Source organism: Ensifer sp. KUDG1 (assembly GCF_050434285.1).
In the GTDB taxonomy this organism is placed as follows: domain Bacteria; phylum Pseudomonadota; class Alphaproteobacteria; order Rhizobiales; family Rhizobiaceae; genus Ensifer.
Map to the genome: position 1 here is coordinate 226,448 of NZ_JBNDIG010000002.1, position 53,948 is coordinate 280,395.

Here is a 53,948-nt window from a genome sequence, read left to right on the forward strand (position 1 = left end):
GCTCGAAGTGGTGGAGGCGACCGGCAAGCCGATCCGCTTTTTCCAGCAGCAGACCGGGCTTGTCATCGTCGACCCGGACCGGGCCAAGAAATATGTGGTGCTGCCGGAGCGAAAGCTCCTGCACGATCGCATCAACCGGCGCTTCCAGTTGATGCTTGCCGGCGGCGCAATCGACGAGGTCAAGGCGCTGCTTTCCCTCCAGCTGCCGCCGGAAATGCCTGTTATGAAGGCGATCGGCGTCAGCCAGATCGCAGCCCTTCTGAAGGGCGAACTCGACGAGGCCGAGGTGGTCGAGTTGGGCGCTGCGGCCACGCGGCAATATGCCAAGCGCCAGATGACGTGGTTTCGTAACCAGCTCGACGACAGCTGGCAGCGCATTGCGAGCGCCGAGGAGGTGCTTTGACGAGCGGCGTTGCTGCGGATCAGTCGGCGAGGTTCAGCTGCCAGGACACGCCGAAGCGGTCGTTGACCCAGCTGAATCGCTGGCTGAAGCCGTAATTGCCGAGCGGCATCAACACCGCTCCGCCTTCGGCGAGCATGCCCGAGAGCGTGATGATCTCATCCTCGCTCTGGCATTCGACGAAGAAGGAAAAGGATGGGGTGAAGTCGAAGGCGTGCCTGACCGGGCTGTCGATACATTTGACCCGCTGCGCGCCGAGCCGGAAGAGCGCCACCTTGACGCTGCCTTCGGGACCTTGCTCGTCCGGGCCGTAGCGCTCGACCTCCAGCACCTCGGCATTGGGAAACAGCGAGACGTAGAAGGCCATGGCGGCGTCGGCGACGCCATCCTGGAACATCAGGAAAGGGGTGATGCTTGTGACCATGGCGCGCTCCCGTCCTCGTCGGCCGTTCGACAGCCTCTTAAGCGATACTACCCCAAGGTGTCGCCACGACAACGGGTGGCTTGCCCGATTGTTCCCACGTTGCTTCCGACCGTCGTCGTCACGCCAGCAGCGGCCACAGCACCAGTCCGATCCCGATGATGCTGGTCGCAAACAGGGCCGAGCGCAGCACGGGGATGCCGATCGCATAGGCGAACCAGAAGGCGAGCCGCGCCGAAAGCCAGACGATCGCACCGAGTTCCGTCGTCGCGTCGTTTGCGCCGGTGATTTCGACCGCCAGCAGCGCGGACGCAGCGAAGGGAAAAGTCTCGAGAAAATTTGCCTGTGCGCGCTTCAGCCGGCCGACCAGGGGTGTCGGCGGCGGCATGGCCACCTCGCGCGACGAGAGCGACCAGGCGAGTCCATGCTGGCGGGTCTGGAGTTGCGCCGCGACGAAAACCTGGACGATGCCGAAGACGCAGCCGAGCGCCAGAACGGTCATCTCAACACTCATGGCCGCGCTCCGAAAGCCGTCTCGGACGGCGCCAGTGAGTTCGCCCGGTCGCGCTTTGCCATCGTGCCTTCCTCCCTGCAATGTTTCGCTGGAAGGACGCTAACTCTTTGGTATGATATCGTAAATACGGACAAATAGGATAGTACGGAGGGCCGCCTGCATGACGGAACAAGCCGTGAAACCCGGACGTGGCGTAGGCCCGAAAGTGTCCAGCCTGACCGGGCTCGACATGAGCCATATCCGGCTCTGCCCCGCCATCGCCTTTACCCGGATCGTCGGCGGGCGCTACAAGCTGCACATCCTCTGCGTGCTCGAAGGCGGCACGCATCGCTATGGCGAGATTGGGCGCTCGCTGCTTCGGGGCGGGCTTGGAAAACCGATCACGCCGCGTGTTCTCAGCCGCGAATTGCGGGAGCTGGAGGAGCGCGGCCTGATCAGCCGTCGGGACTATCCGGTGGTGCCGCGCAAGGTGGAATACAGCCTGACCGACCAGGGCCGAGCGTTGATGCCGATCCTGGCCGAGATCGTCCGCTGGGGCGCGACCGGGGCGCACGAGGAAATCCTCGGGATCTGAGTTTTCCTGTCCAACCGGCTTCAATAGGGTTGCCGGTCTCCCGCCTTCACGAGCGAGAAGAAGAGGAAGCGCGGCTCGGTCGTGAGGCTTTTGTAGGCTTTCGGAAAGAGCGTGCGGGCGCGAGGATCGGGTTCAGGCTCGCTCACCGTCTCGATGGCAAAGCCGGCCGATTTGAACGCGTCGAACATGGCATGCAGCGGGCGGTGCCAGAAGCGCATGTGGATGGTCCTGCCGCCGCGTTCCCAGGTATCGTCGAAGCAATAGGTCTCGAAGTAGTTGTCGTGACCGGAGAGCGGGTGGTCCATGAACGGGTGATGGGTGGAAAGAACCAGCCGGCCGCCCTTCGCCAGAACGCGGTTGAATTCCAGAAGCGGAAGCGACCAGTCCTCCAGATAGTGCATGACGAGCGATGCCACGACGAGATCGAAGGCGCCGTCGTCAAATGGCAGGGGTTCGCTCAGATCGGCCAGCAGCAATCGCGCACCCCCTTCGAGGCGACGCCGGGCGATTTCCAGCAGACCGGCGCTCCGGTCGATGCCCGTCACCGTGGCGCCGCGCGCGATCAGCGCTGCTGCATGCGCGCCGCCGCCGCAGCCGGCGTCGAGCACCCGAAGGCCGGCAACGTCGCCGGCGAGAGACAGCGTCGCCGGCCGCTCGTAATAGGCGTTCCAGGCATTGTTTTCATTGTCGGCATCATAGTCTGCCGCAAAGGCGTCGTAGTCGTTTTCAGACAAGATTGTTCCTCCGCTGCCCGCCGGAAGGCGCCATTCGGCTGTCGAAGCGATTGAAATGACTATCCTATCGGCCGGTGCCGCGATCGGGCAAGGCCGAATGTGCGGTGCCGCCTGGTCGGCCGGTGCCGCAAACTATGGCTTGCGGATGATGCTGCCGAGCGGGCGCTTCAACAGGCTTTCGCGAAGCGAGCCTTGGCGCGGGCGCTCGCCGGACGCGGGGTCCGGGCGGCGTTGGTCGGTCGCGGGCGGCTCGTTCAGGAGCTGCTGGCGGATCTGGTTGAAGCGCTCCAGCTCCGGGTTGACGGGCGCAGGCGCGCGCGGAAGCATGTCCGGACGATAGGGCTCGATTTCGACCTGTGGCTCGCTGAGGCCCTGTTGCGGCTTTGTTTCTGCCGTGGCGCCCAGTTCCGCTTCCCAGCGCTGTTCTTCGCTGGCGGTCTGTGCAGCGATGTAGCTCTGCTGGAAGTTCGAAATATCCGGCCCGTTGATGGCGCGCATCCGGCTGACGATCGCGCGCAGGTCGACGGTCGGCGGATGGTCCTCGTCGATGCGGTCGATGATCCCGTGGGCGCGCGGCAGGCGCTCCTCGGCAATGCGGGAAAAGCGCATGCGCATCGGCACGGCGACAGCCTCACCGAACGCGATCGCCTCGCCGTTGCCGATCGAGGAAATGAAGCTGGTGGTCGAGGTCGACGAGTTCGGAATGGCCGAGCGGATGATGTCCTGGTCGCGGTCGTTGGCAAGGCGCATGGCAAAGACCGTCGAGCACTGCGACAGGATCGTCGGATCGAGTTCGCCGGGGCGCTGGGTGATGATGCCGAGCGAGACGCCGTATTTGCGGCCCTCCTTGGCGATGCGGGCGATCGCCTGGCGGGTCGGCAGAAAGCCGAGCGACGGATCGGCCGGAACGTAGCGGTGCGCCTCTTCGCAGACGACGAGCATGTGGATGCCGCCATTGCTCCAGAGTCCGATTTCAAACGCCATGCGGCAAAGCACTGAGGCAACGGAGTTGACGACTTCCGAGGGGATGCCGGCGAGCTGGAAGGTGGCGATCGGCCGCCCGTCGCCGGGAATGCGAAACACCCGGGCGATCGTGTCTTGGATGGTGTCGGTGATCGTGTTCGAGGAGAACATGAAATGATAGCGCGGATCGTTGATCGCCGAGACGATCTTGACCTTGAGCGAGCGCAGATGCGGCTTGTCGTTGCGCCCTTCGAGCCGGCCGATGCGCTCGTCGATCAGCGCGAGCAGGTCGGCGATGCGGTAGGGCACCGGCGTGTCGGCGGTGATCGAGCTCTTTTCGGTCTGTCGGCGCACGATGCCGTCGCTGCCACCGCCACGGAAGGCCTTCTTCGCCTCGGGGATGATGTCGCGCAGCATGTCGAGTTCGTCCGGCGGCGCCGGACGGCCGCGGAAGATCACTTCGGCGAACTCGTCAAGCCGGAAGAACCAGAACGGCAGGTCGAGCGTATCGGTGTCGATGACGACGGCAAGGTCGGGGAAGGCGGCGGCGAATTCGTTGTGCGGGTCGAGGATCAGCACGCGCAGCTTCGGATCGGCCGATATCGCCTTGTTGAGCAGCAGCGTGACGGCGGTCGACTTGCCGACGCCGGTCGTGCCGACGATGGCGAAATGCTTGGCGAGCATCGAGGGCACGTGGATCGTGGCGTCGAGGCTCTCGTCCTGGGTCAGCTTGCCGATGATGCAGCTGTCGTTGCGGCCGGAATCGTAGATGCGCGCAAGGTCGGCAGCGCGGATGCGGTGGGCGATGGCGCCGAGATAGGGGTATTGGCTGATGCCGGCGGAAAACTCCTCGCGACCGTCAGGCCCCCTGTGGACCTCGCCCATCAGCTCGACTTCGATCCGGAAGGTGTTGTTGGCCTCTTCGCCCCACTCGCTGGAGGCTGTCTGCATCGAATAGACCAGCGCCACCACGCGGTTCCTGCCGACGGAAATGGAGATCAGCCGGCCGACGGACCAGAGTTCGGTCAGCGACGTCTCGCCGCTTTCAGCAATGGCGGCGATCGTGGCGCGCGCACCGTTGCAGGCAACCACCCGTCCGAGGAAACGGTTGCCAGGCTTCAGGCCATCACGGCGATCCTGCTCTCCGGCACGGATCGAGGAATGAAGTTCATTGTTCAGCAACGCGAGAAACCCCGGCAATACGGCGCTTCATGTTAGCCAAGGGGATTTAATAAGTGGTTTCGCAGGGTTTGCGCCGTGAAGGGGCGCTCACTGCGCTGGAGCGGATCTCAGCGCACCGGCCCGTACTTTCAACGCGCGGCTGCAGGACTTGACGAAAGTCAATGCGGGCTCATGCCGAACGCGGGATAATTACAGTGCGTTCAAGCGACTCGTCTTGCGAACCGGGAGGGCGCTTCGGACTGCGGGTGCTCAAGGGGCTAGGGGGAAACGGCCATGAGCGATGCACTGGATCATTTTCGTCGTACACCCATTCTCTGGCTGATCGTCTTCGTGCCCATCGCCATCGCCGGCGAGCATATCTGGCCGGACGCCCATACGCTGCTCTTCCTGCTGTCGGTGGCGGCGATCGTGCCGCTGGCCGCACTTTTGAGCCAGGCGACGGAGGCGGTCGCGTCCCGCACCGGCGACACGGTGGGTGCACTGCTCAATGCGACGCTCGGCAACCTGACGGAGCTTGTCATTGCGCTGATGGCGCTCGCCGCCGGCCAGTATCTGCTGGTCAAGGCCTCGATCGCCGGCGCCATCGTCACCAACACGCTGTTCATGCTCGGTGGTTCGTTTCTCCTTGGCGGGCTCAAGTTTCACCTGCAGGAGTTCAACCGGGTGAATGCGCGGTTTCTGTCGAGCCTGCTGTTCATGGCGACGATTGCCGTGCTCGTGCCGTCGTTGATCGGGGCTGCCGACGGCCAGCCGCAGGCAGCCTTCACCCAGCAACTGAGCGCCGGTCTCTCCGTCGTACTCATCATAGCCTATGGGCTCTGGATGCTGTTTTCGCTGAAGACCCACAGCGAGCTTTTCGCCTCGGCTGCATCGGAGCATGGCGGCGATGAACCGCATTGGCCGCTTTCGGTGGGTATCGTCGTCCTGCTGGTGGTGACGGTTCTTGTGGCGCTCGTCAGCGAAGTCTTCGTCAGCTCGGTGCAGGTGGCGGCCGAAGAGCTTGGCATGACGCCGGCCTTTGTCGGCTTCGTCGTCGTCGCGCTCGTGGGCGCTGCCGCCGAGATGGCGACGGCTTTCTCCGCGGCGCGCAAGGATCGGCTCGACCTCAGCGTCGGCATTGCGCTCGGCAGCGCCGTGCAGATTGCGCTCTTCGTGGCGCCGCTGCTGGTGCTCCTGAGTTACGTGCTCGGGCCGCAACCGATGGACCTGCAGTTCTGGCCGGGGGCGATCGTGATGATGCTGGTCTCGACCATGGCCGCGACGCTGCTTTCCAACGGCGGGCGGTCCGCCTGGTACATGGGCGTGCTGGCGCTCACCGTCTATGTGATCTTTGGCATGACGCTGTTCCTGCTGCCGCCGCAGGTCCAGCCCTGAGGCAGGCTGAAATCAGCGCCCGCCGGCCGCGATCAGGCTGCGGGCGCAGTCGAGGAGGGTGGCGCTCACCGGCCTCGGTGCAAAGCCAAGCACGCGCCGGGCCTTGTCGGAGGACAGCGCAAACTTGCGACCGAGCAACGGCGCCAGCGGCTTCAGCTCGGTGCTGAGCGGGGCCAGCAGTCGCACGAGCGCGGTCGGCAGCCGTCTTGTCGGCACCTTGCGGCCATTGGCGCCGAGGCCCGTTCGTAGCGTGGCGGCGATATCCTCCATCCACTGGAAGTCGCCGGCAGCGAGGAAGCGTTCGCCTGCAGCCTCCGGCGCGGTCATGGCGGTCACGTGCAGATCGGCGAGATCGCGCACGTCCACCACCCAGAAGCCGAGGCGCGGCAGGAACCGCGGCCGGCCGACGACGAGGTCGCCGATGATCTTCACCGAGCCGAGGTTTTCACTCGAAAGCACCGGGCCGAAGACGGCGCCGGGCAGCACCGTGGCGAATTCCGTTGCCTTGCCGGCCATGAACTTCCAGGCGGCGCGTTCGGCAAGGATCTTGGAGACGCGGTAGTTGTCGAATTGCGGGTCGTCGGGGTCGGCCCAGCGCGTCTCGTCGCTGGTTAGGCCCGAATCCAGCGGCGGCCGGGTGGTGGCTGCCGCCGAAGTCATCACCACACGCCGGATGCCGGCATCGACGGCGGCGGAAAGCACCCGCAGCGTGCCTTCGCGCGCCGGCGTAACATAGGCCGCGCGACCGCTGCCGGAAACGCCGCTGAGCGGCGAGGCGACGTGCAGCACATAGGTGCAGCCCGCCATCGCCTCGGCCCAGCCGTCATCGCTGGTCAGATCGGCTTTCGTGAAGGACAGGCGGTCGGTGGCGTCGCTGACGGCGGCGATGGAGCGCCTGACGGCCTCGGCCTTTGCCATATCGCGCAAGGTCGCGCGAACGTGGTAGCCGCGCTCGAGCAGGGAGACGATGCACCAGCGGGCGACGAAGCCGGTGCCGCCGGTGACGAGAACACATTCATTCATCGGTTTTCATCTTCTTTCGTTGCGTCAGTCGCCGGTCCTGCGCATGGCTGCGAAGGGTTGGCGCCGGCTGATCCGGTAGACGGAGGCGGGCGGGAAGTTTCTGATGGTGCCGCCGACGTGCCGGGCGCGAAGGCCGAGCCGGTCGAGCAGCGGCCGCGGGATCGGGCAGCGCGGACCGTAGGTGAACTGGTAGAGATGGCCCCCCGTCCGCATGTGCAGGAAGATACCGGAGAGGATTGCGATAACCTTGCGGGTGGGCATGGAAAGCAGCGGCAGGCCGCTGACGGCAGCGCCGATGCCGGCCGAAATCTCGGGACGACCATCGGCAAGCCGCGCTGCATCGATCGCAAGTATGGTGGAGGCCGGGAAACGGTCCTTGAGCACGGCGGCGAAATCCGGGCCGCTTTCGACGAGAACGAGGTCCTGCTCGCGTACGCCGCGCTCGATCAGCGCGCGGGTAAAGACGCCGGTACCAGGGCCAAGTTCGAGCACCGGGCCGTGACGAGGGTCAATCTCGCGCGTGATCAGCCGGGCAAGCGACCGGGAAGAGGGCGTGACGGAGGCGACACGCAAGGGATCTGACAGCCAGGAGCGGAAGAAATTGAGACTGTCGCTATAGGCGCAAATGCTTGTCACGTGGGGCTCCGTGGATGAAATGAAGGCTCTGCGGCACGGTGCGTTGCGGCAGCATGTCTACATCCGTATACTTCCGATTCATACGAATGTCTACATGTGTATACTAAGGGGAAGCCATGTCCGCCAAAAAGCCGTCTGCCGAAAAGCCGTCTGCGGAAAAGGACGGGCGCCGCCGCGACGCGGCCGCCACGCGCGCCGCCATTCTGGAATCCGCACGGGCCGCCTTCATCGCGTCGGGCTATGAGGGCGCCGGCGTGCGCGAAATCGCCGAAGGGGCCGGGGTGACGGCGATGCTGATCAACCGCTATTTCGGGTCGAAGGAGGGGCTCTTTGCCGAAGTGCTTTCGACCGCCAACAGGCGGCCGATCATCGCGACGCCAGAGACGCTTGCGGCACCAGATCGGGCGGCGCGCATCAGCAAGGCGCTGCTCAAGGTGACGGAATCGGAGGCGACCGCGCTCGACGGCTTCTTGATCATGCTGCGTTCGATCTCCAACGAGCGGGCGGTGGAGATCGCGCGTGCGGTGGTGGAAAGCCATCACCAGAAGAACGTGACCAAAGCCCTTTCAGGCCCCGACGCGGCCGAGCGTGCGGCGCTGTTGATGTCACTGGTCGCCGGCGTCCAGATCATGCGCCAGGTGGTGGGACTCGACGCGCTGAGTAAGGATCGCGACGCCGCACTCGAGCGCGTGCTTGGCGATCTGGTCGCGCGACTTGTCGACGAATAGGGGTCGCCTCCGCGTTTCCCTTGGGGATCGCAGGCGGTGCGCGGAGGCAGCCGTTGGGCGGTTCTATTTCGGGGCGTTCATATCGAACACGACCCAGCGAAAGAACAGGTAGATCGCGCCGAAACTGAGGAGGAGGGGAGTGAGAAAGGAAAGGTCAAGCATCTCATTGCCTTTGTTTTTAAGCTGCATCATGCAGCCAAGCTAATTTGCCACGGCAAGTGTTAATGCCGGGTGCATGCGCACGCGGCCGACCTCTAATATTGCTCTGGTATTCGGCGCTTGACCTCAACCATGCTTGAGCTCCTACAAACCTCTCCATCGGCGTTCACCCGAGCGCCGTCCCCGGCCTGAATCCGGCCCGGGGAGCCAAGGATGCGCGACAGGGAGGACGCATGACCGAGCAACTGCTTTTCCGAAACCTGATGCGGATTACGCCCGGCCATCTTGAACCGTTCTGCGAGGCTGTGCGCAGCGCGATCGCCTTCGTCGAAGCGCATGCGCCGCAGCTGATGGTGCGGACCTTCATCGACGAGAAAGGAATGCAGGCGGTGAGCATCCAGCTCTACCGCAATTCCGAGGACGTGCTCCGGCACTGGCAGATGTCGGATGCGCACATCAACGACGTCTCCGCCCACTGCACGGTAGAGCGGCTCGAGGTCTATGGCAATCCGAGCAAAGAGGTGGCTGCGGGGCTGGCATTGTTCATCAACGATGGCCGCGGTTCCATCATGTCGTCGCTTGTCGGGTTCTCGCGGTTCTAGCGACAGGGACGCGACGCGCCGGAGAGCCGGCGCGTCGCGCGCAGATCAGCCTTACGGAGCCGTTGCGGATCGTTGCCGCGAGGCCTGCCACAACGCCAGCAGTGCGACTGCGAGCAGCAGCGCGTCTGCAGTCGGCGTGGCGAACCAGATGCCGGGTTCGCCATACCTCGACGCGTAGAGTGCGACCAGCGGCATGGTGAAGAGATAGGGCTTGGCAAGCCCCAGGATCGCCGCCCGGCGCGCATCGCCGATCGCCTGGAAATAGCTGCCGAGCATGATCAGCGGCCCGGAGAAGACGTACATCGCGACCATCACCGGCATGATGCGCGCGACGTCGGCGATGACCGCATCGTTGTCGACGAAGGCCGCGCCGAGCGGCCGGGCGAAGCCGACGAGGAGTGCTTCGACGGCGAGGCAGTAGAAGAACGCCACGAGCATGCCAAGCCGCAGCATCCTTTCTGCCCGGTCCGCGAGGCCGGCGCCGACATTGTTGCCGACGATCGCCTGCATCGCCTGGCTCAGACCCAAGAGCGGCAGCAGCGCGAAGGTCATGACGCGGGTGATGATGCCGTAGGCGGCGACCGTGGTGGCATAGTTTTCGGCCGTCGTCCTCTGCAGCGCTGCCATGATCGTCACCGACACCAGCGCCATGCCGATGAAGCCGAGGCTCTGCGGGCTGCCCAGCGCAACCATCCGGCTCCATCCCGTCAGTGGATTGTGCCGGAGGAGGGCGGAGAGCCGCAGCTCCGTGCGTCCGGACAGCCGGAAGAGGGCAATCAGCACAAGCGCCAGGACCTGCGCCAGTACCGTGGCGGTGGCGGAGCCTGCTACGCCCATGTCCATGAGCGCGATCAGCACATAGTTGAGGACGAGGTTCGCGATCGAGACCAGCAGGCTGAGGCCGGCCATCAGCCCGGCACGCCCCTCGCAGCGAAGTGCATCCGATTGCACCGCCAGCAGGAATTGCACGGGCGCGCAGAAGATGATGATCGCGATGTAGCGCTCGGCCATGGCGGCGAGCGGTCCCGGGCCATTGGCAAGCGTCAGCACCAGGCGGTCACCAAAGGCGATGAACAGCACGATCAATGCTGCCGCGATCGTCAGCGCCAGCATATGGGCGCCGGCGAAGACGCCGCGGGCCTCTGCAAAGCGGCCGGCGCCGAGGTGGCGGGCAAGCAGGCTCGCCATGCCGCTGACGACGAGGGTGGCCAGCGCCACCGTGAGAATGAAGATCGGAAACACCGTGGTTACGGCGCCGACGGCTTCGGCGCCGACATAGATGCCGAGCATGATGGCATCGGCCACCGTCAACAGCCCGTTCATGCTCATGACGAAGATGATCGGCAGCGCCGTCTTCAAGAAGATCGCACCGAGCGGCGCGGTCAAATAGGCATTCGGCTTGGAGGTGTCCTTGGACATCCCGCGCTCCTGTTCTCGCATTTCGATTGGGAAGAGGAGGGGCTCGCATTGCCTGCCACACGAAATGCGTTCGGGGCGAGAGGATATCGTCAGAAGTCAGATTTCACCGAGACCGGAAGCCTGCGAGCGGCGGGGATCTGAAGCCCGGAAAGGGAGGTAGCGCCAAGCCGCACCGCCGTCAAGTCGGCACCTGATGGTCTTCGCCCGTCCGCAGACGTGCCGCTTTCTCGGGCCGGCCACGCGGTCAGACGCGTCGGTGCGCGCAACATTGTTCCGCGGCAAAGCCAGATCGCGTAACTAAAAGCCGTTGACGCCTTAGGCATTTGTGGTTATCAACTCGGCCCATGAAAAATTTTGCGGTTATTCTTGTGGTGGGACGGCGCATGGGCAGGATGGTGTAACCATCCGGCGGTAGCCACCCATGCGCTGAACGAGGCTCCTGACGGGGCCTTTTTTTATGCCTTCAAACAAGCTAAGCACCCAACTGGGAAAAGGGACGGAAGCAAGTCAATGAGCGGTACAGAAAACCAGATGACAGGCGCGGAGATCGTTCTCCAGGCACTGAAGGACAATGGCGTCGAGCATATCTTCGGCTATCCCGGTGGCGCCGTGCTTCCGATCTACGACGAAATCCACCAGCAGGACGATATCCAGCACATCCTCGTGCGCCACGAACAGGGCGCCGGCCACATGGCCGAAGGCTATGCCCGCTCCACCGGCAAGGTCGGCGTCATGCTGGTCACCTCCGGCCCAGGTGCTACCAATGCGGTGACGCCGCTGCAGGACGCGCTGATGGATTCGATCCCGCTCGTCTGCATCTCCGGCCAGGTTCCGACCTCGCTGATCGGCTCCGACGCCTTCCAGGAATGCGACACGATCGGCATCACCCGGCCTTGCACCAAGCACAACTGGCTGGTTCGCGACGTCAACGATCTCGCCCGCATCATCCATGAGGCCTTCCGCGTCGCCCAGTCCGGCCGTCCGGGTCCTGTCGTCGTCGATATCCCGAAGGACGTCCAGTTTGCGACCGGCACCTACACGCCGCCGTCCGCCGTTCCGACCCAGAAGAGCTACCAGCCGAAGAAGCAGGGCGATCTGAAGAAGATCGAGGAAGCGGTCGAACTGATGCGCAATGCGCGCCAGCCGATCATCTATTCCGGCGGCGGCGTCATCAATTCGGGACCGGAAGCCTCGCACCTGCTGCGCGAACTGGTCGAGCTGACCGGCTTCCCGATCACCTCGACGCTGATGGGCCTCGGCGCCTATCCGGCCTCCGGCAAGGCCTGGCTCGGCATGCTCGGCATGCACGGCACCTACGAGGCCAACATGGCGATGCATGACTGCGACGTCATGATCTGCATCGGCGCGCGCTTCGACGACCGCATCACCGGCCGCCTCAACGCCTTCTCGCCGAACTCCAAGAAGATCCACATCGACATCGACCCGTCGTCGATCAACAAGAACGTCCGCGTCGACGTCCCGATCCTCGGCGATGTCGGCACCGTTCTCGAAGACATGGTTCGCCTGTGGCGTGCCGCTTCCAAGTCGACCGACAAGGCACGTCTCTCGGACTGGTGGGAGATGATCACCAAGTGGCGCGCCCGCAACTCGCTCGCCTATGCGCCGAACGACGACGTCATCATGCCGCAATACGCGATCCAGCGTCTCTATGAGCTGAGCAAGGACCGCGACACCTACATCACCACGGAAGTCGGCCAGCACCAGATGTGGGCGGCGCAGTTCTTCGGCTTCGAGCAGCCGAACCGCTGGATGACCTCGGGCGGCCTCGGCACCATGGGCTACGGCTTCCCGGCGGCGATCGGCGTGCAGGTCGCACATCCGAACAGCCTCGTCGTCGACATCGCCGGTGACGCCTCGATCCAGATGTGCATCCAGGAAATGTCCTGCGCGGTCCAGTACGGCCTGCCGGTCAAGATCTTCATCCTCAACAACCAGTACATGGGCATGGTGCGCCAGTGGCAGCAGCTCTTGCACGGTAACCGCCTGTCGCATTCCTACACGGAAGCCATGCCTGACTTCGTCAAGCTGGCGGAAGCCTATGGCGGCGTCGGCATCCGTTGCGACAAGCCGAGCGAGCTCGACGCTGCGATCCGCAAGATGATCGACACGCCGGCGCCGGTTATCTTCGATTGCCGCGTTGCCAATCTCGCCAACTGCTTCCCGATGATCCCCTCGGGCAAGGCCCACAACGAGATGCTGTTGCCCGACGAAGCCACGGACGAAGCGGTCGCCAATGCGATCGACGCCAAGGGCCGTCAGCTGGTCTGAGATAGGTAGAGGAACCACGCACATGAACGCACACCTTCAACCGACCGGCTCCGCCTACTTCATCGCCAAGGAGACCGAAGTCGCCGAAACCCACACGCTTTCGGTTCTCGTCGACAACGAGCCGGGCGTCCTTGCCCGCGTCATCGGCCTGTTCTCCGGCCGCGGCTACAACATCGAAAGCCTCACGGTTTCGGAAACGGAACACGAGGCGCACCTGTCGCGCATCACCATCGTGACGCGCGGCACGCCGCACGTGCTCGACCAGATCAAGAACCAGCTGGAACGGCTGGTTCCGGTCCACCGCGTCGTCGACCTGACCGTGCGCGCCGGCTCGCTCGGCCACGACCGGCCGATCGAGCGCGAACTGGCGCTCGTCAAGGTGCACGGCTCGGGCGACCACCGGGTCGAGGCGCTGCGTCTTGCCGACGCCTTCCGCGCCTCCGTCATCGACGCCAACATCGATCACTTCGTGTTCGAGATCACCGGCAAGCCGTCGAAGATCGAGCAGTTCATCGCCATCATGAAGCCGCTCGGCCTCATCGAAGTCTGCCGCACCGGCATCGCTGCGATGAACCGTGGCCCGCAGGGCATGTGATTTTGCCGAGGTGAGGGGCTCGCGTGCATTCTTGCGCGCGAGATTTTCCGAGCGGGATTGGCCCTCGCGCTTTGTGCGGAGGCTGCCCCTCACCCCAGCCCTCTCCCCGCAGGCGGGGAGAGGGGGCGCTCGCACCGGGCGAGCCGCTTCTTTTCCTCCTTCATGACGACCGTCCATCAGAGGCACGCCTCTGCCGAAGATGCTAAGCGCTCGCCTTTCAAGGGGACCGGGCGCCCGCTGCGCGTTTCCTTCTCCCCGCTTGCGGAGAGAAGGTGGCCGGCAAGCCGGATGAGAGGTCGCCGCAGTTGCAGCCGAAACCTCTCGGCAGGCCGGATGATCGGTGCACGCGCTTGCGAGCGAAACCGCCAGACGTCACGCGCGTGGTTGACTTCGCACTGCATTTCTCGCCGAGTAATCCCGAAGAAGATCTCTCACGATCGCAGGTGCCCGATGCATTCTACCAAGATGAAGGCCTTGGTCCTTACGAGATATCGTGGTTCCGATGCCGCGGAGTTGCGCGACGTGCGGCGCCCACGCGCAGCGCGCGGCGAGGTGCTAGTCCGAGTGCATGCCGCCGGCCTCAATCCGGTAGATTACAAGACGCGGGAAGGCATGCTGAAAGTCGTCCAGCGCTATCCCTTGCCTGTGGTCATGGGCAACGAACTCTCAGGTGTCGTCGAGGAACTGGGAGAGGGCGTCACGTCGTTTGCGCCGGGCGACCGGGTGTTTGCGCGCATGCCCAAGGGCGCCATGGGCGCTCTTGCCGAATATGCCGTCGTGCCCGAACGGTTCCTGGCGAAGATGCCCGCGTCGATCGATTTCAACACGGCCGCCGGCGTGCCGCTTGCCGGCCTCACGGCCCTGCAGGCGCTGCGCGACGAGCTTCACGTGGGGCAAGGCAGCCGGATCTTCATTCCCGGTGGCGCCGGCGGCGTCGGCACCTTCGCCATTCAGCTGGCGAAATGGCTGGGCGCGGAGGTCACGACCACCGCATCGCCGCGCGGCCGTGCGTTGGTCGAGGACCTCGGCGCCGACGTGGTGATCGACTATACGAAGGAACGCTTCGAAGAGCGCCTGCGCGACATGGACGGCGCCTTCGACCTGCTCGGCGGCGACACGCTCCTGAAGTCCTTCGGTGTCGTCAAGCACGGCGGCAAGGTGGTGTCCATCGCCGGCATGCCCGAGCCGGAAACCGCACGAAAGGATCTCGGCCGCGGCCTGTTCCTGAGGGCGCTGTTCTGGTTGGCGTCCTACAAGATCCGCGCCGTCGCCCGAAAGCACGGCGTTGCCTACCGCTACCTCTTCATGCATCCGAGCGGACCCGAGCTGACCGAGCTCGCCGGCCTCATCGACGCCGGGACGGTCAGGCCGGTGATCGACCGCGTGTTTACCCTGAACGATGTCGCCGTAGCCTTCGCCTATCTGGAATCCGGCCGCGCCAAGGGCAAGGTGGTGGTGGAGATTGTGGGCGGATAACGATCATCGCTTTTCCGCGCTACTCGTAGATACTTGCCGCCTGGAGGACTTTGGCAAAGGTCCTCCAGCTTGGATTGACAGCATCCTTGTCACCGGAGTTGGCGATGTACCCGTCGATGTCGCGGACCCAGGCCTCCATCGCTTCGAGAAAGCTCTCAAGAGTTACGTTTTCCCATTCTTCGGGAGATTGCTGCAGGTGATCCCGCAGTTTTTCCACGAAACACGCGAAAACGTCCTTGGTGGTGATTTTGTCGATGTCATCGAGGGTCAAGATCTTTCCCTTCGTGCGTCGCGCCGTCCGCGTTTGATGCGCAAGCGTTTCGCCAGGCTGAGCTCTTGCTTTCAGTCTTTCTTCGCCTTGGCCTCGCTCTCCCGCTTGAGCGGACGGCTGACGGGGCAGACCTCCTGGGCAAAACCATTCAGCGTGTTGACCAGATTGTTTGTCACCAGCGTGTAGTGAACGAACTGGCCGCGCTTCTCCTTGGCAATCAGGCCGGCATTTTCCAGCACACTCAGATGCTGTGAGATAGAAGGCTTCCTCATGTTGAAGCGTTCGGCGATTTCGCCAGCCGTCAGGCTCGATGCTGAAAGATAGGCCAGGATCTTGCGTCGATGCAGCGACGACAGCGCGTTGAAGACACGCTGGACCGATCCGCCTGCGTCGCCTTCGAGCGCGTTCTGGGCCCTGTCGTCTTCCACGGTCGCCTCCTCCACAGTGCTGGCATTTGCCGCTAGATAATTAGTTTATTGCCTAATTATCATTTGGCGCGTACATGTATATTTAGCTTATTTCCTAATTACCTTCTGCGCCGGTTGTTTTCAACCGGAGCCTTCAGTGTTGCCTGGCATCGGATGACGATGTCGCTACGGGGGGTGTCATGGATGTCCAATCGACAGGGCGAATGATCGCGCAAACCGGCAGCGATCCGGTGAACGGTAAGGCTGTCTGGGCTGCGAGCAAGTCGCTGTGGATCAGCGGCATGACGGTCGTGGCGCTCGTCGGCGCACCAGCGACGTTTTCCTTGGAGGCACTTGCGGTCTTCGTCGCTCTCACGGCCCTGACGATCTGCCTCGGCCATTCGGTCGGCATGCACCGGCTGCTGATTCATCGTTCGTTCGAGGCGCCTCTCTGGCTCGAGCGCATCCTCGTCTATCTCGGGGTGCTCGTCGGCATGGCCGGGCCGTTCGGCATGATCTACGCCCATGACATCCGCGACTGGGCGCAGCGCCAGCCGGCCTGCCACGATCTCTTCGCCCATCGCCGGCCGTTCTTTCAGGATGCCTTCTGGCAGATGCACTGCGTGCTGGCGCTCGATCATCCACCGCGCTTCGTCATCGAAGATCGCGTCGCGCAAGATCGGTTCTATCGCTTCCTTGAGGCGACCTGGATGCTGCAGCAGGCGCCGCTGGCGCTGTTGCTGTTCGTCTTTGGCGGCATTTCCTGGGTGGTCTGGGGCGTGGCGGTGCGTGTCTCGGTGTCGCTGACCGGGCATTGGCTGGTCGGTCATTTCGCTCATCGCGATGGCGAGCAGGGCTGGCGCGTCGATGGCGTCGCGGTGCAGGGCTACAACCTGCCGCGTTTCGGCCTGGTGACCTTCGGCGAAAGCTATCACGGCAACCACCATGCCTTTCCCGAATCCGCCCGGCTCGGCATCGAGCCCGGACAGGTTGATCTCGGCTGGTGGTTCATCCGCCTGCTTGCACGCCTTGGCCTGGCCTCGACGATCAAGCTGCCGTCCAATACGCAACGCCGCGCCGGCCTCGTGCGCGTCGCTCCGGCGAGCGTTCACGGCGCCAGAACGGACAGTGCCCCTAACCCTCTCCCCGCAGGCGGGGAGAGGGGACGAAGTTGCCGCTGAGATATACGCCAGCCTTCCAGGCATGGGGCGGCCGTCAACGGTGTTCGATGGAACGTGCGAGTGCAGCGAATCTTTCTCCCCGCCGGCCGGCAGGATCGGCTTCCTCACGGCGGGCGGCCTTGTCCGCGGGCAGAGCCCTCAGATCATCTCCAGAGACCGCTTGCGCTTCGGTGGCGGGAAGGCGTGGTCTAGAGCCGCGAGGTCTTCGGCGGTCAGGTGGATGTCCATCGCGTCGCGGTTTTCGCGGAGGCGGTCGGCCGAGCCGGTCTTGGGGATCGAGATCACGCCGGGGCGGGTCTTGAGGAAGGCAAGGGCGATCTGGGATGGCGTCGCCTGGTGCGCCTTGGCGATGTGGATGAGATCGGGGTTGCGCAGCAGCCGGCCTTCGTCGAGCGGCGAATAGGCCATGATGGCGATGCCTTGGCTCTGGCACCAGGGCAAAAGGTCGAACTCTATGCCGCGGCGCGAGAGGTTGTAGAGCACCTGGTTGACGGCAACGTTCTTTCCGTCCGGTACGCCGAGCAGTTCCTCCATGTCGTCGACGTCGAAGTTCGAGACGCCCCAAGCGCCGATCTTGCCTGATTTCTTCAGCGCCTCGAAGGCGGCAACCGTTTCCGCCAACGGATAGCCGCCGCGCCAGTGCAGGAGGTAGAGATCGATATGGTCGAGACCGAGATGTTTCAGGCTGCGCTCGCAGGCGGCCTCGGTGCCGAGGCGGCTGGCGTTGGACGGCAGCACCTTGCTCACGATGAAGGCCTCGTCGCGGCGGCCGCGCACCGCTTCGCCGACCACGCGTTCCGAGGCGCCGTTGCCATACATTTCGGCCGTGTCGATCAGCGTCAGGCCGAGATCGAGGCCGAGTTGCAGGCTCTTCACCTCATCGGCCTTGCGCGCTGCGCTGTCGCCCATGCGCCAGGTGCCCTGGCCGAGAACCGGGATCGAGCGGCCGTCGGGAAGTGTCGTCGTCGGGATCGGATCGTGCATGCTGTTCTCCTCGCGGCCGCCCGCACCCTTCACGATGCGCCAAGGTCATGTAGCACTTTGACGTGCACCAAGTTTCTATCCCTAAAAACGGAAACGCTTTCAGGAAACAGGCGGGTAGCGGGCAATCTAGCGCATCCCGCCGGTCTTTCGAGCCTTCATCCGGAAGGTCGCCCGCGCTCCTTTTCCATGCGCTGCAGGATCTCGACGAAGGCACGCACGCGCGCCGGGCGGAAATGGGAGGGCGGGTAGACGACATGGATGCCGCCCGAGGGCAGCGACCAATCGGCGACCAAACGCACCAGCCGGCCATCGGCGATGTCGGTTCGCACCTGATAGTCCGGCAGCACGGCAAGCCCGATGCCGGCGACAGCGCAGCAATGGGCGGAATCGGTGCTGTCGGCGGTGACAAGCGCCTTGCCTATGATCGCCGTCGCGGTGCCCGCTGCATCCGTGAAGGTCCATTCGAGCGGTGCCTTCAACGCGCCATTGGCGATCCAGTCTGCCTCCATCAATTGATCGGGATGCGTGATGGCGCCGAGCTTGGCGGCATAGGCGGGTGCCGCGACGAGGTGCTGCTGAAAGGTGCCGATGCGTTTTGCCCGCTCGCTGGAGTCGACCAGCCAGCCGGCGCGGATGGCGAGGTCGAGGCGCTTCTCGATCATGTCGAGAACGGTATCGCCGAAGCTCAGCTCCACGCGCATGTCGGGATAGGCCGCGAGATAGGCCGCGACGGCGTTGGTCACGACCTTGGCGCCATAGTCGAGCGGCGCCGTCAGCGTCAGCGTGCCGCTCGGGATCTCGGTTTCGGCCGAGACCGCGCCGACGGCCTCGCCGGCATCGCGCAGGATCAGCGCGCAGCGCTCGTAGAAGCGCTGGCCGGTGGCGGTCGGGCTCAGTCGCCGGGTGGTGCGCACGAGCAGGGTGGTGCCAAGCTCCTTTTCGAGCTGGGCGACCTGATGGCTGACGGCGGCCTTGGCAAGGCCCAACCGTTCGGCGGCGGCCGTAAACGAGCCGCATTCGACCACGGCAACGAAATGCGAGAGTCGGTTTAAGTTTACAGTCATTCGAAATTCTTCGTGATTGTCTGAAGTCCTCAGACAGTCTGTTCGGACGGTCGGGCTTTTTCAAGAGTGCCCGTGCCGTCATCCTGCCGGGCACGACAAAAGCCCAAGGAGACCCCATGCAGATCCAGTTGACCCGGCGGACCGCACTCAAGACGGCGGCGGCGGCCGGCGCCGCCATCCTCATCCAGCCGATCGGTGGCCGCCTTGCCAATGCGGCCGCGGCGCTCGAATGGCGCTATTTTCAGGCGGATGATGCCGGCTTCAACCGCACACCGGTGCTGTTGACCGGAAAGACCGAGGCGATCCTGATCGATGGCGGCTTCACGTTTTCCGACGGCCGGGCGGTGGTCGAGGCGATCAAGGCAACGGGCAAGCGGCTGACGACCATCTATGTCAGCTGCAACGACCCGGATTTCTATTTCAGCCTCAAGCCGATCGTCGAGGCCTTTCCGGATGCGAAGGTCATCGCCGCTTCGGCAACCGTCGAGGCGATCAAGGCCAATGTTGAAGGCAAGCTTGAAACCTGGGGGCCGCAGTTGAAGGACAATGGCCCGCAGACGCTCGCCGACGTGGTGATGCCGACGCCCGACGCCCGCAGGTCGCTGACGCTCGAAGGCAGCACGATCGAGATCGTGACGATCGAGGGGATGAAGGACCGACGCTATCTCTTCGTGCCAGAGCTGCAGGCGATTTTCGGCGGCGTGCTCGTTTATTCCGGCTCGCATGTCTGGGTGGCCGACGAGGCGACGGCGGAGGGGCGGCAGAAATGGATCGAGGCGCTCGATGCCATGGCGGCGCGCAAGCCCGCGATCGTCGTGCCGGCGCACAAGAGCGCGGGCGGGCCGGAGGGCGTCGAGGCCATCCGCTTTACCCGTGATTATCTCGCAGCCTTCAACGAGGCGGCCGCCGCCGCCAAGGACAGCGGCGAGCTGATCGCAGCGATGACAAAGCGCTATCCGGATCTGCCCGGCGTCTCCACGCTCGAACTCGGCGCCAAGGTCGCCAAGGGCGAGATGAAGTGGGGCTGAGCCAGGCGCTCGGCCTGGCCGGGCAGTTTGGTTTTGCTGGTTGCTGCCGCGAGGTCCCTTGAGGAACGCCGCGCTCACATCTTCGTCCGCGTGAAGGGGATGTGAGCGCCGGTTCCTTGGAGCCCGAGGACCCCGTGCCGGTCGGGTGTCCATAACAGGACGGACGGCTCTCGATAGGGCGATATCCGGCGGTCGGGCGATGCGCGAATGCGGTTGCCGCTACAACAGCCACTCCGAGCGTGCCGGGCCACCACCAGCAATTGTCACCATGACAAGTTCGCGGCTGGCACCGGTGATTAGGTCAGTTATGCTGACCCAATTGTACCGGGAGGGAACCCATGCAGGCCGATACGCTGCTGGCGCTGTTTTTGTTCGCATTCACCACCTCGATCACGCCGGGGCCGAACAACATGATGCTGTTCGCGTCGGGCGTGAATTTCGGTTTCGTGCGCACCATTCCGCATATGCTGGGCATCGGCGCCGGCTTCTTCCTGCTGCTGATCGCCGTCGGTTTCGGCCTCGGTGCGCTGCTCCATTCCGTGCCGGTCGTCTACACGGCGCTGAAATTTGCCGGCGGTGCCTATCTCATCTGGATCGCCTGGAAGATCGGCACCTCGCGTTCGCTGTCCGAAGGCAAGGCCAGCGCACATCCGATGACCTTCATCGGGGCTGCCGCCTTCCAATGGGTCAATCCCAAGGCGTGGGTCATGGCGGTGTCGGCGATGGCTACCTATACCAGCAGCGAAAGCTACCTCTTCAGCGTGCTCGTCGTCGGCGTCGTCTTTGCGGTGGTCAACGTGCCGAGCGTTTCCACCTGGGCGGGCTTCGGCTCGGCGCTGCGCCAATGGCTCTCGGAACCGTCGCGGCTGAAATGGTTCAACATCACCATGGCGGTGCTTCTCGTCGTCAGCCTCTGGCCGATGCTAAAATAGTGCGAATTGCGGCTTCACCAGCATCAGCCAGAAGATGCCGGTGACGGCAAAGAAGGCTGGGAAGCCGCAGGCAAACCAGACGGCATAGAGCCGGTCGAATTCCGGTGGCAACGGCGCACCGTTGGCCGTTGCAAGCCGGGCGAGATCGCGCAGCCGCAACTGGATCCAAACGACCGGCAGCCAGAAGAGGCCGGTGACGACATAGAGGGCCAGCGACAGTGCGATCCATCCTTCCGTCAGCGACCAGCCGATACTCGTCGCCAGCAGGTAACCGGTGATTGGCTGGAGCAGCACCGCTGTCGCGGTGAAGACCGTGTCGGCGACGACCACCGTTCCGGCGACGTGCGCGATCAGCCGGGCATCGCGCGTGCGCCTGGCCATCAGCATGAAGAATGCGATACCAGCGCCGGTGCCGAAGAGCACCGCGGCACCGATCACATGGGCAAGGCGCAGCAGATCTTCGAGCGGCATCAGCGTTCATCCAGTATGGCCAGCGTCGCCAGCGTGAGAAGCAGCGAGGGCAGCACCTTGACGAGCGGCCCGAGCGGATCCGCCCAGAGTTCGGGTTCGACGAGGGTGGCGGAGGCGAGATAGGCGACCGACAGTGCGAGCATGCCGAAGAGCGCGCGCCTTGCCCACGGGCGCAACAGCACGGCGACGCCGAGCGCAATGTCGGCAAAGCAGGTGGCAAGCGTCAGTGCCGTTGCCGGGCCATGGTCAACAAACCGAAGGAAATGTTGCCGGGCCGCGTCGAGGTCGAACAGCGGGATCGCGCCCGAGAGCAGCCAGAAGAGTGACAACCCGACGATCACCAGCGGCTTCAACAGATAGAGGCGGGCAAACCAGAGGTCCTGTACGCCGGATGGCGCAGCCGAAAGGCTTTGGCGCACGGAAAGGAACGGGACCGCAGCGCGGGCGCCATCCTGGGCCGAAACACCGCCGGCCATGACCGACAGAGCGGTCGAGCGCAGGGGTGAGCGCCAGCCGAGCCGCCCGGCGAGGTCTGCAAGGAGGCCGACAGGCGCGGCAAGTGCCGGCGGCAGCCTGACGGTCCTTGCCACCGGAAGGCCTAGCCATTGCCGGTGCAGCGCCACGAGTTCGGCGAGCGTCGGCGGTTCCTTGTGGCCGAGCACGACGTCGCAGCCTTCGGGCATCAGGCCGGCGACGGCGGCGCTGACGGCCTCGGCCACGTCGCTCAGGGCCACGGTCTCGACGCGGGCATCCGCATGGACGAGCGGCGTGACGAAGGGCAGGGCTGCGAGTGCGCGCAGAAGCGCTGAGCCGCCATGGGCGTTGCGGCCGAGCACCAGGGCCGGCCGCAGGATGACATGCGCCACGTCGCTTGCCGCCAGCGCCTCGTCGGCGCGGAACTTGGTGGCGAGGAAGGCGCTGTCGCTGCCGGCACCGCCACGCGGTGCGGAAATCTGGACGATGCGGATGGGAGACGCCTTGGCTGCCGCATAGAGCGCCAGCATCGCTGTCTCCTGCGTCGCGGCCACTTCATCGGCAAGGCCATCCTGCAGCGCGCCCGCGCAATTGACGATGACGTCATGGCTCTCGATGAGCGGCTTCCAGTCGCTGGCGTCGCGCATGCGCGCAAGATCGGCCGCAAGCCATTGGGTCTCCGGCCGCTTCAACCGGGAGCGGGCGACATTGCGGCCAAGCCCGGTCACTGCGTGTCCGTCGCTTGCCAGTCTATCGAGGAGGGCCGAGCCGATGAAGCCGGTAGCGCCGAGAATCAGAACCTTCATGCCGTTATCTTACAGGGCAGCCGGTTAAGAGGGCGGGCAAAGATCGATTGCCTTTGCTGGCATATTGCCATGCGGGCCCGCGCTTCTTCGGTCACCGCGCGTGAAGCGCGCGCTGTGGGCGCAGCCAAGTCTGGTTGCTGCGAGGAGCCCTTCAAAGGATCTGAAGAACGATGAACCAGATGGTCGCCAAGAGAAACGGCGGGATCGTTACGGCAAACCTCAATGCCCATTTCTGAAGCCACCATGGCCTGTTGAAGGGCTTATGTCCCAGAAACGGCTGGATGAGTCGCTGCCGAATGTAGGCGGGTGTTGCCGTTTCGCCAGGGGGCAATCCGATGGCTTCATCGATGCCGGCGCGAATGCGGTTGCGTTCCGGCTCACTGAGTTCAAGCCGCGTGAGTTCTCGATCAAGCAGGATCGGTAGAGGGACCCCCTCAGCGATCACGGCAAGGGCGGGGTAGGGATGCCCGGCAAAAGCCTCCGTCGGCAAAGCGCTGCGGTCGCCCTGCGATCTGATGTAAAGCGGCGCCTGTTTCGGCGCCATCCGGGTGTAAGCGGTTTTGGTCGCGTGAGGCGCAAATGGGCTGCCTGGAATGTAGCGCAGAACACGCTTGCCGCTGACATCGACGATGACGGGTTTCAGCAGGTACCTCCGGCCGGCGGCGCGGCGGGCAAGCAGGATGGGTACCGCCTTCATCAGCATCACGAGACAGAACGACAGGAGGCTCACGCCGAGGATGAGCCGCAACGCCGATGTGCGAAGGCTGCTGCGATAGTCATGGGCAAGGCTGACATATTCCGGGCGGTCGGCCGCGATGGTGATGCTGCCCTGCCGGCAAGGCCCTGGTTCGCCAACGGAGCGACCCGCCAGCATTTGCTGATGGGGCCGGCCGTCGTGGACAAAGCGAACTTCCATAGCGCACTGCAGACGTTCCTGCGGGCCGCTCTCCTCGGGAGCACAGTCGATCGCGCAGATCTCGGCACCGCTGATGAAAGTGGGGTTCCGGTTGATGAAATAGTCGCGCCTGATCTCGTCGATCGACAACATTAGCAGCCCGATGGCAATCGGCAGCGGCAGGATTGCTGACAGCAGGAAGAGGAAACCGAGGGAGAAGCCAGGGGCAACGATGCGGACTGCGCGGTTCGGGAATGCACGCTCGATTGATGTCATCATTCCTTGTCAGCCGCCCTCATGTCGCCCTGAAACCTTTCGCGCCTGCCGGCGGGCGATCCGAATCGCCATGCTGCAACGGAGCATAGCCCAGCTCCGGCGTGCGAGAGAGATGGCGCAGATGATACATTCGGAACTGCATGGCAAAAGATCGCCGGTAGCGGTAGCCGGCTTACTCGGTGGCCTGGTACGAACCGCATCGGGCCAGACTTGTTATGGTGACAATTGCGGGTACCCGCGGGCGTTGAAATCGATTTCGAATCCGGGGTTTATGCGCTACGACTTTATGAGGAGGCAGCGCCATCTTTGTGCCTGTGATGGCACGGCGTTGCGAGGAGCCAGGCAATGTCCGAACACCATCACGATCATCACGATCATCACGATCACCACGATCACGACCACCACCACGACAACCACTTCACCGACATGGAAGCGCGGGTGAAGGCGCTGGAGACGGTGCTGACGGAGAAGGGGCTGATCGATCCGGCGGCGATCGATGCCATCGTCGAGACCTACGAGACGAAGATCGGACCGCGCAACGGCGCGCGCGTGGTGGCAAAGGCCTGGGTGGATCCCGAGTTCGCCGAATGGCTGAAGCGGGATGCGACCGAGGCGATCGCCAGCCTCAGTTACACCGGCCGGCAGGGCGAGCATATGCGCGCCGTATTCAACACCACTGACACCCATAACCTCGTCGTTTGCACGCTCTGTTCCTGTTACCCCTGGTCGGTGCTCGGTCTGCCGCCGGTCTGGTACAAGGCGCCGCCCTATCGCTCGCGCGCCGTCATCGATCCGCGCGGTGTGCTCCAGGAATTCGGCCTGAGCCTGCCTGAGACGACGCGGATCCGCGTCTGGGATTCGACCGCGGAACTCAGATATCTGGTGATCCCCGAACGCCCGGCAGGGACGGAGGGGCTCAGCGAGGAGGAGCTTGCGGCGCTAGTCACGCGCGACGCGATGATCGGCACGGGCCTCGCCCTTTCCGCGGAGGCGCTTCGATGAACGGTCCGCACGATCTCGGCGGTGCCCACGGCCTCGGCCCGGTGGCGCCGGAAAAGGACGAGCCCTATTTCCACGGCGAATGGGAAAAGCGGGCGCTCGGCGTCACGCTCTCCTGCGGCGCCTTCGGCGCGTGGACGATAGATGAAAGCCGGCATGCGCGCGAAAGCCTGCCGCCGGCGACCTATCTGTCGGCGAGCTATTACGAGATCTGGACGCGGGCGCTGGAGACGCTGTTGAAGCGCCACGGCTTCGTCACCCAGGCCGAGCTCGATGGCGGCCACAGGCTGGAGCAGGGGACGGCGCCGAAGCGGGTGCTGAAGGCCGATATGGTGGCGGGTGTGCTGGCCAAGGGTGGCCCCTGTGATCGGCCTGTCGATGCCGCGCCACGTTTTGCCGTGGGTGACCGGGTGCGCACGAAAAACTTCAATCCGGAGACCCATACGCGCCTGCCGCGCTATGCTCGCGCCAAGCTCGGCCGCGTCGAGGCGGTGCAGGGCTCCTTCGTCTTTCCGGACGACAACGCCCATGGCCGCGGCGAAAATCCGCAATGGGTCTATACGGTCGTTTTCGACGGGCCGGAGATCTGGGGCGAGGGCGCCGACCCGACGCTGACGGTGTCCATCGATGCCTGGGAGAGCTACCTTGAGCACGTGTAAGGTGACATCGCCGCTCATCGCCTCGGCCGAACTGCCGAAGTCGCCGGAGGGCGATCCGGTCTTTGCCGAGCCCTGGCAGGCCAACGCCTTCGCCATGACGGTGCGCCTGCACGAAAAGGGCGTGTTCTCCTGGCCGGAATGGGCAGAAGCGCTTTCGGCCGAACTCTACAAGCCCGGCCGCAAGGTCGATGCCAGCGACTACTACGACTGCTGGGTGGCGGCCCTCTCGCGCCTCGTAACCGAGCTTTCGCTGGCCTCCGGCCGCGAATTGGAAGACCTGACGGCGAGCTGGCAGCGGGCAGCAGAAGCAACGCCGCACGGCAAGCCGATCGTGATCGAGAACGATCCGCTCAGGTAGGTGCGGCCGCTTCGCAAGGTCGGTGCGGCTTTGCCCCTCATCCTAGCTTTCTCCCCGCAGGCGGGGAGAAGGGACGTGCCCTTTGTCGCCCCCGGCACTTGGCGTCATCGTCGAAAGGTGAGCCTGAGTCGAAAGGTGAGCCTGACGGAGCACCTGGGTGACGAGCGGGCGCCACACGTTTCACTTTGCCATCTGCGGCTAGAGGGAGCCGGTGGCGGCGGTTCTACCCGTCGCGAAGGCTGGGACTGATTTTGGCGCGGCGAGGATTGGCGCTGACGGGCGCGCCCAGCGGTTCTCTCCCCGCCTGCGGGGAGAGATGTCCGGCAGGACAGTGAGGGGCACGCGCTCACGGGGCGGAGGGAGCATCCCGCTACCGCGCCTGCGGATTCCACGGGTTCCTCGTTTCAAGCGTAATAGGCGGCCTGATCCAGATCGGAGAGCAGATCAGGACCGATGGGTCGCCACCCGAGAACGGCGCGGGTATGGGCGCTGGAGGCGGCCATGTTGCCGCCGGCCATGCCGGCGAACCAGCCGAAATGGACGCGCGGGCGGGCTTCGACCGGCAGGCCGAGATTGCGGCCGACGACCTCGGCGATCTGCCGGAACGGGATCCTTTCGTCCGCCACGGCGTGGTAGACGCTTTCGGTCGTGCCACTTTCAAGCGCAAGCCGATAGACGCGTGCTGCATCGTCCCGGTAGACGCCCGACCAGCAGTTGGCGCCGTCATCCAGATAGGCCGAGACGCCGGTCTGGCGCGCCAGGCGCACGAGGATGGGGATGAAACCGTAATCGCCGAGGCCGTGAACCGAAGGTGCGAGCCGGACCGTTGCCGCCCGAATGCCGCGCTCGGCAAGGGCGCGGGCGGCGGCTTCGGATTTGCGCGGCACGGCGGCATTGGGGCGATCGGTTTCTGTCGCACCGAGCGGCAGCCCGGCGAGACCCGAAGTTACGAGTAGCGGCCGAGCCGATCCGGCGAGAACCTCGCCCAGAAGCGCGATGGCGCGCTGATCTTCCGCCGCACTTTCCAGGAAACTGGAAAAATCCTGGTCGAGCGGGCCATGGACGAAGTCGTGCCTGAAGGCCGTGTGGATGACGGCATCGGCTTGGCCAGCGGCCCGCTGCAGGATCGCCGCGGACTGAAGGCCGCCTTCGACGACCGAGGCCCCGGTTGCGGCGAGGGTTGCGGCCTTTTCCCTGGAGCGCGCCAGGCCGGACACCCTGTGCCCCGCCGCGATCAGGTCCCTGACCACGGCCGATCCGACCCAGCCGGTCGCGCCTGTTACGAATACATGCATTGCAGTTCTCCTTGATTGGGTGGACCACGCGGGTCCGTGAAGCGATGGCGCCGATCAGGCGAGGCGCATCGTCACTTCGATGTCCTCGGCAAACGGCGTCGACAGGTAGGTTCCGGCCGCTGAGCGGATGTAGTCGAGATATTCGGGGCAGCTGTCGGCGTCGTCGGCGATGATCAGGGCGCCTCGGCGCAGGCGAGGCTCGATCAGCCTGAAGACGTCGAGGTAGATCGGTTTTGCCCCGTCGAGCAGCACCAGGTCGATCGCATCGGGAAGATCGGCGAAAGTCGAAAGCGCGTCGCCTTGGCGGATCTCGACGAGATCGTCGAGACCGGCTGCCGCGAGGTTCTGTCCGGCCCGCGCCACCTTCGCCGGTTCGAATTCGCTGGTGATCAGCTCGCCGCCGCCGTTGTCGCGCAGCGCCGCCGCCAGAAAGAGCGTCGAAATGCCGAAGGACGTTCCGAATTCGACGATCCTTTGGGCGCGGCTCGCGCGGGCGAGCATGTAGAGGAGGTTGCCGGTCTGACGCGAAACCGGAAGCCACAGATCCTTCAAGAGCCCGTAGAGCTGCAGATATTCGGTCTTGCTGTGAAGCAATCGTTCGCGTTCGCCTGCGGGCAGTTGCGCGACTGCGGGGCTGGTCGCGGCATCGGCCTCGTCGAACAGACGGTCGAGAAGGCCCTGGAGAGGTTGGCTGGTAAGCGTGGACATCGGATGTTCCTTCGTTTTCGATGGGCTTGCGTTCACGAAGAAAAATACGAATAATTCGTCGCATTCGCTAATCGCATTACAGGCGCTGCCAATGGCAAACAGATCAAGTGTCCGTATTTCTTCACGAAAAGCGCCCAAGCAGGCGCGCTCGAACGAGCTGGTAAAGGCCATTCTCCAGGCTGCTGTTCAGGTTTTGGAGGAGGAGGGCGCGCAGCGTTTTACCACCGCTCGCGTGGCGGAACGGGCGGGCGTCAGCGTCGGGTCGCTGTACCAGTATTTTCCCAACAAGGGCGCGATCCTGTTTCGCCTGCAAAGCGACGAGTGGCGGCAGACGTCGGGGCTGCTGGCGACGATCCTCAGCGACGGGTCGCGCGCGCCACTCGATCGGCTGCGGTCCCTAGTTCACGCCTTCCTGCGCTCGGAATGCGAGGAGGCGGCCGTTCGGGTCGCCCTGGGCGACGCGGCACCCCTTTATCGCGATGCGCCCGAGGCGCGGGAAGCCAAGGAGGCCAACGATCCGCTCATCGACCGGTTCATGATCGAGCTTCTTCCGAACGCACCCGCCGACACCAGAGAACTTGCCGGCGACCTGGTCATGACGACGATGGCGACGGTGGGGAAAGATTTTTCGGGAACGGCGCGCAGCGATGCGGAGATCGAGGCCTATGCGGATGGGATGGCCGACATGTTCTCGGCCTATCTCGTGGCGAAAGGTGCCAGCACCTGACCCATGCCAAAAGCCCTAGGATGTCCCGGCGATTTTGAGCGGAGGGGACTCGTGTCACGTTAGGTGAGGCGAGTGTGCGGAGCCGACCGTAACACTCTGATGCGGCTCGCCAACAAGGCCGGAGCAGCAGGCGCGCTTGGTCCTCAGCTCTTCGTCGCCTCGCTCTTTTCGAACTGCCGGTAGCATTCATCCGCCACCTGCTGCAGCAGATCGCGCGGCACCTCGCCGGTGACGGCGTAGCCGAGCGGGCCGTCGATCCAGTAGAAGGTCTCGACGCCGTCGTTCTCGTCGATGCGGAACGAGGTTTCGCGGTTGTCGTCGTTGCGGCCGAGCAGCACCGTCAGCCGCCGGCCGGTGCCATCCTCATACATGAACATCGCGCCCGCCTTGCCGTTGACCGGCAGCAGCCGGCCGCCGACCAGCGAGAAGCCGAGCGAGGAGAGATCGGGGATCGAGAGCGGATGATCCAGACGCTTGCCGAGCCAGGTGGCGAGATGGGTCTGGTCGTCGGCGCCGACTTCGACGGCATGGCGCACTTCGCTGGCATAGACCAGGAAGGCCGATTGCGCCTGGCGCGGCAGGCTGTCGGCCGTCTGCGTCGGCCGGGGGCTTTGTTCGGGCGAGAGCAGTGACGGCGCGTAGAGGCCAGTGAGGCCGCCGGCCACAAAGAGCGCCAGCCCGGCGGCGATGGCGCGGGCGATGCCGGCAAACGATCGGGTGTCCTTGACGGCGTGCTGTTGCGGGCGTTCGCTGCCGTTGCTCAGAAGCAGCTCCCGGTCATCGGCGTCGCTGCGGGCATACCCGGCAAAGAGCGCGCGCAACTCGATCGCCTGCGCCCGCCATTGCCGGACCTCGTCGGCCTGCGCGGGGTTCTGCTCGAGCCATTGCTCGATCCGCAACCGCTCGCGCGGGCCAAGGGCGCCGTCGACATAGGCGTGCAGGTCGTCTTCGGAGACGGTGTTGTGGCCTTCCGTCATTTCGGTCTCCGCATGCTGATCACATTGTCGTCCTTCATGGCTTCTGCAAGCTGGCGCCGCGCGCGCGACAGGCGCGACATCACGGTGCCGATCGGTATGGCCATCATCTCGGCCACGTCCTGGTAGCGGTATCCTTCGATTACCACGAGCATCAGCACCGAGCGGTTCTCCGTGGAGAGCCCGTTCAGCGCCCGTTCAAGCCGCGAGCGCTCCAGCGGGTCGCTCTCGTGGGTCTCGGCCTCAAGGCCCAGGTCCTCGTCCAGCGCCACCTGCGGGTGCATCGCCACATAGCGGTGCCGGTTGCGGCCGAGATTGGTCATGATGGTGAAGGCCCAGGCGCGCAGGTTCACGCCGCGCCACTGCGCGCGGCGCGAAAGCACCTTCTCCACGCAATCCTGCAACAGGTCCTCGCCATCCGGGTCCGAGCGCACCAGGCTGCGGGCATAGCGCCGCAGTGCCGGCACCAGGGCCAGCACATCCTCTTCGAACCGGTCGGAGGCGGGGTGTTCCCCCGCATCCTCGTTGCCGCCGTTACGGCTTGGCGACATTCCATTCGCCCTTCTTCATGCCGTCGCCGGTCATGTCACCCATCTTCTTGTCCTTGATGAAGAAGTAGAGCGGCATGCCGTCCTTGGCCCACTGCTTCTTGCCGTCCTTACGCTCGACGAGCGTGTAGGCGCCATCTGCCTTGGCGCTCGCCTCGGCCATGAATGGCGGCCAGTTCTTGGCGCAATCGTCGTAGCACATGGACATGCCGCCATGATCGTCCTTGTAGGTGTAGAGCGTCATGCCGTTTTCTCCGGCCAGCACCTTGCCCTTGGCGGTCTCGACTTCCTTGACCGGCGGCGCGGCGAAAGCCGTGACGCTGGCCGCAAGCAGCATGGCGATCGTCAGTGGTAACGTTCTCATGGCAATTGTCCTTCCTCAAGATGGTTTTCCTGTCCGGAAACGGGCGAAAAGCCTCCTCGTCCCGTTTCCGCGGGAGCCGCATGGTGCAGATCCAACCGTAAGACACGACACGCACAGGATTTATTCCCGGAGAACGGGCGGAAGTTTCGGTTGGCCCTGTCTCCGCTCGGACGATAGGACGCAACCGGCCACGCGACGTTCATCGCGTGGCCGGTGAGAGGGTGACAAGGATGGTGACCAGCTGGCGGCGATCCGCTCAGGGTATCAGAACCACCGACCCGGTCGTCCGCCGGGCCTCCAGGTCTTCCTGTGCCCTTGGGGCGTCGAAAAGCGGATAGGTAGTGATCGCAGGCGCACGAACGACGCCTGCCTGCATGGCGCCGAACAGCTCCCGCGCTGCCGCTTCGTACTCGCCACGGTCGGCGGTGTAATGGGCGATTGAGGGGCGGGTGACGTAGAGCGAGCCCTTGGCCGAGAGCGAGGCGACGTCGAGCGGCGGGACGGGACCGGAGGAAGCGCCGAAGGAAACCAGCGTGCCGCGTGGGCGCAGGCAGTCGAGCGACCTGGCGAAAGTGTCGGCGCCGACGGAATCATAGACGACATCGACACCCTTGCCGCCGGTGATTTCGCCGACGCGGGCCCGGAAATCCTCTTGGCCGTAAAGGATGACATGATGGCAGCCATTGGTCCGGGCGATCTCGGCTTTCTCCGTGGAGCCGACGGTGCCGATGACGGTGGCGCCGATGTGGCTCAGCCACTGGCAGGCAATCGAGCCGACGCCGCCGGCGGCCGCGTGGAAGAGCACCGTGTCGCCGGGCTTCACGGCAACGCAACGCCGGATCAGGTATTCGACGGTCAAACCCTTGAAGACGAGGGCTGCGACCTCTCGGGTCTCCAGTTCCTCCGGCAGCGCCAGCGCCCGGGCGGCGAGCAGGTTGCGGTGGGTGGCATAGGCACCGGGCGGGCCGCCCACATAGGCGATGCGTTGGCCGATCGAAAAGCCTTCGACGCCTTCGCCAAGCGCGGTGATCACGCCGACGCCCTCGACGCCGATCCCGCTCGGCAGGGGTAAGGGGGCCGAGCCCCGGCGGTGGTAGATGTCGATGTAGTTCACGCCGATGGCGAGATGGCGGATCTGGATTTCGCCGAGTCCAGGGTCGCCCAGCGTCTCGGCCTTGAAGGCGAGTACCGACGGATCGCCAAATTCGGAAAATCGAAAGGTCTCGATATTGATCGTCATGCTGTTCTCTCTCCAGATGTCGCCAAAATCTGCTTGATTTTCCGATTTCGGTCGAGAAACCTTTCTGCAATACCAGTTTCCAAAAATGGAAAGCGAAGATGGATTGGAACGATCTCAAGTTCTTTCTGGCCGTCGCCAATGCGCGCTCGCTGACTGCGGCCTCCGCCAGGCTTAGCGTCAGCGCCTCGACGGTGTCGCGCCGGATCGAGGCGCTGGAGGCGGCGTTGCAGGTCAGGCTTTTCCGGCCGCACCGCGACGGTTATGACCTGACCCCGGCGGGCGAGGCGCTCTTGGCGCCGGCCGAGCGGGCCGAGGCGCAGATGCGGGTCTTCGAGCGCACGGCACGGGAGAAGGACAGCGAGCTCGCCGGCCCGGTGCGCATCGACGTGCCGGAACTGTTGGGGCAGGAGGTGTTGATGCCGGGGCTCGCGGGCTTCCTGCTGGAGCATCCGGACATCCGCCTGGAGATGCACTCGAGCGTGCGCCCGGTGCGGCTTGGCGGCGAAGAGGCCGACATCGTTCTGCGCCTGGTGCGGCCACAGCAGGGCAACTATCGTCAGCGCCGGCTGGGGCAGCTCGCCTTCGGCCTTTATGCGACGCCCGGCTACATCGCGCGCCACGGCATGCCGGGCACTCCTGCCGACCTCCATCGCCACCGGCTGGTCGGCTGGAGCGAAGAGCTGAGCTACCTGATCATGGTCGCCTGGCTCGAAGCGCTATGCCCGGGCCTGCAGCCAGCGATGCGTTTCTCTTCGCTCGGCGCGCAGATGGCGGCGGTGAAAAACGGGCTCGGTTTTGCCGTGCTTCCGGCCTTTGCGGCCGAAGCGGCAGGCTTCACACCACTGTTGCCGCAGGTGCCGCCATTGGCCCCGGATCTTTGGCTGCTGGTTCATGAACAATCGGCCGAGCTGCCACGCGTGCGGCTGACCAAGGAAGCGGTCACCACCGTGATGGCGCGCTTCGCTGCGCGATCGGCGGAAAGCGCCTGAGGATCGCAGACGTTTTTTCGTGAGCGAGCGGCCGATGGCGCTAGCCGGCCGGTTTCCAAGGGGCATCAGAACGGCGAACGCCTCGGAAGCCGGTTTCCACCTGTTGCAGAACCGTCTCGTCGTCGGTGGTGATTTCGTAAAATGTGCTGTCGATGGCGCGAACGACGATCCAGGGTCTGTCCGCGGCGCCCGGCAGAAAGCCGGTGAACTCTCCCCAGATGACTTGCAGAACGTCTTGCGCAACGGCGGCCAGTTGCCGGCCCTCGACCATCCTGCCGGACTGGGCCCAAGTCTCGAGAACGTCGCCGCCGGGACCGGTGGCATCGAACCATTGATAGCCTGCGTCGACCGCGGAAACTATCCACGACGCGCCCAGCGAGCGCGGTGCGAGGCGTTGCAGGATGTCGCGCAGGTCGAAGGGAAGCGCGGCTCCCGGAGGTCCGTAGATTCTGAGCGTCTTCACCTGTGTTCTCCCGGCAGCGCATTGGAAACGTGCCAGGCCAGCATCGTCAAGCCCGGTCGGCGACGAAGCGGGCAAGCGTCGGGCCGATCATGGTGATGATCAGGAGGCGGGCGGTCTGCAGCGCCATGACGAAGGAGAGGTCGACATTGCTCGAGGCGGCGATGACGGCGATCGAGTCGAGCCCTCCGGGGCTGGTGGCGAGATAGGCGGTCAGTGGATCGATGCCGACCACCTTGATCAGAAGCAGGGCGAGCAGGCCGGAGAACGAGATCAGCACGACGATCGAGATGATCGTCGGTACCAGCGCGCGGCGGGCATGGATGAGGATCTGGCGGGTGAAGCCAAGGCCGATGTTCCAGCCGAGCATGGCAAAACAGATCGCCAGCAGCCATTGCGGCAGCGCGGTGGTCATGACGCCCGAGACGTTCAGCACGGCGCCAAGAAGGAATGGCAGCAGGAAGGCGCCGGCGGGCACGCGCAGGAAGCGGCCGGCGAGTGCTGCTCCGAGCCCGACGGCGATGGTCTCGAGGAAGAGCAGGCCATCGATCGGCGCGAACCAATGGGTGGTCTGCTCGACTTCGGCGCCGGTGACCCACATATGCGCAACCACGGTTGCGGTGCTGGCGACGAAGATCACGCGCAGATACTGCATGAAGGCGACGAGGCGCGCATCGGCGCCATAGGCGTCGGCCATCAGCAGCATGGTCGAGGCGGCGCCCGCCGACGAGCCCCAGATGGCCGTCGTGCCCGGCAGGATGCGCATGCGCGTGATCACCCAGCCGCAGAGCGTGCTGACGGCGATGACCGAGAGGATGACCGCGAGAAACAGCGGCCAGTTGCCGGAGAAGGTGGCGAGCATGCCCGGCGTCATGGCGCCGGCAATCATCATCGCCAATATGAACTGCACGCAGAAGAACAGCTGGCGCGGCAGGCGGATGGTGCCTCCATTCATGCCGACGAGCACGGCGGCCAGCATCGGGCCCATGAGCAGCCCGGCCGGAAGGCCGATGAATTCGAAAAACGAGGCAAGGACGATCGAGACCGCCAGCAGCAGGCTCCATTGCAGCCAGGGCGCGAGCCGACCGATGCCGACCTTGTCCGGGGTGGGCGGCGCAGCTGGCTTGTCGGTTTTCACGGGCACTCTCCGGCATGACCCGGAAAGGCGGGAACGGCCACCGGGGCCGGCCTTGACGGGCTTCGAGCGATGGTCTTCGCCAGCAGGAGCGCGGGCGCCATCACGTCACGCTCGTTAGCAACAATGCGGCGTTGCATTCAAGGGGCAGAGCAAGAAAGTGCCACAGGAACGACAGCGGGGAAGGCAAGCGCCGTGCGGGCAGGCGGTGAAATGAGAAAAAAACGTGAACAAATTCCGCCGGCCGAAAGCCTTGTTGCCAGGCGCGGTGACGAGGCGCGAGCTTGATTTTACGGGGTAATTTTGCGCGCGGCGGTGATGTTCGCGATGCCGGTTGTCTCTGGCCCTCCGGTGGTGCCGCAATTCCGGGCTTGCGTGTGCGGCCCGAATCCTGACACTCAGCCTCATGCAATTCGCACCGCAACAGGACGAGGCCCTGAAGGCCGTTTCGCAATGGCTGAAAGAGGGCCGCTCGCCGCTCTTCCGGCTGTTCGGCTATGCCGGTACCGGCAAGACGACGCTGGCCCGGCACTTTGCCGAACATGTCGATGGCGACGTGCTGTTTGCCGCCTTTACCGGCAAGGCCGCGCAGGTGCTGCGCTCCAAGGGGGCGAGCAACGCCAAGACCATCCACTCGCTGATCTACCGGCCGCGCGGCGAAGAGGAGGTTTCCGACGAGGAAACCGGCAAGACCTCGATCGCGCCGATGTTTTCGATCAACCGCCAGAGCCCGGTCGCCAAGGCCGCGCTGATCATCGTCGACGAATGCTCGATGGTGGACGAGGCGCTCGGCAAGGACCTGATGAGCTTCGGCACGCCGATCCTCGTGCTCGGCGATCCCGGCCAGCTGCCGCCGGTTACGGGCGGCGGCTTCTTCACCAACCAGGAGCCGGACTACCTGCTGACGGACATTCACCGCCAGGCGCGCGACAACCCGATCATCCAGCTGGCGATGCAGGTGCGCGAAGGCAAGGAAATCATGCACGGCGACTACGGCACCACGCAGGTGATCGGTCGCGGCCAGGTCAACCAGGAGCTGGTGCTCGAGGCCGACCAGGTGCTGGTCGGCACCAACAAGACCCGCCGGCGCTACAACCAGCGCCTTCGCGAGCTGAAGGGCTTCACCAGCGACTACCCGCAATCCGGCGACAAGCTCGTCTGCCTCAGGAACGATCCCGCCAAGGGCCTGCTCAACGGCTCGCTCTGGCAGGTGATGAGCTCGTCCAAGGAGACGGTGAAGCCTGGCATCAACCTGATGATCCGGCCTGAAGACGACGACATGGATCGCGGTGCCGCCAAGATCAAGCTCTTGAAGGCGGCCTTCGAGGATGTCGAGGGCGAGATCCCCTGGACAACGCGCAAGCGCTACGACGAGTTCGACTACGGCTATGCGCTGACGGTGCACAAGGCGCAGGGCTCGCAGTGGAACAATGTCGTGCTCTTCGACGAGAGCTGGGCGTTTCGCGATACCCGCGAGCGCTGGCTCTATACCGCGATCACGCGGGCGGCGGAGCGGCTGACGATCGTTCGCTAGGCGGGGCGGATCCCTGAGGAAGGGGCGGCGCCGTTCGCACGCAGCTCGCGTGTCGCGCTCGGGCCGTTGGCTCCATTGACAATCCAGATTCGGCCTATACTAATTCGTGATGGCCTTGTGTTGCCCGCCGCTCACGCCACGTTTGGTATGGTGAAAACACCTATGTGATACCCCCGTTCGACTTCCAGCCCTTGGGCCGTCGGTCAGCAATGTGAGCTCTGACATTTGGTTGCCCCTGGAGGAACTGGAATGCTTAGAACCGCCGGTATCAAAAGCATGGCGAAAGCCCTGCGACAGGCGCTCAGTGATCGCAAGATGGACCTGTCGCACAGCGACTGCCTGGAATTGATTGCAAAGCAATTTGGGGTGAAAGATTGGAACGCGCTTTCCGCAGCGGTCGGCCAGGATGCGGGCGACAAGCCGCTTCTTTTCTCGGCCGAGGGCAATGAGATAAAGTTCCATCGCACGACGCAAAGGCTCGATGTCAACGACACCGACCTGGCGGGATCACGTTTCAACGACGCCAATCTGTCGGCAACATCGTTCAATCAGATCAATTTTTCCGGCGCCAAGTTCAACGACAGCAACATGACGGGCTGGTACGTGAACGACGTTAATCTGTCCGGAGCGCAATTCCAGAATATCAATCTCTCCGGGGCGACCTTTTCCAACTGCCGCATCGCCGGCGTTACGCTCGACGGGGTGCCGCTCGAAGACATTGTCGAGGCCTATCGAAAAGCGCAGATGATCTAATCTGCCAAATGAGCCGGATGCGCTAGCGCTTCGTCGCCATCCAAATCATGTGGCGGGCGCCGCCGCGTTTGCCGTTGGCGCGCACGTTCACCTCGTCGGTGGCATAGCCGACTTCGCGCAGGCGGCGGGTGAAGGCGCTGTCGGGTGCCGACGACCAGACGGAGAGCACGCCGCCTGGCCGAAGGGCGGCTTGCGCGGCGCGAAGGCCGGTGTGGCTGTAGAGGCTGTCGTTGGAAGGGCGCGTCAGGCCGTCGGGGCCATTGTCGACATCGAGCAGAATGGCGTCATAGGCGGCCTTCTTCGAGCGGATCAGCGCGCCGACATCGCCGACATGGATATCGACGCGGGGATCATCAAGCGTGCCTTTGTGCAGATCGGCCATGGGGCCGCGCGCCCAGTCGACGACGGCGGGAACCAGTTCGGCGACCACCACCCGCGCATCCTCGGGCACGACGCCAAGCGCTGCGCGCAGGGTAAAGCCCATGCCAAGGCCGCCGATCAGCATGCTCAGGTTTTTCCGGCCGGCGATGTGTTCATGGGCGAGTGTCGCCAGCGCTTCCTCCGAGCCGCTCAACCGGCTGTTCATCAACTCGTTCGAGCCGAGCATGATCGAGAATTCCTGCCCGCGCTGCTTCAGGCGCAACTCGTCGCCGTCGCCGGGAATGGTTGCGCGGTCCAGCTCTATCCAGGGAAGCATCGGGGTCTCTCATCCATATCTTTTCACGCGCCCTCGTAACACGCGCATGGTGATGACGACACCGCAATGTCTCTCGTTCAAGTGAATTGTGCCGCGTGGACCGGTAAACTGTGAGGCGCGCCTTACGGTGGCAGGCCTGCGGGCAGGGGCTGCGGGAGAGCGTCGCGACTTAGGCGAGGCGCAACGCGACCTCGTCCCCGTGACGCACGAGAATGCCGACGGCAAGGCATCGGGGCATTTGCCGTGTTCGCGCTATTCCGCCGAGATCATGCCTGAAAGCACCGCCTTGGCGATCGCCTGGAAGCGGTTGTTGGCGCCGAACTTGCGGATGATGCCGGCCTCGAGGGTGAGCGCTGCCGCCACGTCCATGTCCATCAGCCCGGCGATGCGCGCTGCCGGATAACCGTCGGCCATGAAGGTCAGGCATTCGCTTTCGATCGGCGAGAGGTGGACATGGCCGTCGTCGTCGGTAGCTTCGCCTCCGTCGGTGGTTTCGAGCAGTTCGGTGATGCGCTGCATCTGCCGGCGCAGGTTGGCCTGCTGGGCGGCGAGTTCGCGCCTTCGGGCAAGCAGGGCGTCGCGAAACAGCTTGTCGGCTTCGGCCTGTTCCTCGGTGCCTGCAAGGGCAGTCAGCAGTTCCAGGATGGTCGAGATCGGCATGTCGATTTCGCGGCAGGCATTGATGACCGCCATGCGGCGAATGTGATCTTCGTTGTAGACCCGCATCGGTCCCATGCGGGCGGCGGTCAGGAGCCCCTTTTCCTCGTAGAAATGCAGCGTGCGATGGGTGACGCCGAAAGCGTCGGCCATGTCGGCGATCGCCAGCGGCGTCGTGGGGTCGTGGTGGGGAAGCGGCAGGTCCGGCAGAAAGCCGACACGATCAGGCGCGGCCAGCACGCCCTCGAATTTCCAGTGGTCTCGCGGCATGTCGAAGGTCCCCGGTCTACAGCCTGCGCGTCTTTCGGCGCGCTGTTTCTGCATTTTCCTGAATCGAGACCGACCCAGGCGTGCGCGCAATCCGCGTCCGGAAGCGGTGGCGATCGCCGGGTCTCAAAGGTGCGGACGGATCCGCGCGGTGAGGCACTCGTTGATCGTCAACGACAATACCTGCTGCTCGGTTGGGGCACCTCCGCACGCAAGGCACGGTTTACTCAGGACATCGATGCTTGCCTGACGAGCACCCAGGCACCCATTCCCAACGCATGCGTGTACCGTATACGCGAATCGCTAATATGACCAGTCTTTAGTAAGGCGGGTGAGTATGCTGGACCGGGGTCCGCAGCCGCTTCATGCGGGCCGGCTCTTGGCCGCCCCGCCGGGCACGTTCAGTGTCCGATGACCTTGAGCGGGCTGTTGGCGCTGAGGATGAACAGCGGTTCGTCGCCGCGCAGCGGCGAGAGTTTCTGCTGGCAGGACCAGGCGGTCTCGAAGGTGTCGCGGGTGAGGTGCTTGCGATAGCGCTGGGTAGCGGCCATGCAGCCCATCAGCGGGCTTTCGATCTGCTCTTCGCGGGCGTGATTGTAGATCTCGCCATCGAGCGAAAACAGTTCGGCGGCGAGCGACATGCTCTCGAAAAGCAGGTCCGGCTCGGTCTCGAGCCGCTTCCAGGTGATGAAGTCCTGGCGCAACGGCACAGTCTCGCCGTCATGGGAGAGCGTGACGCGAATACCCTGGGCCGGCGCCTCGTACCAGGTCACCTGCACGGTGAAGGAGAGGGCGGAGTTGCGCGAAACGGGGCGGCCGGTGTCGCCGTCGGTGGCGCGCGCCAGGGTCTTGTGGCGCTGCGCGGCAAGCCGAAGCGCGGTGGCGAAAGCCTTGGCGTCACCGTTTTCGGCGCCGATCAGCTTCACCGTTACCGAGGGCAGAACCCGTTCGGTTGCGTGGCGGGCGTTGAAGAGCTTGGCCTGGGCGTCGAGGTCCAGCGTCATTTCCTGCGACGGCATCGGCGCGAAGAGCAACAGCGGCAGGACGCTCAGAACGGAGAGCGGCGAAGAGAGCGGTGCCGGCGGCCAAGTGGGGCGATGTCCGGCAAACCGTCGCTTGGCCGGCTTCGGCTGGCGCGACGCGGGGGCGACCGTTTCGGCCACTTCCGTCCGCGCGTGGCGATATTCCGGAACGTAGGTGCCCTTGGGGATGGCGATGCGCCATTCTTCGTCGGCGCCGTCGCCCTCGTAAAAGGCCTTGAGCAGCTTGCGCAGCTTGCCGGCATGCACCCGCACCAGCGGGTCGCTGTCGGCGTTGAAGGCCTGCGGCCGGTCGAAGACGTCGATGGCGATCGAGTAGCCCTTGAGCTGATGGCCTTCGCCGATCATCTCCTTTTCGACGACATAGGAAAGAAACGCCCGCAAGCGCTCGGAACGCGCGAAAGCCTTGCTTTCGAGGATGCGACGGAGCGTCCGCCGTATCGTCTCATCGCAGGGTCTTTCGACCGTCGTCATCGGTGCTTGCTCCAGGGTCATGTGATCTAAAAATCTAAGAAGGCGATCGCGGCTTAGGCCAAGGCCATTCGATCTGATTCGGAAATTTAAGGCCAAAAGAAGTGGTTGTCAGGGGTAGTAGACGCCAAATTTGAGTTTTTTCTGAAATAAACGTAAAAATTGCGTCCTTAATCCCTGTGACAGATCGTAGCGGTGACCGCTCACCCGGTGCCGGCGCGCCGTCGGCGCGAAGGTTTCGATCCGGTGATTGAGCTTTCCTGCATATTAGAGAGATCGATTGTCAAGATTCGATCAAGACAAGGCGGGCAAATGCACTGCGCGCCATTGCCGCGGCCATTGCATTGGTACTCCTTGGAATTGCTGCATAATCCCGACCTCAAACCGTTTCTGCTTTCGTTAAATATGCAGTAGAACATTGCATCCACATTGCCCGCATCGGGTCGTGAGCGGCCCCGCCTCTGGAAAGTTCAGACATGCCTGCAAAACTGTCCGTGAATCTGAATGCCGTCGCAATGCTTCGCAACCGGCGCGATCTGCCCTGGCCGTCCGTCACCGCACTTGGGCGCATCGCGCTCGAAGCCGGCGCCGCCGGCCTGACGGTGCATCCCCGGCCGGATCAGCGCCATGTCCGCTTTTCCGACCTGCAGCCGATCCGCGACCTGATCGACGGTGCATTTCCGGCGACGGAATTCAACATGGAAGGCTACCCGAACGAGGAGTTCCTCGGTCTCGTCGAAGCGCACCGGCCGGAGCAGGTGACGCTGGTGCCGGACGATCCAGCGCAGGCGACCTCCGACCATGGCTGGGATTTCCGCAAGAACCACAATCTGCTCGGCAATGTCGTCGGCCGGCTGAAGAGACAAGGCTTTCGTGTCTCGCTGTTTGCCGATGGCGACGAGGACATGGAAGCGCTGCGCATCGCCAGGGAAACGGGTGCGGACCGCATCGAGCTTTACACCGGCCCCTATGGCGGCTGCTATGACGATCCGGAGAAGGCCGAGAAGATCGCCGGCGAACTCGGCCGTACGGCGGCGATGGCGGCCGAGCTCGGTCTCGACGTCAATGCCGGCCACGACCTGACGGTCGCCAACCTGCCGCTGCTTGCAAAACACATTCCGAACCTTGCCGAAGTGTCGATCGGCCATGGCCTGACCGCCGATGCGCTGGAATACGGCATGGCCGAGACCGTGCGCCGCTTCCGCCGCGCCTGCGGCCAGGAGGTCTGATCAGAGGTCTGAGGCGCCTTCGCCATGAAGGAAATCTTCGTCGTCACCCACACGCAGTCAGTCCACCATGTCGAGGGCAGGGTGGGCGGTTGGTACGACACCGGCCTGACCGAGCGCGGCCGAAAGGATGCGGCGGCCACGGCCGAGCGTCTCGCGACCCTTGTCGGCGGCAGGCAGGTCGAGATCTTCAGCTCCGACCTTTTGCGCACGGCCGAAACGGCGTCGGCGATCGCCGCGCGCCTTGCCGTGCCCGTGACGGAAACCGCCGCTCTTCGCGAAATCAGCTATGGCGAGGCGGGCGGCAAACCGCAGGCCTGGCTCGATGCGCGCTATACCGCGGCGCCTGATGACAATCGGCTGGATTATAATTGCGGCATCGAGGGTGCGGAAACTCGCCGCGACGTGGCGCTACGGGTCTACCCTTGCGTCGAAGCGATTGTGGCGAGGTCTTGCCCAACGCAGATCATCGTCACCCACGGCTTCACGCTGACGCTGGTGATGGCCGCCTGGATGAAGGTTCCGATCGAGGCCGCCGGTTTCTTGAGTTTCCCGGCGAAATCCGGAAGCATCACCCATCTGCGCGAGGATGATTTTTTCAGGAACCGAGCCGTCGTCAGCCTGGCGGATGCCGCGCATCTGGCAAATGAGACGCCGTAAAGCCCTGAAAATACTCAGACCAACGCAGGCGCGAACGCAATGCAATCTGCAACAGGGGCTGCTATAGAGTAGGCCCGTCCTCTCGCCTATCTCCGGCCCATGACCATTCAGACCAGTTTTCGCGAGCGCATCGTTCTCTATGCGCTTCTGACATCGCTGACCTCGATCAGCATCGACGCGCTGTTGCCGGGGCTGCGCCAGATCGGCGCCGATGTCGGCGTCGCGCCGCCGCTTTCCACACAACATGTGATTTCACTGTTCATCCTCGGCATGGCGTTCGGCGAGCTTTTGCTCGGGCCGCTTTCCGATGCAATGGGGCGGAAGAGGGCGCTGGTCCTGGGTCTTGGCGTCTATGCGCTCGGAACGGTCATCGCCATGGTGGCGGGCTCGCTCGAAATGGTCATCCTCGGCCGGTTTCTTCAGGGCGTCGGCGTCTCCGGGCCGAAGATCGCGACCAGGGCGATGATCCGCGACCAGTTCGAGGGCGACGCCATGGCCCGCGTGATGTCGTTCATGTTCACGCTGTTCATTCTCGTGCCGATGCTGGCGCCGACGCTGGCGCAAGGGATCATCGCTGTGGCCGGCTGGCGCAGCATCTTTGCCGTCTATCTCGCGGCGGCCGGCCTTCTCGGCCTTTGGCTGGTGATGCGGCAGCCGGAAACATTGCCGGCCGACAAACGCATTCCCTTTCGCTCGCGGCTTCTCGTGTCGAACGGCCGGCGCATCCTGTCGCATCGGCGGGTAACCTTGCTGATCGTTGCGACCGGGCTCGTCTTCGGCGCGCAGCTTCTCTATCTGAGCACGGCGGCTGACCTCTTCTTCGACGCCTACGGGATCGGCGAGACCTTTCCGCTCTATTTTGCCATGTTGGCGACGGGCATCGGGCTGGCCTCGTTCCTCAATGCCAAGCTCGTGCAGCGCTTCGGCGCGGAGGCGATGGCGCGCCGGGGCTTTGTGGGCCTCGCCGCCGCCGGCCTGGCGATGCTCGTGGCCTCGCTCTACTGGGGCGGGCGGCCGCCGCTTGCGGGGCTGCTGATGCTCGGCTTTGCCGCCTTCTTTGCGGTTGGCGTGCTGTTCGGCAATCTCAACGCCATGGCCATGCGTTCCCTCGGGCAGGTGGCAGGTCTCGGCGCGTCGCTGATCGCCTCCGGCTCCAGCCTTGTCGCGACGGTGTTTTCTATCGCGGTCGGGGCCTTCTACGATGGCACGACGCTCAACCTTTCGGCCGGCTTCTTTCTCGCCGGGGTCGGGGCGCTCGTTCTGGCCGAGCTGGCGCTAAGGGCCGATGCTTCGCCGGTGGAGGCCATCCGGTAGGGAGCGGCAAACGCTGCCAGGCCCGCGTGGCGGCATCAACGTCCCATGCCGCTGTGCCCGGCGCTTCGGATGCCGGTTAAAGTACCCCACCAAAGCAGCGACGGGCTAACCGTTATAGACGACGGAGATCTTGTTTCCGGCGGGATCGCGCATGTAGGCGGCGTACCAGTGCGGCCCATAATGCGGCCGCGGATTGGGGGCGCCCTCATCCGTTCCGCCATTGGCCATGCCCGCCTGGTAGAAGGCATCGACGTCCTGACGGGACTGGACCATGAAGCCGACCATCGAGCCATTTCCAGCGCTTGCCGGCTCGTTGTTGAAGGGCTTGCAGACCCATAAGACGGGACCATTGCCGGTTCCGCCTTCGGAATAGGCGCGCCAGTCTGGAAATTCCGTGTGCGTCTTCCAGCCGATCGTCGCCAAGGCGGCATCGTAGAAGGCATTGGATCTGGCGGAATCCAAAGCACCGACGGTCAGATAAACGCTCATGATGTCCCCTTTTTTTGAAGCGGTGAAACCGGGAGAATCCATAGAGCGAAAACGTGAACAAATCAAGAACAAATGGCGGCAGCCGTCTCGCCGGGCGCCCGATGCCGACAGCATGGCAAATCGTTGCGAGAGCCCGGTGCAAACGCCCGGGCTCCCGCCGGTTGGCTTACCGTTTAGCCCGCAAGTCGCGCTTTGCTCGCTTCGAGGAAGGTGGCGAGCGTCACCGGCGTTGCGCCGGTCAGCGCCGTGACATCGCTCGTCACCATGTCGATGTGACCCCCGCGGGTGTTGGCGTCGAAGGAGACGACGATCGGGATCAGGAAGTCCGGCAGCCCGGCGCTCTTCAGGCCACCTGCAAGCGCCTCGTCGGAGATGTGCACGACGTTGAGCGGCTTGCCGGTCGCCTTGGCGACAAGGGCGGCAATCTCGTCCGTCGAGCGCAGTTCGCCGCCGGTCAGCGTGTAGGTGTGGCTCTCGCCGGTGGAGGAGGCAAGGGCTGCGGCTGCAGCCTTTGCGGCATCGGCGCGGGCGATGTGGGCGAGGCGGCCTTCGCCCGACGAGGAATACCATTGCCCGGTCTCAAGCGCATGGGGCAGCGCCATGAACAGGTTCTCCATGTACCAGCCGTTGCGCAGGATCGTATAGGGAATGCCGGTCGCCTTGATGGCGTTTTCAGTGCCGAGATGATCGGGCGCGAAGGGGATGACGGAGGTCTCCGGGCTCGGCATCGAGGTGTAGACGATGTGCTTGGCGCCGGCCTTCTTCGCAGCCGCAACGGCAGCAAGATGCTGCTTCAGTCGCTTGCCCGGCTGGTCCAGCGCGTCGGTCGAGATGATCAGGATCCGGTCGGCGCCGGCAAAGGCCTGGTCGAGCGACGCGGGATCGTCGAAATCGGCGACGCGGGCCTGAAAGCCTCTGGCGATGTAATCGGCGAGCTTCGCCGTATCGCGGCTGGTGGCGATGATCCGGCTCGGTGCGACGCCGGACGCAAGCAGCTGGTCGAGCACGAGCTTGCCGAGTTGGCCGGTAGCGCCGGTGACGAGCAATGTATCGGACATGGTCTTTACCTTTTCCTGTTTGGGCCGAGACGGAAAACGCGGACGGGACGCCGCGGCGCAGGTCTCGCCGGCTCTTCATGCCGTCGCCTGGGAGATGCGCCGGCACATGGTCTCTTTTTGAGACTTGCTCTTATCCCGTAATCGCAGTAGGGCTGTAAAGGAGGCAGTTTTTTCTGCTGTGGTTACAAAAAGGGTACCGCCGATGAACAAGCCGACCGGAGACATAAAGGGCAAGCGCGTGGCGATCGTCTGCGGCGTGCCGATGGATATGGAAAACTGCCCGGTCCGCGACGTCATGGACAATATCGGCGGCAAGTGGAATTCGCTGATGATCCTGTCGCTCGCCGACGGCCCCTTGCGCTTCTCGCAGCTCCGCCGGTTGATCCCCGATATCTCCCAGCGCATGCTGACCCAGACGCTGCGCGACCTGCAGCGCGACGGCTATATCCACCGCACCGTCTACCCGACGCAGCCGCCGAGCGTCGAATATGCGCTGACCGATCTCGGCCGCTCGCTGCTCGGCTTGCTCAAGCATTTCGTCGACTGGTCGGTGGAAAACCACGGCGCCATTCGGGCAGCGCGTGAGGTCTACGACGCGGAGGCGTGAGCGCTTCGTCACGGCAACGTGGTCCCGTGAGCCGCAGGTTCGTGCGCGCCGTGGCGCGCCTGCCATTTTCGTTTCCGGGACCGTTAGCGTGGTTTGCCCCTCTCCTCGGGTTTAACCCGAGGACTAACCCTCTCCCCGCAGGCGGGGAGAGGGGACTTGCCCGCTCGCAGCGCTTCCGAACGGGGCGGCGGTCAATGGAAAACGAAGGCGCCTATCGCGGAAACGGGCAGGTGCCTGGCTTGGCGAGGGGCGAGGTCAAACGAGCGGGTGCCAAGCGTCTCCTTCGCCCCGCTTGCGGGGAGAAGGTGGCCGGCAGGCCGGATGAGGGGCGGCCGCCCCTTTGAAGCATGATGTAACGTCAGGATCACGCGCGACGTCGTGTCCCGGTACCGCGACCTTGCCCTAGCACTTTGATTTTCCCTATAGTTTCGCCGATCATTGGCGTCACCTCGGGGAACCATGAAGACACTTCATATCGGCATAGCAGGCGCCGGCCCGGCGGGGCTGGCAGCGGCACTGATGCTGTCGCGGCGCGGTCATCGGGTGGAGATCCTCGAGCGGTTCGACGCAGCTTCACCTGTCGGTTCCGGGCTGATGCTGCAGCCGACGGGGCTCACGGTCCTGAACACGCTCGGCCTGCTCGATCCGATTCTTGCACTCGGCAGCCGGATCGACCGGCTCTATGGCGCCGATGCCAGATCCGGACGCACCGTGCTCGACGTGCGCTATGATGCGCTTGCCGGTGGGCGTTTCGGGCTGGCGGTGCAGCGTGCTGCCCTCTTCAACACGCTTCACGATGCCGTCGCCGCGGCAGGGCTGCCGGTCAAGACCGGTGTCACGCTGACCGATGTTCGCATGGCCGGCGGCAAGGCGGTGATGCTGGATGCGCAGGGACGCGAGGCGGGCGCCTATGATCTGGTGATCGATGCGAGCGGCACGCGCTCGGCGCTCGCTGCCGGTTCGACCGCCGCGCCCAGGGTGCGCGAGCTTGCCTATGGCGCCTTCTGGGCGACGCTCGACAGCGACGGCCTCAATCATGATCCGCACGCGTTGGTGCAGCGCTACGACCGGGCGAAGGTGATGATCGGCATCCTGCCGGCGGGCCGGGCGCGGATGGGTGCGCGCGACCGCGTCGCCTTCTTCTGGAGTTTACGGGCAGCGGATGCGGACGTGATACGGCAGGCCGGGCTCGACCGCTGGAAGGCGCGCATTCTCGACTACTGGCCGGATTGTGCGCCGTTGCTCGATCAGATCGGTGACTGGGAGCAACTGACGCTGGCGCGCTATGCGCACCGCACGATGCGCCCGCCGGTCTGCGGCCGCATCGCCTTTGTCGGCGACAGCGCCCATTCGACGAGCCCGCAGCTCGGGCAGGGGGCGAACATGGCGCTGCTCGATGTCGCAGCACTTGCGCATGCGCTGGAGACGGCTGGCGATCTCGATGCCGCACTTGCCGCCTATGCCGCCGCACGCCGCAACCACGTCGCGCTGTTCCAGCTGCTGTCGCTTCTCTTCACGCCCTTCTACCAGTCGGACTCGACGGCTCTCGCCTGGCTGCGCGACCGGCTGGTGGCAACAGTTGCGCGCACCCCGCCGATGCAGGCGCTGCTCGCCTCGATCGTCTCGGGCACGCTGATCGATCCGTTCAAGCCGGCGGGATTGGCCGAATGCGATTGGCAGGCGGTGGGGGACGGCGCAGACGAGCGCGGCCAAGCGGACCTCCCGGCTATTTCCATCTGAGACGGCCGCGAATCCTGTATCAAGGCGATCCGGATGGCGGATGGAGGATTTGATGACGGACGGCGTGGCGGCCATTCTCGTGCATGTGGCCGATACGCAGGCGGGTCTTGCCTGGTATCAGCGCGCATTTCCTGACGCTGAACGACGGTTTCTTGCCGCCTTTGATTTTGCCTATCTGCGGATCGGCACCATCGATCTCGAGATCGTTCAGGCCGACGAGAAGGTGGCGAGCGGGGCTGCCGGTTCCGTCGTCTACTGGGCGGTCGCGGATCTCGATCGGGCGCTTGCGCATTTCGAGGCGCTCGGCGCGCCCCTCTATCGCGGGCCGATGGCGATCCAGGAGGAGCTGTGGATGTGCCAGGTGCGCGACCCCTGGGGCAATTGCATCGGCCTTCGCGGGCCGCGCCCGGGAGAGGACGGCGTCGACAACGACGCGGCGCCCTGAAATGGCGACGCGGGTGGAGATCGTTTCCTATGATCCCAACTGGCCGCAGCGCTACCTGGAGATCGCGCAGGAACTCAGGCGTATCCTGGGTGCGCTGGTGATTGCCGTCGACCATATCGGCAGCACAGCCGTTCCCGACATGCCGGCAAAGGCCGTCATCGATATCGATGTCACCTTGAGGGGGCTTTCCGACATTGTGGCTGCCAGTGCCTTGCTCGTTTCGGCCGGCTATCAGCCGCGCGGCAACCGCTACGACGACGATGTCTGGGCCTTCATGCTGCATGGGAGAGAGCCGAAACAGCGGATCTATCTCTGCCCGCCGGACAACGAGACCCATCGACGGCGCCTGGTCTTCCGCGACCATCTTCGCGGGCATGCGGACGCCGCCTTGGCCTACGCGGCGCTGAAGGCGAACCTCGCCGAGGCCTATCGCCATGACGGCGATCGCTACACCACTGAGAAGACGCGCTTCATCAACGCGATCATCGAGCGCGAAGACCGGATGACGGGAGATCAGTCCGCTATGTCACAGACATCCATCACCTGCGAGATACGCTACCGGCTGAAGTCTGGTGGCCTGGCGGAGTTCGAGGCCTATGCGCAGACCTGGATGACGCTGATCGAGCGGCACGGCGGGACGCATCACGGCTATTTCGTGCCGCGCGAAAAACCCGCAGGCGTCGGCGCCAGCTTTCCGGGGGTGGGCGAAGACGGCGCCGGCGACATCGCCGTCGCACTCTTCACCTTTCCGGACGAGGCGGCGTATCTGCGCTATCGCAGTGATGTCGCCGCGGATCCCGATGGGATGGCAGCGAACGCGCTTTACGCCGACGATCCGCCGTTCGTGAGCTATGAGCGCGTCTTCCTGCAGCCGCTTGCGCGCCGCCGATAGCCGTCTTTGTGGCGGCTGATCCATGTGGCGCGATTGGACAGCCTAGCCTAGCCCTCGGCTAGCTACGCGGCCCGCCTGAGGCAAATCCCATCCAGTGCGAATTCGACGGCAGCTTCCGCGTGGATCGCGGTGGAATCGAAGCCCGGCAGCGGCAAGGCTCTCGGGTCGAGGGTCAGACAGATTTCGGTGCAGCCGAGGATGACGGCGTCCGCGCCTTGCGCTTCGGCCTTGTCGATCAGCTCGATCAGCGCCCGGCGGGAGGAGCGCAGCACCTTGCCGGCGCAAAGCTCATCGAAGATGACATCGTGCACGAGCGTGCGGCCATCCGCATCCGGCACCAGGATGTCGATGCCGTGGCTTCTCATGCGCTCGGCATAAAAGCCGTGCTCCATGGTGTAGCGGGTGGCAAGCAGCAGCGGCCGGCGGCTGCCGGCCGCCTTCAGGCGCATGGCCGTCTCGTCGATGATGTTGATGAGGGGGATGTCGATCGCCGCCTGAACAGCGTCGGCGCTCAGGTGCATGGTGTTGGTGCAGATCAGCACGCAGTCCGCACCCGCCGCCTCGAGACCGCTGGCGACATCGGCAAGCCGCTTGGCGGCGTCTTCCCAGCGGCCGGCCTTCTGCAGGTCGACGATCGACTGGAAATCGACGGAGTGCAGCAGCACCTCGGCCGAATGCAGCCCGCCCAGTTGCTCGCGGACGGCCTCGTTGACCATGCGGTAGTAGACTGCCGAGCTTTCGAAGCTCATGCCGCCGATAAGTCCGATCTTGCGCATAACCATTCCTCTCTGTCCGCTTTTGCCGCCGTCCGTTGCGGCCGTCGTTTGATGGGAGGAACTATGCCGCACGGTCGGCGGCAATGGTTCGCTTTGATCGGATCGAAAGCGGTTTTTCGCGCGATCTGTTTGTGCATTCATGCGTAAATGTGCAAATATGAGGCGCGTGAATTTCAGATCATGGGAGGGATCGGCGTGCTCGACGAGAGAGACAGGAAGCTGCTCGCGCTGCTGCAGCAGGATGCAAGCGTGGCTGTCGGCGAACTGGCGGAGCGGGTGAATCTGTCGCTCTCGGCCTGTTCGCGCCGCATCCAGCGGCTGGAGGAGGCGGGCTACATCGCCAGACGCATCGTCGTGCTCGACCGCGAGCGCATGGGCGTGCCGACGACGGTCTTTGCGCTGATCAAGACGGCGCATCACTCGGACGAATGGATCGAGACCTTCCGCCGCGCGATCAGCGACATCCCCGAAATCGTCGAGGCCCATCGTTTGACGGGAAATCATGACTATATCGTCAAGGTCGTGCTGCCGCGTGTCGAGCATTACGACGTGGTCTACAAGCAGATCGTGCGCAAGGTCGAACTCTTCGACGTCTCCGCCTCGATCTCGATGGAAATCCTGAAGAGCGGCACGGCGGTGCCGGTCGATTATGCGGTGTGAGGCGAAATGACGAATGACGCAGTGAGCAAGACGTTAGGCGATGACGTTGCCGATGCGCTGGTGGTTGTCGATGTGCAGCGGGCCTTTATTTCCGGGCCTGAAGCCGTGCCCGGTCATGTGGATCTGCAGCGCGCCATTGGCCTGCTCCTGGAGAATGCGCGTGCGGCCGGCGTGCCGGTGATCTTCCTGCAGAACGACGGGCCGAAGGGCGCTGTCGACGAACCGGAGACCGATGGCTGGCAGCTCTTCTTTCCGGCCAGGGCAGGCGAGGTGGTGGTTCGCAAACGGAACGACGACGGCTTCGACGGCACCGACCTCGAAGACCAACTGAGGACGCGCAAGATCGAGACGATCGCGATCTGCGGCATGCTTTCGGAGATGTGCCTGGCAGCGACGGCCCGCACGGCGATGGCGAAGGATTTCACCGTCATCCTCGCCAACGATGCGCATGCGACCTACGACGTGCCGCCCGGTCCCGGCCGCTCGCCGATGGTGCCGGCGCGACTGGCCGCGCGGGCGGCCGAGTGGTCGCTCGGCGACGAGATTGTGCTGGTGGACGCGGCAGGGGATATCGCCTTCGCGGCAGCGTCTTCGTCCTCTTAAAGCCTCCCCTCCGGGTTTCGTCCGTCAGGGCGGGCCGAAGCGTGCCGCATAATCCGAGGGGGCGATGCCCTTGCGGCGCTGAAAGGCGCGGCGCATGCGCTCGGCGTTGCCGAAGCCGAAGAGGAACGGGGCTTGCGAGACGGGCACGTCCCCGCGCTCTATCGCCTCGCAGGCCGCATCGACCCGCAATTCCTCGACGAACTGCGCCGGGCTTGCCCCCATCTCCTGGGTGAACAGGCGGGAGAAATTGCGCTCGCTCATGCGCGCTATCTCCGCAAGCCGCGGCACGGAGAGGTCGGCTGCCAGGTCGGCGCGGATCTCGGCCACCAGCGTATCGAAGCGGTCGCTTCGGCTCGTCATCTGCTGCTGCAAGGCGGCGCTGAACTGGCGCTGGCCGCCCGTGCGCCTGACGTAAAGCACCAGGGAACGCGCGAGCCGCAGGGCCTCGCTGCGGCCGAGGTCCGCTTCGACCATCGCCAGCGCCATGTCGATGCCGGCGGTGACGCCGGCTGAGGTCCAGACGCCACGATCTTCCTCAAAGATCGAATCCTCCCGCACATCGATCTCTGGGAAATCCTGCTGCAACTGGGCGCAATCCTCCCAATGGGTCGTTGCCCGCCGCCCATGGAGATGGCCGCCGCGCGCCAGAATGAACGCACCGAGGCAGATGGAGCCAAGGCGCCGGCATTGGCCGACCATGGCGGAAAGGAACGCCTGCAGTCCTTCCGAATTCGCCGCTTCCAGTGCGCTCTGCCCGCCCGAGACGAGCAGGGTGTCGGGCGGGGCGCAATCGGCAAAGGGGCTTGTGTCGAGCGCAACGCCCGTATCCGTTGCGACCGGCCCGCCGCACTCGGAGAGCAGGGTGATGGAATAGGCCGGGGAACCCGAGGCGGTGCGGGCGTCGTTGAAGACCTGCAGCGGGCCGGTTACGTCGATCAGCTTGGTGCGATCGAAGAGCACGATTGCGACTGATCGTGCGGCCGTCTCGGGTTTGGCGTAAAACGAGGGCATATTGTCATTTATGCCAAGGGCTTTTCATGGGAGCAAGCGGGTCCATTATCCGTCACCCTTGGAGCCGACCATGCTGGAACTCAGACCGAACTGCGAACTGTGCGACCGCGACCTGCCGCCAGCGTCTCTGGACGCGCGCATCTGCTCTTACGAATGCACCTATTGCGCAAGCTGCGTGGAAACCGTGCTTCACAATGTCTGCCCGACCTGCGGCGGCGGATTTGCGCCAAGACCGATCCGGCCCCTGCGGTCCTTTCGCCCGCAAAAGCGGCTGGGTCTCGGCTTCGATCCGGCAAGCGAGGTACGCCGCCATTCGCCGTACACGGCGGAGGATATTCAGGCGCATGTGGCGCGGATCCGGCATCTCGCGCCGAACGAGCGCTGACCGCAGCGGCGGCTTTCCGCGCCGTTCTTGACTTTTTGCAAGGGTGACATGAGGTGGTTGCGCTTGTGCTTGGCTGCCACAACCCCAATGTTGTGGCATGTCCAACGGAAGGCCAGTCGAAAGCCGACTGGGAAGAACATGCAGGACAGGCATCACGTGGTCGTCGTCGGTGGCGGGTTCGGCGGATTGCAGCTCGTCAAGGGGCTCGCCGGCGCACCGGTCAGGATCACGCTCATCGACCGCCGCAACCATCATCTTTTCCAGCCCTTGCTCTACCAGGTCGCAACGACGTTGATCGCGACGTCGGAAATTGCTTGGCCGATCCGCAGCCTTTGGCGCGACCGGCCGGAGGTGACGACGCTGCTTGGCGAGGTGAGCGATGTCGACGAGGCCGGAAAGGCCGTGGTGCTCCGGGACGGAAAGCAGATCGCCTATGACACGCTGGTGCTGGCGACCGGGGCGACGCATGCCTATTTCGGCCATGACGAATGGGAGCCCTTCGCGCCCGGCCTGAAGACGCTGGAAGACGCGACGACGATCCGCCGCCGGGTGTTGCTCGCCTTCGAACGGGCGGAGCTGGAAGAGGATCCGGCCGTTCGTGCTGCGCTTTTGACCTTCACCGTCATCGGTGCCGGCCCGACCGGCGTCGAGCTTGCCGGCATCATCGCCGAGATTGCGCACCGCACACTTCCCGACGAATTCCGCCGCATCGACACCCGGCAGGCCCGCGTGATCCTGGTCGAAGCAGGCCCGCGCATTCTCGCCGCCTTCAGCGAGGATCTGTCTGCCTATGCGGTCAAGGAGCTTGAGCGCCTCGGCGTCGAGGTGCGCACCGGCACGCCTGTGACCTCCTGCACGGAGGAGGGCGTTGTCATCGGTGACCAGTTCGTCGGCAGCCGCACCCTCGTCTGGGCTGCCGGTGTACAGGCGTCGCCCGCTGCCCGCTGGCTGGATATCCCGGCCGACCGCGCCGGCCGGGCAATCGTCGGCGCCGACCTTACGGCTCCCGACCATCCCGACGTCTTCGTCATCGGCGACACGGCTGCCGTTACCTATGACGGCGGCAAGCCGGTGCCGGGCATTGCGCCCGCCGCCAAGCAGCAGGGCGCCTATGTGGCCGACGTCATCCGCGCGCGGCTTTCAGGCGCCAAGCCTCTGGCTGATTTCCGCTACCGCCACCAGGGCAGCCTTGCCACCATCGGCCGGCGCGCCGCGATCATCGATTTCGGCCGCTTCAAGCTCAAGGGCGCGCTTGCCTGGTGGATCTGGGGCATCGCCCACATCTACTTCCTGATCGGCACCCGCAGCCGCTTCGCCGTCGCCTGGAGCTGGTTCTGGACGTATCTCAGCGGCCAGCACAGCGCCCGGCTGATCACCCAGAAAGAGACGTTGAAGGAGAAGGGGTAGGGGAAGCCGACAGGTCGCTATGCGTTCGGGCACGGTCTTATTCTTCGCCAATGCGATCCAGTGCTTCTCCAATTATCTGGTTGGCTGGATCCTGTTCGCTCCGCGCCTCCCAATGTGACGCCTGTTCTGGATCTTTCGGCACACCCACGCCTTCGCGGTAGTGGTGTGCAAGAGACAATTGAGCGAGTGAGAACCCACCTTCTGCTGCCTTCCTAAGCCAGTGAACAGCGGCTTGGATATCTTGCTCGACACCGCGACCGGTCTCGTACGATTGGGAAACGGCATATTGTGCGCTGAGATCACCTTGATCAGCCGCGCGTTTGAACCACTGAAACGCCTTGGAGTAGTCTTGTTCCACTCCGCGGCCATATGAATATAGGGATCCCACCATATTCTGTGCCGCAACATTGCCGCGCTCGGCCTCTGGCAGGGCGTGGCGATATGCGTCTCGATACTCCGCTCGCCTGAACGCTTCCGTCGCTTCGTTCATCCCGGCCGCTGCAAAGTCGCCACTAACCAGCCCCAGCCCAAAGAGCGTCGCGACTGTGAAGAACGCAATTGTCGGTGCTTTCCGGAAGGTTGGCATGCGGACAATCGTCCTATTTTGAACAGTGACTTCTGCGCGAGATACCCGTCGCCCGGGAAGCAGCAAAGCGACCGGCAACATCGGCTACGGACTACTTCTGCACCTTGACGATCAGGATCATCGGCCGGTCGACCTCTTCGGCCAGCGCCGGGATCTCGGCGATCTGTTCTTCCGTCGGTCGCCACTCCTGAACATGGCGGATCGCGAAGCCCACTGACATCAGCGTGTTCAGCGTCGTGCCGATGGTGCGGTGGTGCTTGATCACGCCTTTCGCCAGCCAGTTCGTCGTGCGCCGCCCTTCCGCCGAATAATGGTCGACCGGCCAGGTGCGCTCGC

The 53,948-nt window shown here is 64.4% G+C and carries 60 protein-coding genes (2 of these 60 running past the window's edge); 29 read left to right on the top strand and 31 right to left on the bottom strand.

Annotation, left to right across the window (positions count from 1 at the left end; translation table 11 throughout):
* Positions 1-403, top strand: the 3' portion of a protein-coding gene (gene miaA, locus M2267_RS06480; protein WP_429113328.1) for a tRNA (adenosine(37)-N6)-dimethylallyltransferase MiaA. 509 nt of this gene lie to the left of the window's left edge; only the last 403 of its 912 coding nucleotides appear in the window; its start codon lies off the left edge, out of view; the stop codon is at positions 401-403.
* Between the two features lie 19 nt (positions 404-422).
* Here miaA and M2267_RS06485 read toward each other — a convergent pair whose 3' ends face one another.
* Together M2267_RS06485 and M2267_RS06490 are read right to left on the bottom strand one after the other, a co-directional pair.
* Positions 423-824: a VOC family protein gene (locus M2267_RS06485; RefSeq protein WP_402318981.1), complete on the bottom strand. Its 402-nt coding sequence runs from the start codon at positions 822-824 to the stop codon at positions 423-425.
* A 118-nt stretch (positions 825-942) separates the two neighbouring features.
* The gene (locus tag M2267_RS06490) at positions 943-1,335 is read right to left on the bottom strand and encodes an MAPEG family protein (protein WP_429113330.1); all 393 of its coding nucleotides are present in this window, start codon (positions 1,333-1,335) and stop codon (positions 943-945) included.
* Positions 1,336-1,495: 160 nt separating this feature from the next.
* Here M2267_RS06490 and M2267_RS06495 point away from each other — a divergent pair, with 160 nt between their 5' ends.
* A complete protein-coding gene (locus tag M2267_RS06495; RefSeq protein ID WP_429113333.1) occupies positions 1,496-1,909 on the top strand; it encodes a winged helix-turn-helix transcriptional regulator in 414 nt (137 codons plus the stop codon).
* Positions 1,910-1,929: 20 nt separating this feature from the next.
* Here the strand turns inward: M2267_RS06495 and M2267_RS06500 are convergent, their stop codons facing one another.
* Together M2267_RS06500 and M2267_RS06505 are read right to left on the bottom strand one after the other, a co-directional pair.
* Complete coding sequence (locus M2267_RS06500; RefSeq protein ID WP_429113334.1) at positions 1,930-2,643, bottom strand: class I SAM-dependent methyltransferase; 714 nt, start codon at positions 2,641-2,643, stop codon at positions 1,930-1,932.
* Between the two features lie 132 nt (positions 2,644-2,775).
* Positions 2,776-4,788 carry an ATP-binding protein gene (locus M2267_RS06505; RefSeq protein ID WP_043621542.1) on the bottom strand — a complete coding sequence of 671 codons (2,013 nt, stop codon included), beginning with the start codon at positions 4,786-4,788 and terminating at the stop codon, positions 2,776-2,778.
* Between the two features lie 273 nt (positions 4,789-5,061).
* On the opposite strand from M2267_RS06505, the gene cax reads away from it, so the two are divergent.
* Entirely contained in the window at positions 5,062-6,162 is a 1,101-nt protein-coding gene (gene cax, locus M2267_RS06510; RefSeq protein WP_429113337.1) for a calcium/proton exchanger, read from the top strand.
* A 12-nt stretch (positions 6,163-6,174) separates the two neighbouring features.
* Here cax and M2267_RS06515 read toward each other — a convergent pair whose 3' ends face one another.
* On the bottom strand, positions 6,175-7,185 hold the full coding sequence (locus M2267_RS06515; protein ID WP_429113339.1) for an NAD-dependent epimerase/dehydratase family protein: 1,011 nt from the start codon (positions 7,183-7,185) through the stop codon (positions 6,175-6,177).
* 24 nt (positions 7,186-7,209) lie between these two features.
* Positions 7,210-7,821: a class I SAM-dependent methyltransferase gene (locus M2267_RS06520; protein WP_429113340.1), complete on the bottom strand. Its 612-nt coding sequence runs from the start codon at positions 7,819-7,821 to the stop codon at positions 7,210-7,212.
* Between the two features lie 116 nt (positions 7,822-7,937).
* Between M2267_RS06520 and M2267_RS06525 the strand changes: the two genes are divergently transcribed.
* Together M2267_RS06525 and M2267_RS06530 are read left to right on the top strand one after the other, a co-directional pair.
* Positions 7,938-8,549, top strand: a complete 612-nt coding sequence (locus M2267_RS06525; RefSeq protein WP_429113342.1) for a TetR/AcrR family transcriptional regulator — start codon at positions 7,938-7,940, stop codon at positions 8,547-8,549.
* 392 nt (positions 8,550-8,941) lie between these two features.
* The gene (locus M2267_RS06530) at positions 8,942-9,310 is read left to right on the top strand and encodes a hypothetical protein (RefSeq protein WP_429113343.1); all 369 of its coding nucleotides are present in this window, start codon (positions 8,942-8,944) and stop codon (positions 9,308-9,310) included.
* A 51-nt stretch (positions 9,311-9,361) separates the two neighbouring features.
* Here the strand turns inward: M2267_RS06530 and M2267_RS06535 are convergent, their stop codons facing one another.
* Entirely contained in the window at positions 9,362-10,729 is a 1,368-nt protein-coding gene (locus M2267_RS06535; RefSeq protein WP_429113345.1) for an MATE family efflux transporter, read from the bottom strand.
* Between the two features lie 510 nt (positions 10,730-11,239).
* On the opposite strand from M2267_RS06535, the gene M2267_RS06540 reads away from it, so the two are divergent.
* The 3 genes from M2267_RS06540 to M2267_RS06550 all read left to right on the top strand — a co-directional run bounded on the left by M2267_RS06540 (position 11,240) and on the right by M2267_RS06550 (position 15,089).
* Positions 11,240-13,018, top strand: coding sequence for an acetolactate synthase 3 large subunit (locus tag M2267_RS06540; RefSeq protein WP_034792684.1), 1,779 nt, complete (start codon positions 11,240-11,242; stop codon positions 13,016-13,018).
* A gap of 22 nt (positions 13,019-13,040) precedes the next feature.
* Positions 13,041-13,613: an acetolactate synthase small subunit gene (gene ilvN, locus M2267_RS06545; protein ID WP_402318948.1), complete on the top strand. Its 573-nt coding sequence runs from the start codon at positions 13,041-13,043 to the stop codon at positions 13,611-13,613.
* Between the two features lie 522 nt (positions 13,614-14,135).
* Positions 14,136-15,089, top strand: a complete 954-nt coding sequence (locus M2267_RS06550) for an NADP-dependent oxidoreductase (protein ID WP_429113348.1) — start codon at positions 14,136-14,138, stop codon at positions 15,087-15,089.
* A 19-nt stretch (positions 15,090-15,108) separates the two neighbouring features.
* On the opposite strand, the gene M2267_RS06555 is transcribed toward M2267_RS06550, so the two are convergent.
* Entirely contained in the window at positions 15,109-15,360 is a 252-nt protein-coding gene (locus tag M2267_RS06555) for a DUF7660 family protein (protein ID WP_429113349.1), read from the bottom strand.
* A gap of 71 nt (positions 15,361-15,431) precedes the next feature.
* On the bottom strand, positions 15,432-15,788 hold the full coding sequence (locus M2267_RS06560; RefSeq protein WP_429113351.1) for a metalloregulator ArsR/SmtB family transcription factor: 357 nt from the start codon (positions 15,786-15,788) through the stop codon (positions 15,432-15,434).
* A gap of 203 nt (positions 15,789-15,991) precedes the next feature.
* Between M2267_RS06560 and M2267_RS06565 the strand changes: the two genes are divergently transcribed.
* Positions 15,992-16,948, top strand: coding sequence for an acyl-CoA desaturase (locus tag M2267_RS06565; protein WP_429113353.1), 957 nt, complete (start codon positions 15,992-15,994; stop codon positions 16,946-16,948).
* A 138-nt stretch (positions 16,949-17,086) separates the two neighbouring features.
* Here the strand turns inward: M2267_RS06565 and M2267_RS06570 are convergent, their stop codons facing one another.
* Both M2267_RS06570 and M2267_RS06575 read right to left on the bottom strand, forming a co-directional pair.
* Positions 17,087-17,932, bottom strand: coding sequence for an aldo/keto reductase (locus tag M2267_RS06570; RefSeq protein ID WP_429113355.1), 846 nt, complete (start codon positions 17,930-17,932; stop codon positions 17,087-17,089).
* A gap of 155 nt (positions 17,933-18,087) precedes the next feature.
* Positions 18,088-18,996 carry a LysR family transcriptional regulator gene (locus M2267_RS06575; protein WP_429113356.1) on the bottom strand — a complete coding sequence of 303 codons (909 nt, stop codon included), beginning with the start codon at positions 18,994-18,996 and terminating at the stop codon, positions 18,088-18,090.
* 116 nt (positions 18,997-19,112) lie between these two features.
* Here M2267_RS06575 and M2267_RS06580 point away from each other — a divergent pair, with 116 nt between their 5' ends.
* Together M2267_RS06580 and M2267_RS06585 are read left to right on the top strand one after the other, a co-directional pair.
* Positions 19,113-20,024 (top strand): MBL fold metallo-hydrolase, encoded by a 912-nt coding sequence (locus M2267_RS06580; protein WP_429113357.1) that lies wholly within the window; start codon positions 19,113-19,115, stop codon positions 20,022-20,024.
* Positions 20,025-20,362: 338 nt separating this feature from the next.
* On the top strand, positions 20,363-20,956 hold the full coding sequence (locus M2267_RS06585; protein ID WP_429113359.1) for a LysE family translocator: 594 nt from the start codon (positions 20,363-20,365) through the stop codon (positions 20,954-20,956).
* Here M2267_RS06585 and M2267_RS06590 read toward each other — a convergent pair.
* The 3 genes from M2267_RS06590 to M2267_RS06600 form a co-directional block, all read right to left on the bottom strand.
* A complete protein-coding gene (locus M2267_RS06590; protein WP_429113360.1) occupies positions 20,948-21,427 on the bottom strand; it encodes a DUF2269 family protein in 480 nt (159 codons plus the stop codon). The genes M2267_RS06585 and M2267_RS06590 overlap by 9 nt on opposite strands.
* A complete protein-coding gene (locus M2267_RS06595) occupies positions 21,427-22,707 on the bottom strand; it encodes an SDR family oxidoreductase (RefSeq protein WP_429113363.1) in 1,281 nt (426 codons plus the stop codon). Before M2267_RS06595 ends, M2267_RS06590 begins: the two co-directional genes overlap by 1 nt.
* Positions 22,708-22,858: 151 nt before the next feature.
* Entirely contained in the window at positions 22,859-23,881 is a 1,023-nt protein-coding gene (locus M2267_RS06600; RefSeq protein ID WP_429113365.1) for a hypothetical protein, read from the bottom strand.
* Between the two features lie 342 nt (positions 23,882-24,223).
* Between M2267_RS06600 and nthA the strand changes: the two genes are divergently transcribed.
* Genes nthA through M2267_RS06615 form a run of 3 tightly spaced genes read left to right on the top strand, consistent with a single transcriptional unit; the run spans position 24,224 to position 25,894 of the window.
* Complete coding sequence (nthA, locus tag M2267_RS06605) at positions 24,224-24,880, top strand: nitrile hydratase subunit alpha (protein WP_429113368.1); 657 nt, start codon at positions 24,224-24,226, stop codon at positions 24,878-24,880.
* Complete coding sequence (gene nthB / locus M2267_RS06610) at positions 24,877-25,536, top strand: nitrile hydratase subunit beta (RefSeq protein ID WP_429113370.1); 660 nt, start codon at positions 24,877-24,879, stop codon at positions 25,534-25,536. The genes nthA and nthB overlap by 4 nt, the downstream gene beginning before the upstream one ends.
* Positions 25,505-25,894 carry a nitrile hydratase accessory protein gene (locus M2267_RS06615; RefSeq protein WP_429113372.1) on the top strand — a complete coding sequence of 130 codons (390 nt, stop codon included), beginning with the start codon at positions 25,505-25,507 and terminating at the stop codon, positions 25,892-25,894. The genes nthB and M2267_RS06615 overlap by 32 nt, the downstream gene beginning before the upstream one ends.
* Before the next feature lie 404 nt (positions 25,895-26,298).
* Here M2267_RS06615 and M2267_RS06620 read toward each other — a convergent pair whose 3' ends face one another.
* Together M2267_RS06620 and M2267_RS06625 are read right to left on the bottom strand one after the other, a co-directional pair.
* Positions 26,299-27,189 (bottom strand): SDR family oxidoreductase, encoded by an 891-nt coding sequence (locus tag M2267_RS06620; RefSeq protein WP_429113374.1) that lies wholly within the window; start codon positions 27,187-27,189, stop codon positions 26,299-26,301.
* Between the two features lie 54 nt (positions 27,190-27,243).
* Entirely contained in the window at positions 27,244-27,897 is a 654-nt protein-coding gene (locus M2267_RS06625) for an O-methyltransferase (RefSeq protein WP_429113376.1), read from the bottom strand.
* Positions 27,898-27,988: 91 nt separating this feature from the next.
* Between M2267_RS06625 and M2267_RS06630 the strand changes: the two genes are divergently transcribed.
* Positions 27,989-28,624 (top strand): TetR family transcriptional regulator, encoded by a 636-nt coding sequence (locus M2267_RS06630; protein ID WP_429113378.1) that lies wholly within the window; start codon positions 27,989-27,991, stop codon positions 28,622-28,624.
* Between the two features lie 143 nt (positions 28,625-28,767).
* Here M2267_RS06630 and M2267_RS06635 read toward each other — a convergent pair whose 3' ends face one another.
* The 4 genes from M2267_RS06635 to M2267_RS06650 all read right to left on the bottom strand — a co-directional run bounded on the left by M2267_RS06635 (position 28,768) and on the right by M2267_RS06650 (position 31,750).
* On the bottom strand, positions 28,768-29,601 hold the full coding sequence (locus tag M2267_RS06635; protein WP_429113380.1) for an anti-sigma factor family protein: 834 nt from the start codon (positions 29,599-29,601) through the stop codon (positions 28,768-28,770).
* Positions 29,598-30,149 carry an RNA polymerase sigma factor gene (locus tag M2267_RS06640; protein WP_043624148.1) on the bottom strand — a complete coding sequence of 184 codons (552 nt, stop codon included), beginning with the start codon at positions 30,147-30,149 and terminating at the stop codon, positions 29,598-29,600. Before M2267_RS06640 ends, M2267_RS06635 begins: the two co-directional genes overlap by 4 nt.
* Positions 30,133-30,510: a COG4315 family predicted lipoprotein gene (locus M2267_RS06645; RefSeq protein ID WP_429113383.1), complete on the bottom strand. Its 378-nt coding sequence runs from the start codon at positions 30,508-30,510 to the stop codon at positions 30,133-30,135. Before M2267_RS06645 ends, M2267_RS06640 begins: the two co-directional genes overlap by 17 nt.
* A 256-nt stretch (positions 30,511-30,766) precedes the next feature.
* Positions 30,767-31,750: a quinone oxidoreductase family protein gene (locus tag M2267_RS06650; protein ID WP_429113386.1), complete on the bottom strand. Its 984-nt coding sequence runs from the start codon at positions 31,748-31,750 to the stop codon at positions 30,767-30,769.
* A gap of 98 nt (positions 31,751-31,848) precedes the next feature.
* Between M2267_RS06650 and M2267_RS06655 the strand changes: the two genes are divergently transcribed.
* Positions 31,849-32,739, top strand: a complete 891-nt coding sequence (locus tag M2267_RS06655) for a LysR family transcriptional regulator (protein ID WP_429113389.1) — start codon at positions 31,849-31,851, stop codon at positions 32,737-32,739.
* A gap of 40 nt (positions 32,740-32,779) precedes the next feature.
* On the opposite strand, the gene M2267_RS06660 is transcribed toward M2267_RS06655, so the two are convergent.
* Positions 32,780-33,202, bottom strand: a complete 423-nt coding sequence (locus M2267_RS06660) for a hypothetical protein (RefSeq protein WP_429113390.1) — start codon at positions 33,200-33,202, stop codon at positions 32,780-32,782.
* A gap of 46 nt (positions 33,203-33,248) precedes the next feature.
* Positions 33,249-34,337 carry an AbrB family transcriptional regulator gene (locus M2267_RS06665; RefSeq protein WP_043624153.1) on the bottom strand — a complete coding sequence of 363 codons (1,089 nt, stop codon included), beginning with the start codon at positions 34,335-34,337 and terminating at the stop codon, positions 33,249-33,251.
* Positions 34,338-34,740: 403 nt separating this feature from the next.
* Between M2267_RS06665 and M2267_RS06670 the strand changes: the two genes are divergently transcribed.
* Positions 34,741-35,868 (top strand): ATP-dependent DNA helicase, encoded by a 1,128-nt coding sequence (locus M2267_RS06670; protein WP_429113392.1) that lies wholly within the window; start codon positions 34,741-34,743, stop codon positions 35,866-35,868.
* A gap of 249 nt (positions 35,869-36,117) precedes the next feature.
* Positions 36,118-36,621: a glyoxalase superfamily protein gene (locus M2267_RS06675; RefSeq protein ID WP_429113394.1), complete on the top strand. Its 504-nt coding sequence runs from the start codon at positions 36,118-36,120 to the stop codon at positions 36,619-36,621.
* 22 nt (positions 36,622-36,643) lie between these two features.
* On the opposite strand, the gene M2267_RS06680 is transcribed toward M2267_RS06675, so the two are convergent.
* The 3 genes from M2267_RS06680 to M2267_RS06690 form a co-directional block, all read right to left on the bottom strand.
* Positions 36,644-37,318 (bottom strand): hypothetical protein, encoded by a 675-nt coding sequence (locus M2267_RS06680; protein WP_429113396.1) that lies wholly within the window; start codon positions 37,316-37,318, stop codon positions 36,644-36,646.
* A gap of 252 nt (positions 37,319-37,570) precedes the next feature.
* Entirely contained in the window at positions 37,571-38,245 is a 675-nt protein-coding gene (locus M2267_RS06685; protein ID WP_429113399.1) for a MerR family transcriptional regulator, read from the bottom strand.
* A gap of 398 nt (positions 38,246-38,643) precedes the next feature.
* Positions 38,644-39,756, bottom strand: a complete 1,113-nt coding sequence (locus tag M2267_RS06690) for a hypothetical protein (protein ID WP_429113402.1) — start codon at positions 39,754-39,756, stop codon at positions 38,644-38,646.
* A 473-nt stretch (positions 39,757-40,229) separates the two neighbouring features.
* Between M2267_RS06690 and M2267_RS06695 the strand changes: the two genes are divergently transcribed.
* The 3 genes from M2267_RS06695 (at position 40,230) to M2267_RS06705 (ending at position 42,953) form a co-directional block, all read left to right on the top strand.
* Entirely contained in the window at positions 40,230-40,982 is a 753-nt protein-coding gene (locus M2267_RS06695; protein ID WP_043624171.1) for a pyridoxine 5'-phosphate synthase, read from the top strand.
* Between the two features lie 24 nt (positions 40,983-41,006).
* Positions 41,007-41,639: a histidine phosphatase family protein gene (locus M2267_RS06700; RefSeq protein WP_429113404.1), complete on the top strand. Its 633-nt coding sequence runs from the start codon at positions 41,007-41,009 to the stop codon at positions 41,637-41,639.
* Positions 41,640-41,738: 99 nt separating this feature from the next.
* The gene (locus tag M2267_RS06705) at positions 41,739-42,953 is read left to right on the top strand and encodes a multidrug effflux MFS transporter (RefSeq protein ID WP_429113407.1); all 1,215 of its coding nucleotides are present in this window, start codon (positions 41,739-41,741) and stop codon (positions 42,951-42,953) included.
* A 105-nt stretch (positions 42,954-43,058) separates the two neighbouring features.
* Here M2267_RS06705 and M2267_RS06710 read toward each other — a convergent pair whose 3' ends face one another.
* Positions 43,059-43,442, bottom strand: a complete 384-nt coding sequence (locus M2267_RS06710; protein WP_192446668.1) for a VOC family protein — start codon at positions 43,440-43,442, stop codon at positions 43,059-43,061.
* 173 nt (positions 43,443-43,615) lie between these two features.
* A complete protein-coding gene (locus M2267_RS06715) occupies positions 43,616-44,500 on the bottom strand; it encodes an NmrA family NAD(P)-binding protein (RefSeq protein ID WP_429113410.1) in 885 nt (294 codons plus the stop codon).
* A gap of 202 nt (positions 44,501-44,702) precedes the next feature.
* Here M2267_RS06715 and M2267_RS06720 point away from each other — a divergent pair, with 202 nt between their 5' ends.
* The 4 genes from M2267_RS06720 to M2267_RS06735 all read left to right on the top strand — a co-directional run bounded on the left by M2267_RS06720 (position 44,703) and on the right by M2267_RS06735 (position 48,184).
* Entirely contained in the window at positions 44,703-45,107 is a 405-nt protein-coding gene (locus M2267_RS06720) for a winged helix-turn-helix transcriptional regulator (protein WP_429113411.1), read from the top strand.
* Between the two features lie 459 nt (positions 45,108-45,566).
* Positions 45,567-46,847, top strand: a complete 1,281-nt coding sequence (locus tag M2267_RS06725) for an FAD-dependent oxidoreductase (RefSeq protein WP_429113413.1) — start codon at positions 45,567-45,569, stop codon at positions 46,845-46,847.
* Between the two features lie 52 nt (positions 46,848-46,899).
* Positions 46,900-47,292: a VOC family protein gene (locus tag M2267_RS06730; protein ID WP_429113415.1), complete on the top strand. Its 393-nt coding sequence runs from the start codon at positions 46,900-46,902 to the stop codon at positions 47,290-47,292.
* A gap of 1 nt (position 47,293) precedes the next feature.
* Entirely contained in the window at positions 47,294-48,184 is an 891-nt protein-coding gene (locus tag M2267_RS06735; RefSeq protein WP_429113416.1) for a GrpB family protein, read from the top strand.
* 62 nt (positions 48,185-48,246) lie between these two features.
* Here the strand turns inward: M2267_RS06735 and M2267_RS06740 are convergent, their stop codons facing one another.
* Positions 48,247-48,966 carry an aspartate/glutamate racemase family protein gene (locus M2267_RS06740; RefSeq protein ID WP_429113418.1) on the bottom strand — a complete coding sequence of 240 codons (720 nt, stop codon included), beginning with the start codon at positions 48,964-48,966 and terminating at the stop codon, positions 48,247-48,249.
* 189 nt (positions 48,967-49,155) lie between these two features.
* Here M2267_RS06740 and M2267_RS06745 point away from each other — a divergent pair, with 189 nt between their 5' ends.
* Entirely contained in the window at positions 49,156-49,620 is a 465-nt protein-coding gene (locus M2267_RS06745) for an Lrp/AsnC family transcriptional regulator (protein WP_429113420.1), read from the top strand.
* Between the two features lie 21 nt (positions 49,621-49,641).
* Positions 49,642-50,223: an isochorismatase family protein gene (locus M2267_RS06750; protein ID WP_429113422.1), complete on the top strand. Its 582-nt coding sequence runs from the start codon at positions 49,642-49,644 to the stop codon at positions 50,221-50,223.
* Between the two features lie 24 nt (positions 50,224-50,247).
* Here the strand turns inward: M2267_RS06750 and M2267_RS06755 are convergent, their stop codons facing one another.
* Positions 50,248-51,234, bottom strand: a complete 987-nt coding sequence (locus tag M2267_RS06755) for a GlxA family transcriptional regulator (protein ID WP_429113424.1) — start codon at positions 51,232-51,234, stop codon at positions 50,248-50,250.
* 70 nt (positions 51,235-51,304) lie between these two features.
* On the opposite strand from M2267_RS06755, the gene M2267_RS06760 reads away from it, so the two are divergent.
* Together M2267_RS06760 and M2267_RS06765 are read left to right on the top strand one after the other, a co-directional pair.
* Positions 51,305-51,619 carry a DUF1272 domain-containing protein gene (locus tag M2267_RS06760; protein WP_429113425.1) on the top strand — a complete coding sequence of 105 codons (315 nt, stop codon included), beginning with the start codon at positions 51,305-51,307 and terminating at the stop codon, positions 51,617-51,619.
* A gap of 138 nt (positions 51,620-51,757) precedes the next feature.
* Complete coding sequence (locus tag M2267_RS06765; RefSeq protein WP_429113426.1) at positions 51,758-53,026, top strand: NAD(P)/FAD-dependent oxidoreductase; 1,269 nt, start codon at positions 51,758-51,760, stop codon at positions 53,024-53,026.
* 37 nt (positions 53,027-53,063) lie between these two features.
* Here M2267_RS06765 and M2267_RS06770 read toward each other — a convergent pair whose 3' ends face one another.
* On the bottom strand, positions 53,064-53,612 hold the full coding sequence (locus tag M2267_RS06770; protein WP_429113429.1) for a tetratricopeptide repeat protein: 549 nt from the start codon (positions 53,610-53,612) through the stop codon (positions 53,064-53,066).
* Positions 53,613-53,703: 91 nt separating this feature from the next.
* Positions 53,704-53,948: the 3' portion of a class I SAM-dependent methyltransferase gene (locus M2267_RS06775; RefSeq protein ID WP_429113432.1), read on the bottom strand. Its footprint extends 481 nt past the window's final position; 245 of the gene's 726 nt are visible here — the last part of the coding sequence; its start codon lies beyond the right edge, outside the window; its stop codon occupies positions 53,704-53,706.

What these genes read in the sequence shown, in the direction of transcription:
- M2267_RS06485 (WP_402318981.1), bottom strand. Translation starts at nt 824, where the DNA reads ATGGTCACAAGCATCACCCCTTTCCTGATGTTCCAGGATGGCGTCGCC.
- M2267_RS06490 (WP_429113330.1), bottom strand. Translation starts at nt 1,335, where the DNA reads ATGAGTGTTGAGATGACCGTTCTGGCGCTCGGCTGCGTCTTCGGCATC.
- M2267_RS06495 (WP_429113333.1), top strand. Translation starts at nt 1,496, where the DNA reads ATGACGGAACAAGCCGTGAAACCCGGACGTGGCGTAGGCCCGAAAGTG.
- cax (WP_429113337.1), top strand. Translation starts at nt 5,062, where the DNA reads ATGAGCGATGCACTGGATCATTTTCGTCGTACACCCATTCTCTGGCTG.
- M2267_RS06515 (WP_429113339.1), bottom strand. Translation starts at nt 7,185, where the DNA reads ATGAATGAATGTGTTCTCGTCACCGGCGGCACCGGCTTCGTCGCCCGC.
- M2267_RS06525 (WP_429113342.1), top strand. Translation starts at nt 7,938, where the DNA reads ATGTCCGCCAAAAAGCCGTCTGCCGAAAAGCCGTCTGCGGAAAAGGAC.
- M2267_RS06530 (WP_429113343.1), top strand. Translation starts at nt 8,942, where the DNA reads ATGACCGAGCAACTGCTTTTCCGAAACCTGATGCGGATTACGCCCGGC.
- M2267_RS06535 (WP_429113345.1), bottom strand. Translation starts at nt 10,729, where the DNA reads ATGTCCAAGGACACCTCCAAGCCGAATGCCTATTTGACCGCGCCGCTC.
- M2267_RS06540 (WP_034792684.1), top strand. Translation starts at nt 11,240, where the DNA reads ATGAGCGGTACAGAAAACCAGATGACAGGCGCGGAGATCGTTCTCCAG.
- ilvN (WP_402318948.1), top strand. Translation starts at nt 13,041, where the DNA reads ATGAACGCACACCTTCAACCGACCGGCTCCGCCTACTTCATCGCCAAG.
- M2267_RS06565 (WP_429113353.1), top strand. Translation starts at nt 15,992, where the DNA reads ATGATCGCGCAAACCGGCAGCGATCCGGTGAACGGTAAGGCTGTCTGG.
- M2267_RS06570 (WP_429113355.1), bottom strand. Translation starts at nt 17,932, where the DNA reads ATGCACGATCCGATCCCGACGACGACACTTCCCGACGGCCGCTCGATC.
- M2267_RS06575 (WP_429113356.1), bottom strand. Translation starts at nt 18,996, where the DNA reads ATGACTGTAAACTTAAACCGACTCTCGCATTTCGTTGCCGTGGTCGAA.
- M2267_RS06580 (WP_429113357.1), top strand. Translation starts at nt 19,113, where the DNA reads ATGCAGATCCAGTTGACCCGGCGGACCGCACTCAAGACGGCGGCGGCG.
- M2267_RS06585 (WP_429113359.1), top strand. Translation starts at nt 20,363, where the DNA reads ATGCAGGCCGATACGCTGCTGGCGCTGTTTTTGTTCGCATTCACCACC.
- M2267_RS06590 (WP_429113360.1), bottom strand. Translation starts at nt 21,427, where the DNA reads ATGCCGCTCGAAGATCTGCTGCGCCTTGCCCATGTGATCGGTGCCGCG.
- M2267_RS06595 (WP_429113363.1), bottom strand. Translation starts at nt 22,707, where the DNA reads ATGAAGGTTCTGATTCTCGGCGCTACCGGCTTCATCGGCTCGGCCCTC.
- M2267_RS06600 (WP_429113365.1), bottom strand. Translation starts at nt 23,881, where the DNA reads ATGATGACATCAATCGAGCGTGCATTCCCGAACCGCGCAGTCCGCATC.
- nthA (WP_429113368.1), top strand. Translation starts at nt 24,224, where the DNA reads ATGTCCGAACACCATCACGATCATCACGATCATCACGATCACCACGAT.
- nthB (WP_429113370.1), top strand. Translation starts at nt 24,877, where the DNA reads ATGAACGGTCCGCACGATCTCGGCGGTGCCCACGGCCTCGGCCCGGTG.
- M2267_RS06615 (WP_429113372.1), top strand. Translation starts at nt 25,505, where the DNA reads ATGCCTGGGAGAGCTACCTTGAGCACGTGTAAGGTGACATCGCCGCTC.
- M2267_RS06620 (WP_429113374.1), bottom strand. Translation starts at nt 27,189, where the DNA reads ATGCATGTATTCGTAACAGGCGCGACCGGCTGGGTCGGATCGGCCGTG.
- M2267_RS06625 (WP_429113376.1), bottom strand. Translation starts at nt 27,897, where the DNA reads ATGTCCACGCTTACCAGCCAACCTCTCCAGGGCCTTCTCGACCGTCTG.
- M2267_RS06630 (WP_429113378.1), top strand. Translation starts at nt 27,989, where the DNA reads ATGGCAAACAGATCAAGTGTCCGTATTTCTTCACGAAAAGCGCCCAAG.
- M2267_RS06635 (WP_429113380.1), bottom strand. Translation starts at nt 29,601, where the DNA reads ATGACGGAAGGCCACAACACCGTCTCCGAAGACGACCTGCACGCCTAT.
- M2267_RS06640 (WP_043624148.1), bottom strand. Translation starts at nt 30,149, where the DNA reads ATGTCGCCAAGCCGTAACGGCGGCAACGAGGATGCGGGGGAACACCCC.
- M2267_RS06645 (WP_429113383.1), bottom strand. Translation starts at nt 30,510, where the DNA reads ATGAGAACGTTACCACTGACGATCGCCATGCTGCTTGCGGCCAGCGTC.
- M2267_RS06650 (WP_429113386.1), bottom strand. Translation starts at nt 31,750, where the DNA reads ATGACGATCAATATCGAGACCTTTCGATTTTCCGAATTTGGCGATCCG.
- M2267_RS06655 (WP_429113389.1), top strand. Translation starts at nt 31,849, where the DNA reads ATGGATTGGAACGATCTCAAGTTCTTTCTGGCCGTCGCCAATGCGCGC.
- M2267_RS06670 (WP_429113392.1), top strand. Translation starts at nt 34,741, where the DNA reads ATGCAATTCGCACCGCAACAGGACGAGGCCCTGAAGGCCGTTTCGCAA.
- M2267_RS06675 (WP_429113394.1), top strand. Translation starts at nt 36,118, where the DNA reads ATGCTTAGAACCGCCGGTATCAAAAGCATGGCGAAAGCCCTGCGACAG.
- M2267_RS06680 (WP_429113396.1), bottom strand. Translation starts at nt 37,318, where the DNA reads ATGCTTCCCTGGATAGAGCTGGACCGCGCAACCATTCCCGGCGACGGC.
- M2267_RS06685 (WP_429113399.1), bottom strand. Translation starts at nt 38,245, where the DNA reads ATGCCGCGAGACCACTGGAAATTCGAGGGCGTGCTGGCCGCGCCTGAT.
- M2267_RS06690 (WP_429113402.1), bottom strand. Translation starts at nt 39,756, where the DNA reads ATGACGACGGTCGAAAGACCCTGCGATGAGACGATACGGCGGACGCTC.
- M2267_RS06695 (WP_043624171.1), top strand. Translation starts at nt 40,230, where the DNA reads ATGCCTGCAAAACTGTCCGTGAATCTGAATGCCGTCGCAATGCTTCGC.
- M2267_RS06700 (WP_429113404.1), top strand. Translation starts at nt 41,007, where the DNA reads ATGAAGGAAATCTTCGTCGTCACCCACACGCAGTCAGTCCACCATGTC.
- M2267_RS06705 (WP_429113407.1), top strand. Translation starts at nt 41,739, where the DNA reads ATGACCATTCAGACCAGTTTTCGCGAGCGCATCGTTCTCTATGCGCTT.
- M2267_RS06710 (WP_192446668.1), bottom strand. Translation starts at nt 43,442, where the DNA reads ATGAGCGTTTATCTGACCGTCGGTGCTTTGGATTCCGCCAGATCCAAT.
- M2267_RS06715 (WP_429113410.1), bottom strand. Translation starts at nt 44,500, where the DNA reads ATGTCCGATACATTGCTCGTCACCGGCGCTACCGGCCAACTCGGCAAG.
- M2267_RS06720 (WP_429113411.1), top strand. Translation starts at nt 44,703, where the DNA reads ATGAACAAGCCGACCGGAGACATAAAGGGCAAGCGCGTGGCGATCGTC.
- M2267_RS06725 (WP_429113413.1), top strand. Translation starts at nt 45,567, where the DNA reads ATGAAGACACTTCATATCGGCATAGCAGGCGCCGGCCCGGCGGGGCTG.
- M2267_RS06730 (WP_429113415.1), top strand. Translation starts at nt 46,900, where the DNA reads ATGACGGACGGCGTGGCGGCCATTCTCGTGCATGTGGCCGATACGCAG.
- M2267_RS06735 (WP_429113416.1), top strand. Translation starts at nt 47,294, where the DNA reads ATGGCGACGCGGGTGGAGATCGTTTCCTATGATCCCAACTGGCCGCAG.
- M2267_RS06740 (WP_429113418.1), bottom strand. Translation starts at nt 48,966, where the DNA reads ATGGTTATGCGCAAGATCGGACTTATCGGCGGCATGAGCTTCGAAAGC.
- M2267_RS06755 (WP_429113424.1), bottom strand. Translation starts at nt 51,234, where the DNA reads ATGCCCTCGTTTTACGCCAAACCCGAGACGGCCGCACGATCAGTCGCA.
- M2267_RS06760 (WP_429113425.1), top strand. Translation starts at nt 51,305, where the DNA reads ATGCTGGAACTCAGACCGAACTGCGAACTGTGCGACCGCGACCTGCCG.
- M2267_RS06765 (WP_429113426.1), top strand. Translation starts at nt 51,758, where the DNA reads ATGCAGGACAGGCATCACGTGGTCGTCGTCGGTGGCGGGTTCGGCGGA.
- M2267_RS06770 (WP_429113429.1), bottom strand. Translation starts at nt 53,612, where the DNA reads ATGCCAACCTTCCGGAAAGCACCGACAATTGCGTTCTTCACAGTCGCG.